This is a genomic window from Streptomyces sp. NPDC002773, from assembly GCF_040295605.1.
Taxonomy (GTDB): Bacteria; Actinomycetota; Actinomycetes; order Streptomycetales; family Streptomycetaceae; genus Streptomyces.
On sequence record NZ_JBEOVO010000016.1, the window covers coordinates 55,936 to 113,606 of the forward strand.

46 protein-coding genes (2 of these 46 only partly in view) are annotated in these 57,671 nt (G+C 71.3%); 13 read left to right on the plus strand and 33 right to left on the minus strand.

The window, feature by feature from the left end:
• On the plus strand, nt 1-1,453 hold the 3' portion of the coding sequence (locus ABT034_RS20470) for a protein kinase domain-containing protein (protein ID WP_351217100.1). It extends 128 nt beyond the left edge of the window; only the last 1,453 of its 1,581 coding nucleotides appear in the window; its start codon lies beyond the left edge, outside the window; its stop codon occupies nt 1,451-1,453.
• 49 nt (nt 1,454-1,502) lie between these two features.
• Here the strand turns inward: ABT034_RS20470 and ABT034_RS20475 are convergent, their stop codons facing one another.
• Nucleotides 1,503-2,384 carry an NAD(P)-dependent oxidoreductase gene (locus tag ABT034_RS20475; RefSeq protein WP_351217102.1) on the minus strand — a complete coding sequence of 294 codons (882 nt, stop codon included), beginning with the start codon at nt 2,382-2,384 and terminating at the stop codon, nt 1,503-1,505.
• Nucleotides 2,385-2,491: 107 nt separating this feature from the next.
• Between ABT034_RS20475 and ABT034_RS20480 the strand changes: the two genes are divergently transcribed.
• On the plus strand, nt 2,492-3,064 hold the full coding sequence (locus ABT034_RS20480) for a TetR/AcrR family transcriptional regulator (RefSeq protein WP_351217104.1): 573 nt from the start codon (nt 2,492-2,494) through the stop codon (nt 3,062-3,064).
• Nucleotides 3,065-3,150: 86 nt separating this feature from the next.
• Nucleotides 3,151-3,513 carry a DUF1304 domain-containing protein gene (locus ABT034_RS20485; RefSeq protein WP_351217106.1) on the plus strand — a complete coding sequence of 121 codons (363 nt, stop codon included), beginning with the start codon at nt 3,151-3,153 and terminating at the stop codon, nt 3,511-3,513.
• A gap of 79 nt (nt 3,514-3,592) precedes the next feature.
• On the opposite strand, the gene ABT034_RS20490 is transcribed toward ABT034_RS20485, so the two are convergent.
• The 4 genes from ABT034_RS20490 to ABT034_RS20505 all read right to left on the minus strand — a co-directional run bounded on the left by ABT034_RS20490 (nt 3,593) and on the right by ABT034_RS20505 (nt 7,825).
• A complete protein-coding gene (locus tag ABT034_RS20490) occupies nt 3,593-6,127 on the minus strand; it encodes a hypothetical protein (RefSeq protein ID WP_502972997.1) in 2,535 nt (844 codons plus the stop codon).
• A 175-nt stretch (nt 6,128-6,302) separates the two neighbouring features.
• Nucleotides 6,303-6,680 carry a DUF6113 family protein gene (locus ABT034_RS20495; protein WP_351217108.1) on the minus strand — a complete coding sequence of 126 codons (378 nt, stop codon included), beginning with the start codon at nt 6,678-6,680 and terminating at the stop codon, nt 6,303-6,305.
• Nucleotides 6,677-7,567: an N-acetyl-1-D-myo-inositol-2-amino-2-deoxy-alpha-D-glucopyranoside deacetylase gene (gene mshB, locus ABT034_RS20500; protein WP_351217110.1), complete on the minus strand. Its 891-nt coding sequence runs from the start codon at nt 7,565-7,567 to the stop codon at nt 6,677-6,679. The genes ABT034_RS20495 and mshB overlap by 4 nt, the downstream gene beginning before the upstream one ends.
• 63 nt (nt 7,568-7,630) lie before the next feature.
• Nucleotides 7,631-7,825: a hypothetical protein gene (locus ABT034_RS20505; protein WP_073809114.1), complete on the minus strand. Its 195-nt coding sequence runs from the start codon at nt 7,823-7,825 to the stop codon at nt 7,631-7,633.
• A 181-nt stretch (nt 7,826-8,006) separates the two neighbouring features.
• Between ABT034_RS20505 and ABT034_RS20510 the strand changes: the two genes are divergently transcribed.
• Nucleotides 8,007-10,190 (plus strand): S9 family peptidase, encoded by a 2,184-nt coding sequence (locus ABT034_RS20510; RefSeq protein WP_351217112.1) that lies wholly within the window; start codon nt 8,007-8,009, stop codon nt 10,188-10,190.
• Between the two features lies 1 nt (nt 10,191).
• Here ABT034_RS20510 and ABT034_RS20515 read toward each other — a convergent pair whose 3' ends face one another.
• The 13 genes from ABT034_RS20515 to ABT034_RS20575 form a co-directional block, all read right to left on the minus strand.
• Complete coding sequence (locus tag ABT034_RS20515; protein WP_351217114.1) at nt 10,192-11,130, minus strand: hypothetical protein; 939 nt, start codon at nt 11,128-11,130, stop codon at nt 10,192-10,194.
• Nucleotides 11,131-11,377: 247 nt separating this feature from the next.
• Nucleotides 11,378-12,514: an ABC transporter ATP-binding protein gene (locus tag ABT034_RS20520; protein ID WP_351217116.1), complete on the minus strand. Its 1,137-nt coding sequence runs from the start codon at nt 12,512-12,514 to the stop codon at nt 11,378-11,380.
• Nucleotides 12,507-13,490 (minus strand): ABC transporter ATP-binding protein, encoded by a 984-nt coding sequence (locus ABT034_RS20525; RefSeq protein ID WP_351217118.1) that lies wholly within the window; start codon nt 13,488-13,490, stop codon nt 12,507-12,509. Before ABT034_RS20525 ends, ABT034_RS20520 begins: the two co-directional genes overlap by 8 nt.
• 6 nt (nt 13,491-13,496) lie before the next feature.
• On the minus strand, nt 13,497-14,483 hold the full coding sequence (locus ABT034_RS20530; protein ID WP_351217120.1) for an ABC transporter permease: 987 nt from the start codon (nt 14,481-14,483) through the stop codon (nt 13,497-13,499).
• A complete protein-coding gene (locus tag ABT034_RS20535) occupies nt 14,476-15,399 on the minus strand; it encodes an ABC transporter permease (protein ID WP_351217122.1) in 924 nt (307 codons plus the stop codon). Before ABT034_RS20535 ends, ABT034_RS20530 begins: the two co-directional genes overlap by 8 nt.
• A 105-nt stretch (nt 15,400-15,504) precedes the next feature.
• A complete protein-coding gene (locus ABT034_RS20540) occupies nt 15,505-17,130 on the minus strand; it encodes a peptide ABC transporter substrate-binding protein (RefSeq protein WP_351217124.1) in 1,626 nt (541 codons plus the stop codon).
• 176 nt (nt 17,131-17,306) lie between these two features.
• The gene (locus ABT034_RS20545) at nt 17,307-18,416 is read right to left on the minus strand and encodes an ABC transporter ATP-binding protein (protein WP_351217126.1); all 1,110 of its coding nucleotides are present in this window, start codon (nt 18,414-18,416) and stop codon (nt 17,307-17,309) included.
• Complete coding sequence (locus ABT034_RS20550) at nt 18,409-19,467, minus strand: ABC transporter ATP-binding protein (protein ID WP_351217128.1); 1,059 nt, start codon at nt 19,465-19,467, stop codon at nt 18,409-18,411. Before ABT034_RS20550 ends, ABT034_RS20545 begins: the two co-directional genes overlap by 8 nt.
• A 14-nt stretch (nt 19,468-19,481) precedes the next feature.
• Nucleotides 19,482-20,435, minus strand: coding sequence for an ABC transporter permease (locus tag ABT034_RS20555; RefSeq protein ID WP_351217130.1), 954 nt, complete (start codon nt 20,433-20,435; stop codon nt 19,482-19,484).
• Complete coding sequence (locus ABT034_RS20560; protein ID WP_351217278.1) at nt 20,428-21,360, minus strand: ABC transporter permease; 933 nt, start codon at nt 21,358-21,360, stop codon at nt 20,428-20,430. Before ABT034_RS20560 ends, ABT034_RS20555 begins: the two co-directional genes overlap by 8 nt.
• A gap of 169 nt (nt 21,361-21,529) precedes the next feature.
• On the minus strand, nt 21,530-23,167 hold the full coding sequence (locus ABT034_RS20565; RefSeq protein ID WP_351217132.1) for a peptide ABC transporter substrate-binding protein: 1,638 nt from the start codon (nt 23,165-23,167) through the stop codon (nt 21,530-21,532).
• 490 nt (nt 23,168-23,657) lie between these two features.
• Nucleotides 23,658-25,559, minus strand: a complete 1,902-nt coding sequence (gene typA, locus ABT034_RS20570) for a translational GTPase TypA (protein WP_351217134.1) — start codon at nt 25,557-25,559, stop codon at nt 23,658-23,660.
• 384 nt (nt 25,560-25,943) lie between these two features.
• On the minus strand, nt 25,944-28,424 hold the full coding sequence (locus tag ABT034_RS20575; RefSeq protein WP_351217136.1) for an ABC transporter family substrate-binding protein: 2,481 nt from the start codon (nt 28,422-28,424) through the stop codon (nt 25,944-25,946).
• A gap of 248 nt (nt 28,425-28,672) precedes the next feature.
• On the opposite strand from ABT034_RS20575, the gene ABT034_RS20580 reads away from it, so the two are divergent.
• The 4 genes from ABT034_RS20580 to ABT034_RS20595 all read left to right on the plus strand — a co-directional run bounded on the left by ABT034_RS20580 (nt 28,673) and on the right by ABT034_RS20595 (nt 32,479).
• Nucleotides 28,673-28,894 (plus strand): Rv0250c family protein, encoded by a 222-nt coding sequence (locus tag ABT034_RS20580; protein WP_351217138.1) that lies wholly within the window; start codon nt 28,673-28,675, stop codon nt 28,892-28,894.
• Between the two features lie 69 nt (nt 28,895-28,963).
• Nucleotides 28,964-29,785: a succinate dehydrogenase subunit SdhC gene (sdhC, locus tag ABT034_RS20585; RefSeq protein ID WP_351217140.1), complete on the plus strand. Its 822-nt coding sequence runs from the start codon at nt 28,964-28,966 to the stop codon at nt 29,783-29,785.
• Between the two features lies 1 nt (nt 29,786).
• On the plus strand, nt 29,787-31,709 hold the full coding sequence (locus tag ABT034_RS20590; protein WP_351217142.1) for a fumarate reductase/succinate dehydrogenase flavoprotein subunit: 1,923 nt from the start codon (nt 29,787-29,789) through the stop codon (nt 31,707-31,709).
• Nucleotides 31,706-32,479, plus strand: a complete 774-nt coding sequence (locus ABT034_RS20595; RefSeq protein ID WP_351217144.1) for a succinate dehydrogenase/fumarate reductase iron-sulfur subunit — start codon at nt 31,706-31,708, stop codon at nt 32,477-32,479. Before ABT034_RS20590 ends, ABT034_RS20595 begins: the two co-directional genes overlap by 4 nt.
• Nucleotides 32,480-32,510: 31 nt before the next feature.
• Here the strand turns inward: ABT034_RS20595 and ABT034_RS20600 are convergent, their stop codons facing one another.
• The gene (locus ABT034_RS20600) at nt 32,511-33,509 is read right to left on the minus strand and encodes a glycoside hydrolase family 18 protein (protein WP_351217146.1); all 999 of its coding nucleotides are present in this window, start codon (nt 33,507-33,509) and stop codon (nt 32,511-32,513) included.
• Nucleotides 33,510-33,720: 211 nt separating this feature from the next.
• Between ABT034_RS20600 and ABT034_RS20605 the strand changes: the two genes are divergently transcribed.
• Both ABT034_RS20605 and ABT034_RS20610 read left to right on the plus strand, forming a co-directional pair.
• Entirely contained in the window at nt 33,721-35,829 is a 2,109-nt protein-coding gene (locus ABT034_RS20605) for a TPM domain-containing protein (RefSeq protein ID WP_351217148.1), read from the plus strand.
• A 53-nt stretch (nt 35,830-35,882) separates the two neighbouring features.
• A complete protein-coding gene (locus ABT034_RS20610) occupies nt 35,883-36,590 on the plus strand; it encodes a PspA/IM30 family protein (protein WP_351217150.1) in 708 nt (235 codons plus the stop codon).
• Nucleotides 36,591-36,601: 11 nt separating this feature from the next.
• Here the strand turns inward: ABT034_RS20610 and ABT034_RS20615 are convergent, their stop codons facing one another.
• The 5 genes from ABT034_RS20615 to ABT034_RS20635 form a co-directional block, all read right to left on the minus strand.
• Nucleotides 36,602-39,172, minus strand: a complete 2,571-nt coding sequence (locus tag ABT034_RS20615) for a SpoIIE family protein phosphatase (RefSeq protein ID WP_351217152.1) — start codon at nt 39,170-39,172, stop codon at nt 36,602-36,604.
• Nucleotides 39,173-39,316: 144 nt separating this feature from the next.
• Nucleotides 39,317-39,739: an ATP-binding protein gene (locus ABT034_RS20620; RefSeq protein WP_351217154.1), complete on the minus strand. Its 423-nt coding sequence runs from the start codon at nt 39,737-39,739 to the stop codon at nt 39,317-39,319.
• A gap of 143 nt (nt 39,740-39,882) precedes the next feature.
• Nucleotides 39,883-40,344 (minus strand): (deoxy)nucleoside triphosphate pyrophosphohydrolase, encoded by a 462-nt coding sequence (locus tag ABT034_RS20625; RefSeq protein ID WP_351217156.1) that lies wholly within the window; start codon nt 40,342-40,344, stop codon nt 39,883-39,885.
• 40 nt (nt 40,345-40,384) lie between these two features.
• The gene (locus tag ABT034_RS20630) at nt 40,385-40,564 is read right to left on the minus strand and encodes an SPOR domain-containing protein (RefSeq protein ID WP_351217158.1); all 180 of its coding nucleotides are present in this window, start codon (nt 40,562-40,564) and stop codon (nt 40,385-40,387) included.
• 318 nt (nt 40,565-40,882) lie between these two features.
• Nucleotides 40,883-41,635 carry a GntR family transcriptional regulator gene (locus tag ABT034_RS20635; protein ID WP_351217160.1) on the minus strand — a complete coding sequence of 251 codons (753 nt, stop codon included), beginning with the start codon at nt 41,633-41,635 and terminating at the stop codon, nt 40,883-40,885.
• Nucleotides 41,636-41,905: 270 nt separating this feature from the next.
• Here ABT034_RS20635 and ABT034_RS20640 point away from each other — a divergent pair, with 270 nt between their 5' ends.
• On the plus strand, nt 41,906-43,237 hold the full coding sequence (locus tag ABT034_RS20640; RefSeq protein WP_351217162.1) for a glycoside hydrolase family 18 protein: 1,332 nt from the start codon (nt 41,906-41,908) through the stop codon (nt 43,235-43,237).
• Between the two features lie 200 nt (nt 43,238-43,437).
• Here the strand turns inward: ABT034_RS20640 and ABT034_RS20645 are convergent, their stop codons facing one another.
• Nucleotides 43,438-44,529 carry a DUF4190 domain-containing protein gene (locus ABT034_RS20645; protein ID WP_351217164.1) on the minus strand — a complete coding sequence of 364 codons (1,092 nt, stop codon included), beginning with the start codon at nt 44,527-44,529 and terminating at the stop codon, nt 43,438-43,440.
• Between the two features lie 298 nt (nt 44,530-44,827).
• Complete coding sequence (locus ABT034_RS20650) at nt 44,828-46,402, minus strand: S8 family peptidase (RefSeq protein WP_351217166.1); 1,575 nt, start codon at nt 46,400-46,402, stop codon at nt 44,828-44,830.
• 179 nt (nt 46,403-46,581) lie between these two features.
• Here ABT034_RS20650 and ABT034_RS20655 point away from each other — a divergent pair, with 179 nt between their 5' ends.
• Nucleotides 46,582-47,727, plus strand: a complete 1,146-nt coding sequence (locus ABT034_RS20655) for a threonine synthase (protein ID WP_351217168.1) — start codon at nt 46,582-46,584, stop codon at nt 47,725-47,727.
• Between the two features lie 36 nt (nt 47,728-47,763).
• Here the strand turns inward: ABT034_RS20655 and ABT034_RS20660 are convergent, their stop codons facing one another.
• Entirely contained in the window at nt 47,764-48,498 is a 735-nt protein-coding gene (locus ABT034_RS20660; RefSeq protein ID WP_351217170.1) for a DUF4232 domain-containing protein, read from the minus strand.
• A 93-nt stretch (nt 48,499-48,591) separates the two neighbouring features.
• Nucleotides 48,592-51,237 (minus strand): AfsR/SARP family transcriptional regulator, encoded by a 2,646-nt coding sequence (locus tag ABT034_RS20665; protein WP_351217172.1) that lies wholly within the window; start codon nt 51,235-51,237, stop codon nt 48,592-48,594.
• A gap of 308 nt (nt 51,238-51,545) precedes the next feature.
• Between ABT034_RS20665 and ABT034_RS20670 the strand changes: the two genes are divergently transcribed.
• Nucleotides 51,546-52,256: a response regulator transcription factor gene (locus tag ABT034_RS20670; protein WP_351217174.1), complete on the plus strand. Its 711-nt coding sequence runs from the start codon at nt 51,546-51,548 to the stop codon at nt 52,254-52,256.
• 82 nt (nt 52,257-52,338) lie between these two features.
• Here the strand turns inward: ABT034_RS20670 and rfbH are convergent, their stop codons facing one another.
• The 5 genes from rfbH to ABT034_RS20695 all read right to left on the minus strand — a co-directional run.
• Nucleotides 52,339-53,643, minus strand: a complete 1,305-nt coding sequence (rfbH, locus tag ABT034_RS20675) for a lipopolysaccharide biosynthesis protein RfbH (RefSeq protein WP_351217176.1) — start codon at nt 53,641-53,643, stop codon at nt 52,339-52,341.
• Nucleotides 53,640-54,677 carry an NAD-dependent epimerase/dehydratase family protein gene (locus ABT034_RS20680; protein ID WP_351217178.1) on the minus strand — a complete coding sequence of 346 codons (1,038 nt, stop codon included), beginning with the start codon at nt 54,675-54,677 and terminating at the stop codon, nt 53,640-53,642. The genes rfbH and ABT034_RS20680 overlap by 4 nt, the downstream gene beginning before the upstream one ends.
• 22 nt (nt 54,678-54,699) lie before the next feature.
• Nucleotides 54,700-55,938, minus strand: coding sequence for an acyltransferase family protein (locus tag ABT034_RS20685; RefSeq protein WP_351217180.1), 1,239 nt, complete (start codon nt 55,936-55,938; stop codon nt 54,700-54,702).
• A gap of 122 nt (nt 55,939-56,060) precedes the next feature.
• Nucleotides 56,061-57,449 (minus strand): FAD-binding oxidoreductase, encoded by a 1,389-nt coding sequence (locus ABT034_RS20690; RefSeq protein WP_351217181.1) that lies wholly within the window; start codon nt 57,447-57,449, stop codon nt 56,061-56,063.
• 195 nt (nt 57,450-57,644) lie between these two features.
• Nucleotides 57,645-57,671: the end of a methyltransferase gene (locus ABT034_RS20695; protein WP_351217183.1), read on the minus strand. It continues 1,068 nt past the right edge of the window; only the last 27 of its 1,095 coding nucleotides appear in the window; its start codon lies off the right edge, out of view — the gene reads right to left on this strand; it ends in the stop codon at nt 57,645-57,647.

Sequence of the window (57,671 nt, forward strand, 5' to 3'; positions counted from 1 at the left end):
GAAGCAGGTGCATGCCCGGCTCGCCGCCGACGAGGACTTCCGCGCCCGGTTCCGGCGCGAGGTCGAGGCGTCCCGGAGGGTGTCCGGGGCGGGCACGGCGGCCGTGATGGCCGCCGACGCGGACGCGCCCACACCGTGGCTCGCGTCCGTGTTCGTCGCCGGTCCTTCGCTCGGGGCGGCGGTGGAACGGTCCGGCACCCTGCCCGTCGAGACGGTACGGCGGCTCGCCGTACAGCTGGCGACCGCGCTGCACGAGATCCACCGGGCGGGTCTCATCCACCGCGATCTGAAGCCGGAGAACGTCCTGCTGTCGGAGGACGGGGCCCGCGTCATCGACTTCGGCATCGCGCGGGCGGCCGAGGGCGGGAACATGACCGAGCTGACCGGGACGGGCCTGGTCGTCGGCTCACCGGCGTTCATGTCGCCCGAGCAGGCGGAGGGGAAGGAACTCACCCCCGCGAGCGACGTGTTCTCGCTGGGATCGGTACTGGCCCTCGCGGCGACCGGCACGAGCCCGTTCGCGGGTCCTTCGACCCTCCAGTACCTCTACAACGTCGTCCACACCGAGCCCGGCCTCGACGCCGTACCGCCGGAGCTGCGCGGCCTCCTGACGTGGTGCCTGGCCAAGGACCCGGCGGCCCGGCCCACCCCGGCGCAGCTCCTCGCGGCGCTCGGCCCGGCGGCCCCGGCGGCCCGGCAGTGGCCGCCCGCCGTCCACGCGATGGTCGCCGACCAGCAGCGGGCCGTCGACCACCTCCTCACCCGGGGCGGCGACGACCCCGAGCGCACGGTGGTCGTACCGCCCGGCGGAGGCCGCGCCGCCCCGACGGCCGTGGCCACCCGGCCGGCCGCCGCCGCACCCGCCCGCCCCCGGCGGCGGCGGGGGGCGCTCGCCGCCGCCGCCGTCGCCGTCTCGCTGTGCGTCCTCGGCGCAGGGGCCTGGTGGTTCGTACGGGAAGGGGGCGTCGCCGCCGGGCCGCCGGACCTCTACATCACGATGCCGGTCTGCGCGGACGTGGCACCGAAGCTCCCGCTGCCGGAACGGCTGGCGGACCAGGACCAGTACTCCGAGTACTCGGACAGCGCGTCCACGAGCTGCGCGTGGCACGACAAGGACGTGAACCAGTCGAACGGCTGGAGCTCCGACGCCCACGCCACGGTCCGGTGGGAACTGCGCCGCAGCACGCGCACGGACGAGAACGCGACGGAACGCCAGAAGAGCCAATTCGCGGAGTCCGCGAAGGGCGAACGACCGGAGACCGGCCTCTCCTTCGCGGACGAGGCCTTCTGGGACAATTCGACCGGCTGGCAGACGACGTGCACCCTGTACGTACGCACGGGGAACCTGGTCGTGGTCACCTCCCTGGGAGGCGAGAGGCACCCGGCCGAGACCTGCGAGAAGGAGGCCAGGGGCATCGCGGAGGCGGCGGTGAAGGCGATGCCGCGCGCCTGAGCGGCAGGCGCCGCCCCGGCGCGGCCGGCACCGCGTCGGGCGGACGCGGTTACGCCCCGGCCTTCTTCATCGACTCCACCAGCGTGGAGAAGCTGTCCGCGGCGTGGCCGGTGTCCATGCCGCGCCGGAAGAGCTCGACGACGGCGGCCGGAAGCGTGGTGTCGACTCCCGCGTCCGCGTTGGTGTGCAGGACGTGCTCGACGCTGGCCATCCCCATGGCGAGGCGGTCCACGTCGCCGATGTGCCGGCCGGCGTCGATGCGCTCGGCGTAGAAGGAGAAGAACCCCGGCAGCGAGTTCGCGGTCTCCACGGCGTGCGGCAGGATGTCCGCCGCCTTCAGGCCGTTGGCGTCGGCGAGGGCGACGGCCTGCCAGTAGCTCAGCATGGACGTCCAGAACATGACCATGCCGATCTGGTACATCAGCGCGGCGAGCCCGGGGTCTTCTCCCCGGTGGTCGGTCCGCCCCGTGATGGCTTCGAGCGCGGGCCGGTGCTGCTCGAAGACCTCACGCGGGCCGCTGTAGAAGGTCGACGATTCGGCCTGGCCGATCCCGGACGGCGGCACGGTGACGCCGCCGGTCAGCTGGACGGCGCCCCGCTCGGCGGCCCAACGGGCCGCGGCACGGGCCTTCTCCGGCGTGTCCGAGCTGAGGTTCACCAGGACCCGGCCGGTGAGGGCGGCCTCGGCGGGTTCGAGCGTGGCGTACATGGCGTCGTAGTCCGTGAGGCTGAGGATCACCAGCTCGTTGGAGGCGAGGGCCTCCTTCACGCTCGGCGCGAGCACGGCCCCCCGTGCGACCAGGTCGTCCGCGCGGGACGCGGTGCGGTTCCAGACGGTGACCGCGTACCCGCGGTCGAGGAAGGCGCCGACCATGGCCTGCCCCATGGGGCCGAGGCCGATGACGGTGACCGACTGCGTGGTGCTGCTCATGATGATCCCCACTCCTCGCTAAAACGAACGCTCTACTCAGTGCGTGGTGAAAACGTAGCACAGCTCTAGAACGAGCGCTCTACCCAATGAGCGGATACTGTGGCCCCATGCAGACCAGCACTCGGGACCGGATCGTCGTCGCCGCCTCACGCCTCCTGCAGCGGCAGGGCTATGTCGGTACGGGAATCAAACAGATCGCGCAGGAGGCGGAGGCCACCCTCGGGTCCATCTACCACTTCTTCCCGGGCGGCAAGGAGGCCGTCGCCGTCGCCGCGATCAAGCTCAGTACCGAGGAGTTCGCGACGCTCCTGCGGACGGCGCTGGACAGCGAGGACGACCCGGCGGAGGCGGTGGCGGCCTGCGCCCGGCAACTCGCCGACGAACTGCGGGAGTCGGGCTGGATCGACGGCTGCCCCGTCACGGCTGCGGCCCTGGAGACGCTCGGTACCGACTCGGAGATCCAGCAGGCGTGCGCCGACGCACTGCGCGGCTGGGAGCAGCTCGTCCACGACAAGCTGCTGCGCTGCGGCTTCCCCTCCGAGAGCGCCCGGGAACTGGCGAGCACCGTCATCTCCGCCCTGGAAGGCGCCGAAGTCACCGCCCAGGTCAGCCGCAGCGAGGAACCGCTCCAGGTGGCGGGCCGGCAACTCGCCCGCCTCGTACGCTCGTACGAGGTCTAGGGCCTGGCCACCTGGAGGAGGGCGGAGTTGTCCTCCGTCCCTCGCGTCGCGCTCCCTCCCACCGGACCCGGCGGCAGAATACGGCCATGCCCCTGACCGCGGACATCCTCGTCGCCCTCGTCGCCCTGCTGCACGCCTACATCCTGGTGATGGAGATGTTCCTGTGGCAGAAGGGGATCGGCCGCCGCTTCTCCGGATTCGACGCCGCGATGGCCCGCGACACCGCCGCCATGGCCGCCAACCAAGGCCTCTACAACGGCTTCCTCGCCGCGGGCCTGGTCTGGGGTCTCATCGCCGACGACCCCACCGGCTTCCGCGTGTGCGTCTTCTTCCTGTCCTGTGTCGTCATCGCCGGGATCTACGGCGCCGCCACCGCCAACCGCCGCATCCTCTTCGCCCAGGCCCTGCCCGGGGCGCTCGCCCTCTCCGCCGTCCTGGTCGCCCACTGAGCTCACGGCACGGGCGGTTCGACGCGGACGAGCCCCCGTCCCGGGAGGGGCGGGGGCTCGTTGGCCGGGGCAGGGGCTGTCAGCCCTCGCCGCTGAGGTCGATCGTCTTCGTGCGCTCGGCCTTCGTCTTGCCGCGCAGCGCGTCGCGCATCACGTAGGCGACGTCGTCGGCCGACACCTGGTGCTTGGCGCCGTCGCCCTTGGTGATCATGACCCCGTCGAAGGCGCCGTCGAGGAGCCGGTCGATCGCCTTCTTGTCGTAGACCTCCACCAGACGGCCGTTCACGGCCTTCATGGAGAGGATCTGCGGCAGGGACCGCGCCGGGCCGAAGTCGATGTACTTGCCGCCCGCGTAGATCCGGATCAGGCCGGACATGGCGGGGGTGGCGAAGTCCTTCATCGCCCGGTCGAGCTCGGCCTTGGTGACGCTGGGTCGGCGGGTGGTGACCGGCAGTTCGACGAGCCGGTTCTGGCCCGTCTCCACCTGGGCGCGGAAGGCGTCCCGGACGGAGATCATCGAGCGCTGGAGGTCGAGGCCCTTGCCCGGCTTGCCCTCGACGGGCGTCACCTTGTTCGGCGTGAAGAGGATCGTGCCCTCGGTGGCCGAGGCGGACGCGCCGGCCAGGTCGCGCAGGGCGACGGCGAGCTTCTCCTCGTCGACCGGGAAGACCGGTTTGGCGACCCGCTCGCCGCCGAAGAGGGAGCCGATGACCGAGACGGGGTTGTAGTCGCTGCCCGCTGCGGCGCGGACGGTCTCCTGGCTGTCGAGCGCCAGGCCCGCCTTCTCCGGGGGCAGCTGGAGCTTCTTGCCGCCCAGGTCGAGCTGGAGCGGGGTGGCGGCGCGCTTGCCGAGGGTCGCGTCCAGCTTGTTGACGGCCTCCTCCTTCGTACCGCCGCCGATGTCCACGCCGAGCACCGTGGTGCCCTTGGGGACGTCGGAGTGGTTGAGGAGGAGTCCGGCGCCGTAGGCGACGCCGACGAGACCGAAGACGCCCGCGGCGACGAGGACCAGCTTGGAGCGGCCCTTCTTCGCCTGGGCACGGCCGGCCGCCGCCTGGCGCGGTGCGGGCGCGGGGGCCGGGGCCGTGCGCTCCTCGGCACGGGGAGTGGGGCGGGCCGCCTTCGGCGGGACGACGGGGATGCCGCTGCTGAGCGTGTCCCCGGAGACGTGCCCGCCGCCGTCGTGCGCGCCCGGGCGACCGGGGCCGGGGGCGGGCGCGGGGGGCTGCGGGGTGAGGATCGCGGTGTCGTCGGAGAGGCGGGGAGCGCCGGCTTGGCCGGGGCCGGGGAAGGGGGAGCCGGCGCCGGCCTGGACGGGGCCGGGGAAGGGGGAACCCGCGGCGTCCTGACCGGGGCCTTGACCGCGGCCCTGGCCGGGGCCCTGGCCGGGGCCTTGGCCGGGGCCCTGACCCGGTCCTTGGGCGAGACCCTGACCGGCGGGGCCCTGACCGGCGGGGCCCTGCCCGGGCCGCTGCCCGGGGCCCTGGCCAGACCCGCGGCCGGGTCGCTGCCCGGGGCCCTGGCCGGGGCCCTGCCCCGGGCGCTGGCCCGGCCCCTGGCCCTGCGCCGGACCGCCGAGCGAGGCGGTGCCGGTGACCGGGCCCGTGGTGGGGCCGGTCGGCGCGGCCGCGCCGGGGCCCCGGTACGCGGGCGTACCGGCGGCCGGCGTCCCGGTGTACAGGGGGGTTCCGGCGGCGGGAGTGCCGTCGAAGCCGGGGTTGCCCGCGCCCGGGGTGCCGCCGTATCCGGGGTTTCCGGCGCCCGGGGCGCCGCCAAGACCCGGCGTACCGACGCCCTGTGCCCCGTCGTAGCCCGGGTTTCCGGCGCCCGGCGTCCCGTCGTACATCGGCGTCCCACCGGCAGGCGTGCTTGGGTGCATCGGCGTACCCCCCGCAGGGGTGCCGTCATACCTCGGCGTCCCGCCCGCCGGCGTCCCCGGGTACATCGGCGTGCCCCCCGCCGGGGTCCCGGTGTACGTCGGGTTCCCCCCCGCCGGAGTGCCGCTCTCGTACAGCGGGTTGCCGGCCGTCGGCTGGGGTGCCGTGACCGGGCGGCTCGACGGGGTGTTGCCCACCGTCGGGACGCCCGAGGTCGCGGAGCCCGCGAAGCCCGTGCCCTGGGCTTCCTGCCCGAGGGGGGCGGGCTTCGGGGTCGGGGTCGGGGCCGACGGCAGCGCGGGCGCCGGGGCCGGGCCCTGGGGCGCCGCCTTGCGGCGGGCGAACCAGTCGCTCGGCTCCTTCGCCTTCGGCGCCTCCTCGGCCTGCGGCGGCTCGGCGGCCGCCACCGGCTCGGGCGCCGACCGCTCCACGGCCGGAGCGGGCTCCGACGCCGCGTCGGGCGCGGGCGACTCGACCGTCTTGCGGACGACGACCGGCGGGATCGGACGCGAACCCGGGATGTTGATCCGGATCCGGGTCGTCAGCGTCGTCTCCGTCTTGGGCTCCTCCGGCGGAGCGGACGCGGCGGCGGTCTCCTCCGGCGCGTCCTGCGAGGGGTGGAGCGACGGATACTGGCGGGATCCGTACGGCGGTGTACCCGAGGGGTACGCGGCTCCACCGCGCCCCTGGGCGCCGGAGGACGAACTGTCAGTCTCTCGACCAGTTTCACGACTCAAAGCAGGATCTCCCGGTTGGCTCCACCGCCCGCTCTTGCAGATGCTCGTGTAACCCGGGCGGTTCGGCGGCGCGCACCACCATACTGGCCGCCGCCGTCACATACCTGACCCCTGGGTGAAGGACGACGGGCAATCCGGCCGAAGTCAGGGCGTCATCGGTCTCAAGTCGTCCTGTTCACGGGGCCGGACGCGGCAACCGGCCCAGAGTGGCGCACATCACAGCGAGCGCCATGCCTCCGAAGAGGAAGAGGAGCTCACCGACACCTCCGGCGAACACCCCGTCACCCTCGGGGCGTCCGAGGCTGAGCAGGATGACGGCGAGGAGCCAGCCGCCTCCGCCGGCGACGACGCCGGCGTGGGTGCCGGTCGCGCGCAGTCCTCCGTAGAAGACGGCGGTGGCCGCGAGGAGCGCGAGGAACAGGCCGCCGGGGAGCCAGGCGGCCTGGACGAGGGCGCCCGCCGTGCCGACGAGGGCGCCGAGGACGAACAGTCCGGCGTACCAGGCGAACCGGGCGTTGCGGGAGGCCGCCGGAGCCGCACCCGAGGTGCTCACGCGGTCACCCCCGCGAAGAGGTCCGTCTCGCGTACGCCCGCGGGGGCGCCGGGGACGCCCCGGACCAACTCGTAGTACTCGGTGGTGAGGATCGGCTGGCCCAGGTCGTTGGAGAGGGCGAAGGAGGGGCCGTCGACGGCGACTTGGGTGGCGTGCGCGGCCATCGCCGCGCTCTTGCGGGCGGTGTGCTCCGGGCCCGCGTCGATCTCGGCGGTGATCCGGTCCTCGTCGACGACGCCGGGGACGTCGTCGATCGCCGCGAGGGCGGGGAAGGCGGAGCCCTCGGCGCGCAGCCGGGCGAAGCCGGCCTCGACGACGGGCCGCGGGACGCGGTTCCAGTAGATCTTGGCGATCGTGTGGGCGGGCCCGAGGTCGGGGCGGTAGGCGGGGTCCGCGGCGAGTTCGGCGGCGCGCATGGCGACCCGGTGGGCCTGGATGTGGTCGGGGTGGCCGTAGCCGCCGTCGGGGTCGTAGGTGATCAGGACCTGCGGGCGGGTCTCCCGGATCACGTCGACGAGGTACGGGGCGGCGGTGTCGACGTCGGTGTTCCAGAAGGCGTTCTCACGCTTGTTCTGTTCGACGCCCATCATTCCGGAGTCGCGGAACCGCCCCGGGCCGCCGAGGAAGCGGTGGTCGGTGACGCCCAGCTCGGTCATCGCGGCGGCGAGTTCGCCGACACGGTGGGGGCCGAGCCGGTCGTCCCGGTCGGGGGCCAGGTGGGCGAGCTCGGGCGGGATGACCTCGCCCTCCTCGCCGAGCGTGCAGGTGACGAGGGTGACGAGGGCGCCCTCGGCCGCGTACCTGGCCATGGTGGCGCCGTTGTTGATCGACTCGTCGTCCGGGTGCGCGTGCACGAGCAGCAGACGGCGGGCGGGGAGATCGGACATGTCCCCACCCTACGAGGTCCGGCCGCCTGGCAGGTCAGTGCGTGCGGGAGGTCGTGCGGGGGCTCAGAACTTGATGCCGCCGACCATGTTCGCCACGTTTGTGGTGAGGGTGCTGATGGACGGAGCGATGGACGAGCTCGCCAGGTAGAAGCCCAGGAGCGCGCAGATCGCCGCGTGGCCGGCCTTCAACCCGGATTTCCGGATCAGAAGGAAGACGACGATCGCCAGCAGCACCACCACGGAGATCGAGAGTGCCACGGCGGTTCACCTCCACACTTCTTCGGTCGGATATTCGAGCGGTTCGGTCGATCAGCATGTGCCAGGGGGCATGCCGATCGGATGCATACCCACCTAGCGCTACGGATCATAACTATCCGTGCCATCGCATCGATCGGCGGACGGAGGCACGAGGGGGGCGCACAGCGCTAGTTTCAGCCGCATGACCTTGTCTCGACAGCAGTCGGCCACACCCTCGGCCGGGCTCTCCTTCCCCCGCCAGTACGCCAGGACCCAGCGGTTCACCCTGGGGGTCCCGCGTGCGTTCTCGGTCTCCCCGGACGGGGAACGCGTGGTGTTCGTCAGATCCGCCTCGGGTACGGACCGCATCCACCGGCTCTGGGTCCTGGACCTGCCCCGTGACGGCGGGGCGCCGGTGGAGCGGGTGGCGGCCGACCCGGAGGTGCTGCTCGCGGGGGCGGAGGAGGAGTTGTCGCCGCAGGAGCGGGCGCGCCGGGAGCGGAGCCGGGAGGGCTCGGCCGGGGTGGTGTCCTACGCGGTGGACGGGGCCGTGGAGTTGGCGGCGTTCGCCCTGTCGGGGCGGCTGTTCACGGCGGAGTTGCGGGCCGGGACGGCGCGGGAGCTGCCGGTGCCGGGCCCGGTGATCGACCCCCGGCCCTCGCCGGACGGGCGGCTCGTGGCGTACGTGGCGGAGGGCGCGCTGCGGGTGGTGGGCGCGGACGGCGGCGGCGACCGGGAGGTGGCCGTTCCGGAGGACGCGCACGTGTCCTACGGATTGGCTGAATTCATCGCCTCGGAGGACATGTCCCGGGAGCGGGGTTTCTGGTGGTCACCGGGCTCGGACCGGCTGCTCGTCGCGCGGTTCGACGAGCGGGCGGTACGGCGCTGGTGGATCGCCGACCCGGCGCATCCGGACCGGGAGCCGCAGCCGGTGGCGTATCCGGCGGCGGGCACGGCCAACGCGGAGGTCCGGCTGTTCGTGATGGGGCTCGACGGGGCCCGTACGGAGGTGCGGTGGGACCGGGAGCGGTATCCGTATCTGGCGCGGGTGCACTGGTCGGCGGCGGGCGCTCCGCTGCTGCTCGTGCAGGCGCGGGACCAGCGCGCACAGGTGTTCCTGGCGGTGGACCCGGAGTCCGGGGAGACGACGGCCGTACGGGAGGAGCGGGACCCGGCGTGGCTGGAGCTGCTGCCGGGGGTGCCGGCGTGGACTCCGGACGGGCGGCTGGTGCGGCTCGGCGACGAGAGCGGGGCCCGCGCCCTGGCCGTCGGGGACGAGACGCTCACCGACGGCAGGCTGCACGTCCGCGCGGTGCTGGACATCGGGGCGGACGACGTCCTCGTGTCGGCGTCGGCGGGCGCGGGTGCGGCGGCCCCGGAGACCGGTGAGGTCCATGTGTACCGGGTGACGGGTGCGGGCGCCGAGCGGCTGTCCGAGGGTGTCGGGGTGCACGGGGCGGTGCGCTGCGGGGCGGTGACCGTGCTCGTGTCGGCGCGGCCGGAGGCGCCGGGGAGCGTGGCGCGGGTGCTGCGGGACGGCGAACAGGTCGCGGTGGTGGCCTCGTACGCGAAGGAGCCGGTGATCGGCGTCCGGGTGCGGCTCACGGAGGCGGGGGCCCGGCGGATCCCGTGCGCGGTGCTGCTGCCCTCCGGTTACGAGGAGGGTGACGGGCCGCTGCCGGTCCTGATGGATCCGTACGGCGGTCCGCACGGGCCCCGGGTGGTCGCCGCGCACAATCCGCATCTGACGTCCCAGTGGTTCGCGGACCAGGGTTTCGCGGTGGTCGTGGCGGACGGGCGGGGCACGCCGGGCCGCTCCCCCGCCTGGGAGAAGGCGATCCTGCGGGACTTCTCGCCGACCCTCGACGACCAGGTGGACGCGCTCCAGGGGCTCGCCGGGCGTTTCCCGCTCGATCTGGAACGGGTGGCGATCCGGGGCTGGTCGTACGGCGGGTATCTGGCGGCCCGGGCGGTGCTCCAGCGGCCCGACGTGTTCCACGCGGCGGTCGCCGGGGCGCCGGTGACGGACTGGCGGCTCTACGACACCCACTACACGGAGCGGTACCTCGGCACCCCGCAGGACGATCCGGAGGTGTACGCGGCGCAGTCGCTGCTCACCGACGACGGGCTCACGGGACCGGAGGTCCCGGCGCGGCCGATGATGATCGTCCATGGTCTCGCGGACGACAACGTGGTGGTCGCGCACGCGCTGCGGCTGTCCTCCGCGCTGCTCGCGGCGGGCCGGCCGCACGAGGTGCTGCCGCTGTCCGGGGTGACCCACATGACACCGCAGGAGCAGGTGGCGGAGAACCTGCTGCTGCTTCAGGTGGACTTCCTGCGGCGGTCCCTGGGGCTGTCGGAAGGGCGACCGGAGGAGGGGAGCTGAGTCACCAGCCGGGCGGCGGCGGGTAGGGCGGGGCCGGGGGCGGCATCCTGTGCGGCGGGTAGGGGCCGGGTACGGCGGCGGGGGCGCCGCGCCCGGCGAGGAGGACGAGCACCGCGCCGCCTGCGAGCAGCCCGAAGAAGGCGCTGAGGACCTCCATCCCGGGTGCGGTCGCGAGGTCCTCGGCGCGGCCGACGAGTTCGTTCCGGCCGGTCCGCGCGACGTCGGCGATGCCGCCGGCCGTGAGGAACACCCCGGCGAGGAGCCCGAAGGCCCGGCTGTGGCGGGCCCGTACGAGGGCGGAGACGGCGGCCGTCCCGTACAGGGCGACGAGGACGAGGGAGAGCCAGCCGGGCGGGGGCGCGAGGGCCGGTTTGATGACGGACCGGCCGCCGACGAACCGGTCGACGGTGATCTCCACGGGCAGTTCGACGGCCCAGTACACCTCCCACGCGACCGTGACCAGCACGGCGACGGCGAGGAGGACCCCGGCGGTGACGGCGGGGCCGGTACGGGGGCGGGTGGGCGGCTGCTCGTACGAGGTGGTGACGCGGCGGCGGCCGGCGGCGGCGAGAGCGACCAGTGCGGCGGCGAGGGCCAGTGCGAGGAGGGCGGTCACGAGGGCCCCGCTGTCGGTCGCCCAGAGTCCGGGCAGCCGCAGGGCGAGGGTGACGGCGCCGGTCGCGGCGAGCGCGGAGGCCGCGTGGCGCGAGCGGAGGGCGGCGACGGCGGTGGCGGCGGAGACGGCGAGCAGCACCGGGTCGACGAGGGAGGTGGCGGACCGCCCCCGGATGAGGAAGTGGTGGTCCCCCGCCCAGTACCAGCCGAGGTCGGCGGGCGAGCCGAGCGCGGCGAGGTCCTTGAGGATCCACACGGCGGCGATGAGGGCCAGCGCGGCGCAGAGCGCGGCACCCGCGAGCCGGGCCGGTCGTGTCAGAGTCACGGTCCCGATACTCACGGTCGTCACCGATCGAAACAAGCGGTTCCGCATATCCCGCGCGCAACAGGGCCCGTGCCCTCGGAGGGCGAGTGAGCCCGGCTTGAGCGCCCGGAGGTGAACCGAGCCAAAAAAGGGGCAGCCGGCCGGGACGCCATGACGTCCCGGCCGGTACACGGCACCCGCACGGCCGTACGCTGTCGAGTCTTTCGTGTTCGTATATCGGATCCGATTCCGCCAAGTTGCCTGGGCGTTAAGGCGCTTCGGGTTTGCGGAAGAAGCTGCGGCGCGGCGGGGCTTCGGGTTCGCCCGTGTCGTGCTCCGGGGGGACCACCTGCTTCTCCTCCGCGAAGTGGCAGGCCGAGTCGTGCCGCGCCGGGCTGTCGGTGAGGCGGAAGACCGCCGGGACCGCCAGGAGCGGGACTTCGAGGGCGCAGCGTTCCTGGGCCTTCCAGCAGCGGGTGCGGAAGCGGCAGCCGGAGGGGATGTTGGCCGGGGAGGGCACGTCGCCGGTGAGGATGATGCGCTCGCGGTGGGCCCGCGCCTCGGGGTCGGGAACGGGGACGGCGGAGAGCAGCGCCTGGGTGTAGGGGTGGGTGGGGTGGTCGTAGATCTGGGTGTCGGTGCCGATCTCGACGATCCGGCCGAGGTACATGACGCCGACCCGGTCGGAGATGTGCCGGACGATCGAGAGGTCGTGGGCGATGAAGACGTACGACAGGGAGAACTCGGTCTGGAGGTTCTCCAGGAGGTTGACGACCTGCGCCTGGACGGAGACGTCGAGCGCGGAGACCGGTTCGTCGGCGACGATGATCTCGGGCTGGAGGGCGAGGCCGCGGGCGATGCCGATGCGCTGGCGCTGGCCGCCGGAGAACTGGTGCGGGTAGCGGTTGATGTACTCGGGGTTGAGGCCGACGACGTCGAGGAGGTCCTGGACCTTCTGCCGGCGGGAGCCCTTGGGCGCGACCTCGGGGTGGATCTCGTACGGCTCGCCGATGATGTCACCGACGGTCATGCGGGGGTTCAGCGAGGTGTACGGGTCCTGGAACACCATCTGGATGTTGCGGCGGACGGCCTTCAGGGCGCGCGGCGAGAGGGTGGTGATGTCGTCGCCCTTGTAGCGGATCGAGCCGGACGTCGGCCGCTCCAGGTTGACGAGCATCTTCGCGACGGTCGACTTGCCGCAGCCGGATTCGCCGACGATGCCTAGGGTCTCGCCGGCGGCGAGGTCGAAGTCGACCCCGTCGACGGCTTTGACGGCGCCGACCTGCTTCTTGAAGAGGACGCCCCGGGTGAGCGGGTAGTGCTTGTGCAGGCCCCGGACTTCGAGGATCGGCTCGGTCGTCCTGGTCGTCTCGGACGCCTCGGCCGGCTCGGCCGTCTCAGCCATGGAGGCACTCCTTCCAGAAGTGGCAGGCGCTGGCGCGTGGCACCGGGGACTCGGTCACCTCGTACAGCGGGGGTACGTCGGTCCGGCAGCGGTCCCTGGCGAGGGGGCAGCGGGGGTTGAAGGCGCAGCCCGGCGGGATGTGCAGCAGGTTGGGCGGCAGGCCCTTGATGGCGTACAGCTCCTGGCCCTTCTGGTCCAGGCGCGGGATCGAGTCGAGGAGGCCCCGGGTGTAGGGGTGGGCGGGGGCCTTGTAGATCTCGTGGACGGGGGCGCGTTCGACGATCCGGCCGGCGTACATGACGGCGATCTTGTCGGCGACGTCGGCGACCACCCCGAGGTCGTGGGTGATGAGGATGAGGCCCATGTTGAGTTCGCGCTGGAGCTCGGCGAGCAGGTCCATGACCTGGGCCTGGACGGTGACGTCGAGGGCGGTGGTGGGCTCGTCGGCGATGATCAGTTCGGGTTCGAGGGCGAGCGCCATCGCGATCATGATGCGCTGGCGCATGCCGCCGGAGAACTGGTGGGGGTACTGGCCGACGCGTTCCTTGGCGGCGGGGATGCGGACCCGGTCCATGAGTTCGACGGCCCTGGCCTTGGAGTCCTTGCGGGACATGCCCCGGTGGACCTGGAACATCTCGCCGAGCTGGTCGCCGACGCTGAGGACGGGGTTGAGGGAGGAGAGGGCGTCCTGGAAGACCATCGCCATCTTGGCGCCCCGGATCGTGCGCCGTTCCTCCTCCTTGAGCTTCAGGAGGTCCTGGCCCTGGAAGAGGATCTCGCCCTGGGTGATCTTCCCCGGCGGGATGTCGAGGATGCCCATGACGGCCTGGGCGGTGACGGACTTGCCGGAGCCGGACTCGCCGAGGACGGCGAGGGTCTCGCCGGCGTCGACGGAGTAGTCGACGCCGTTGACCGCCTTGGCGACCCCGTCGCGGGTGTGGAACTCCACGTGCAGGTCGCGCACTTCGAGCAGCATGGGTCCCTACCTCAGCTTGGGGTCGAGGGCGTCGCGGACGGCGTCGCCGAGCATGATGAAGGCGAGCACGGTGATGGCGAGCGCGCCGGAGGGCCAGAGCAGCATGTGCGGGGCGTTGCGCACGTAGTTGGCGGCCGAGGAGATGTCGATGCCCCAGGAGACGGTGGGGGGCTTGAGGCCGACGCCGAGGAAGGAGAGCGTCGCTTCGAGCGCGATGTACGTGCCGAGGGCGATGGTCGCGACGACGATGACGGGCGCGAGGGCGTTGGGCGAGATGTGGCGGAGCAGCATCCGCGAGTTGGAGGCGCCGAGGGCGCGGGCGGCCTGCACGTAGTCGTTCTGTTTGACGGTGATGACGGAGCCGCGGGCGATGCGGGAGATCTGCGGCCAGCCGAGGAGCACCATGAAGCCGATGACGGGCCAGACGCTGTTGGCGCTGACGACGGAGAGCAGGACGAGGCCGCCGAGGATGACGGGGATGGCGAAGAAGACGTCGGTGATGCGGGAGAGGAAGCCGTCCCAGGCGCCGCCGTAGAAGCCGGCGAGGCCGCCCAGGACGGAGCCGAGGAGGGTCACGCCGAGGGTGGCGAAGACGCCGACCTGGACGGAGGCCCTGGCTCCGTAGACGGTGCGGGTGTAGACGTCGCAGCCCTGGCCGTTGAAGCCGAAGGGGTGGCCGGGTTGGGAGCCTTCCTGCGCCTTGGAGAGGTCGCAGTCGAGGGGGTTGCCGCTGGCGATGAGCTGCGGCCAGATGGCGATGACCACGAGGAAGACGATGATGAGGCCGGAGACGATGAAGATCGGGTTGCGGCGCAGGTCGTGCCAGGCGTCGGACCAGAGGGAGCGGGGCTTGTTGTCGGGGCCGGTGCCTTCGGGGCCGGCCGGATTCTTCTCCAGGGTCTCGGCCTCGGCCATCGCGAGGTCGTAGGCGCCGCCGCCGCCGGTGGGGGCGATGGCCTGGCCGTCGTACGGCTGCTCGGGCTGCTCAGGCATAGCGGATCCTCGGGTCAAGGACGGCGTACAGGAGGTCGACGAGCAGGTTCGCCACCAGGAAGACCAGGACGAGGACGGTCACGAAGCCGACGACGGTCTGGGTGTTCTGGCGGAGGATGCCCTGGTAGAGCTGGTAGCCGACGCCGTGGATGTTGAAGATCCGTTCGGTGACGATGGCTCCGCCCATGAGTGCGCCGACGTCGGTGCCGATGAAGGTCACCACGGGGATGAGGCTGTTGCGCAGCAGGTGGCGGGTGATGACCCGGCGGCGGGGCAGGCCCTTGGCGACGGCGGTGCGGACGTAGTCGGCGCGCTTGTTCTCGGCGATGGAGGTCCGGGTGAGCCGGGTGACGTACGCGAGGGAGACCGAGGCGAGGACGAGCCCGGGGACGATCAGCTCGTCGAACGTGGCCGCGCTGGAGACGGCCGGATCGATCCAGCCCCACTTCACGCCGAGGAGGAGCTGGAGCAGCAGGCCGGTGACGAAGGTCGGGACGGAGATGACGACCAGGGTCAGGAGCAGCACGGTGGTGTCGATGGGGCGGCCGCGGCGGAGGCCGGTGAGGACGCCGAGGCTGATGCCGATGACGATCTCGAAGACGATGGCGACGAGGGTGAGACGGATGGTGACCGGGAAGGCGTTGCCCATCAGCTCGGTGACCTCCTGGCCGTTGAAGGCCGTGCCGAAGTCGCCGGTGAAGACGTTGCCCATGTAGGTCAGGTATTGCTGCCAGACGGGTTTGTCGAGGCCGAACTCCTTCTTGAGCTGGGCGGCGGTCGCCGGGTCGCACTGGCGGTCGCCGCACAGTCCGGCGATGGGGTCGCCCATCACGTTCACCATCAGGAAGATCAGCAGCGTGGCGCCGAAGAAGACCGGGATCATCTGCAGCAGTCGCCGGATCACATATCGACCCATGGGGGGCTCCGGGGGGTTGGCTCCGCTTAGGGGGTTCCGGGGAAGGCGTACGGCCCGGCGCGGGGGTCCGCGGGCCGGGCCGTACGCCTCCGACCTGCTACGACGTCAGTTGACCTTGATCTGGTCGTAGACCGGGACGCTGAAGGGGTTCAGGGAGACGCTGCTGACGCGCTCCGAGTAGCCGGCGCTGCCGTTCTGGTACCAGAGCGGGATGGCGCCCATGTCGTCGCGGAGGATGCCCTCGGCCTGCTGGAAGAGTCCGATGGCCTTCGCGGTGTCGGGCTCGGCGTTGGCCTGGTTCACCAGTTTGTCGAACTCGGGGTCGGTGTACTTTCCGTCGTTGGACGAGGCGTTGGTGTAGTACAGCGGCTGCAGGAAGTTCTGGATGAGCGGGTAGTCCATCTGCCAGCCGGCGCGGAAGGGGCCGTTGAGCTTCTGCGTGGTGACCTGGTTGCGGTAGTCGGCGAAGGTGCCGACGGGGTTGCCGACGCAGGCGCGGTCGTTGCCGAGGGCGCGGTTGATGGAGTTGCAGACCGCGTCGACCCATTCCTTGTGGGAGCCGGTGTCGGCGTTGTACGAGATCCGCATCGTGCCGCCGGGGATGCCGCCGCCCTCCGCGACGAGCTTCTTCGCCTCGGCCGCGTCGTACTTGCACATGTCGCCGCAGACGTCCTTGAAGCCGCCTTCCTCGCCGAGGACGGGGGAGGTCCAGTCGACGGCGGGGGTACGGGTCTTCTGGAAGATCGTCTCGGTGATCTGGGCGCGGTCGATGGCGCGGGAGAGCCCCTGGCGGAGCTTCTCCTGGCCGGGCTTGTTCCAAGCGGCGTCGTAGAACGGGAAGGACAGGGTCTGGATGATGCCGGCGGGGACGTTGATGTACCGGTCGCCGAGGTCGGCCTCGACGTTCTTGAGCTGGGAGGCGGGGACGTCGTCGACGAGGTCGAGGTTGCCGGCCGTCAGGTCGGTGTAGGCGGTGTTGTTGTCGGTGTAGACCTTGAGGGTCACGCCGCCGTTCTGCGCCTTGTCGGTCCCGGGGTAGCCGTCCCAGCGCTTGAGGGCCATCTGGGAGCCCTTGGAGTACGAGTCGACGGTGTACGGGCCGTTGCCGACGGGCTTCGATAGCCAGCCGGCGTGGTCGTCGTAGAAGGCCTTGGGGAGCGGGGCGAAGGCGGCGTAGCCGAGGGTGACGGGCCACGTGGAGAACTTCTGGGTGAGCTTCACGGTGAAGGTCTGGGGGCCGGTGACCTTGAGGCCGGACATGGTCTCGGCGGTCGGTTCGCCCTTCTCGGGGTGGACCTTGTCGTAGCCCTCGATCTGGCCGAAGAAGTAGGCGTTCTTCTGGTTGTTCTTCAGATGGGCGCCGTAGTTCCAGGCGTCGACGAAGGACTTGGCGGTGACCTTCTCGCCGTTGGAGAAGGTCCAGCCGTCCTTGACCGTGATGGTGAAGTTGGTCGAGTCCGTGGTCTCGATCTTCTCGGCGAGCATGTCCTTGGCCTCGCCGGTCTTCGGGTCGTACTGCTTGAGCCCGCGGAAGATCATGGAGAGGACCTTGCCGCCCTGGACCTCGTTGGTGTTGGCGGGCTCAAGCGGGTTCTGCGGGTCACCCCACGAGGAACTCACGATGCCGTCGGCACCTCCGCCGCCGCTGTCGTCGCCGCCACCGCAGGCGGTCGCCGCGAGGGCGACGGCGGTGGCCAGAGCGGCCCACTTGGCGTGCGTGGCTCCGCGCATGGAGTGCCTCCCGAATGTCCTCAATGTGACTTAGGCCCCAATATCACCCGATATTGACGGGTGTGCACTTTTACGAGGGCCGGACGGTCGGACCTTCACCGCGGGACACGGAAAGGGGCGCCCCTTTCCGTACGTACGGAAAGGGGCGCCCCTTCTCGGGTCTGTCGCTCTGCGCGTCAGTGCACCGGCACGACCTGCTTCTCCTCGGCGAAGTGGCAGGCCGAGAAGTGCGCGGCCGGGGTGTCCTCGCCCTGGAAGCGCTGCGGGATCGCGAGGAGCGGGGTCTCCTGGGCGCACTTGTCCTGCGCCTTCCAGCAGCGGGTGCGGAAGCTGCAGCCCGACGGCGGGTTCGCCGGCGAGGGGACGTCGCCGGTGAGGATGATCCGCTCGCGGTGCGCGCGGGCCTCCGGGTCCGGCACCGGCACCGCGGAGAGCAGCGCCTGCGTGTACGGGTGCGTCGGGTGCTCGTAGATCTGCTCGTCCGTACCGATCTCGGCCATCTTGCCGAGGTACATGACGCCGACGCGGTCCGAGATGTGCCGGACGATCGACAGGTCGTGCGCGATGAAGAGGTAGGAGAGGTTGAACTCGTCCTGGAGCTTCTCCATCAGGTTGATGACCTGCGCCTGGACGGAGACGTCCAGGGCCGAGACGGGCTCGTCGCAGATGATGATCTCCGGGTTGAGCGCGAGGCCGCGGGCGATGCCGATGCGCTGGCGCTGACCGCCGGAGAACTGGTGCGGGTACCGGTTGATGTACTCCGGGTTGAGGCCGACGACGTCGAGCAGCTCCTGCACCTTGCGGCGCCGGTCGCCCTTCGGGGCCACCTCGGGGTGGATGTCGTAGGGCTCGCCGATGATGTCGCCGACCGTCATGCGCGGGTTCAGCGAGGTGTACGGGTCCTGGAACACCATCTGGATGTTGCGGCGGACGGCCTTCAGGGCACGCCCGGACAGCTTGGTGATGTCCTGGCCCTTGAAGAAGACCTCGCCGGCGGTGGCCTTCTCCAGGTTCATCAGGAGCTTGGCGACCGTGGACTTGCCACAGCCGGACTCGCCCACGATGCCGAGGGTCTCGCCCTGGAAGAGGTCGAAGGAGACCCCGTCCACGGCCTTGACCGCACCGACGTTCTTCTTGAAGAGGATGCCCTGCGTCAGCGGGAAGTGCTTCTTCAGGCCACGCACCTGGAGGATCGGCTCGCCGCGGCCCACGGGGGCCTCGATGGCGGCTACGGCCTCCGCCTCGGACGCGGCCACGGCCTCGTCGTTCTTGCTGAGGTCAGCCATGGATCGTCTCCTTCCAGAAGTGGCAGGCGCTCTTACGGCCCGGGAGATCCGCGCCGTCCTGCTCGGTGACCGGCACCAGGGCCGGGATCTCCGTACGGCAGATGTCGTCGGCCTTCGGGCAGCGCGGGTTGAAGGCGCAGCCGGACGGCACCTTGAGCAGGTTGGGCGGGAGGCCCTTGATCGCGTAGAGCTCCTGGCCCTTCTGGTCCAGGCGCGGGATCGAGTCCAGGAGACCGCGGGTGTACGGGTGGGCCGGGCGGCCGTACAGCTCGTGCACCGGCGCCTGCTCGACGATCCGGCCGGCGTACATCACGGCGATCTTGTCCGCGACGTCGGCGACGACGCCGAGGTCGTGGGTGATCAGGATCAGACCCATGTTGTATTCCCGCTGGAGCTCCGCGAGGAGGTCCATGACCTGGGCCTGGACGGTCACGTCGAGAGCCGTGGTGGGCTCGTCGGCGATGATCAGGTCCGGCTCCAGGGCGAGCGCCATGGCGATCATGATGCGCTGGCGCATACCGCCGGAGAACTGGTGGGGGTAGTCGGAGACCCGCGCCGCGGCGGCGGGGATCTTGACCTTGTCCATCAGCTCGATGGCCTTGACCCTGGCGTCCTTCTTGGACAGGCCCTGGTGCACCCGGAACATCTCGCCGAGCTGGTAGCCGACGCTGAGGACCGGGTTGAGGGAGGACAGCGCGTCCTGGAAGATCATCGCGATCTTCCGGCCGCGGATCTTCCGGCGCTCCTCCTCGGACATCTTCAGCATGTCCTGGCCGCGGAACAGGATCTCGCCCTGCGGGATCTTGCCGGGCGGCATGTCGAGGATGCCCATGATGGCCTGCGCGGTGACGGACTTGCCGGAGCCGGACTCGCCGAGGACGGCGAGGGTCTCGCCGGCGTTCACCGAGTAGTTGACGCCGTTGACCGCCTTGGCCACACCGTCACGGGTGTGGAACTCGACGTGCAGGTCGCGGACTTCGAGCAGCGGACCGTTGTGGTCGGAGCCGTCGCGCGGCGCGGGGACGGCCGCGGTCTTGTCGATGATGGTCATCTTTTACGCCCTCCTCAGCGCAGCTTGGGGTCGAGGGCGTTGCGGACGGCTTCGCCGAGCATGATGAACGCCAGAACGGTGAGGCTCAGCATGATCGACGGGTACAGCAGGATGTGCTGCGACGTACGGATCGCCTGAACACCCGCGGAGATGTCGACACCCCACGAGACGGTCGGGGAGGCGAGGCCGAGTCCCAGGTAGGACAGGGTCGCCTCGGCCGAGATGTAGCCGCCGAGCGCGATGGTCGCGACGACGATCACGGGGGCCATGGCGTTCGGCAGGATGTGCCGGAACAGGATCCGGCTGGTGCCGGCGCCGAGCGCCTTCGCCGCGTGGACGTAGTCGGCGTGCTTGACCGTGATCACGGCACCGCGCATGACGCGGGCCATCTGCGTCCAGCCGAGGAAGGCGAGGGCGAAGACGACGACCCAGACGGTCCGCTCGACGAAGGCCTGGAGGACGACCATGGCGCCGAGGAGGAACGGGATGCCGAAGAAGATGTCGGTGACCCGGGACATGAGGGCGTCGATCCAGCCGCCGAAGTAACCGGCGATCATGCCCGTGATGCCGCCGACGACGGTGACGATCAGGGTGACGCAGATGCCGACGATGATCGAGGCGCGCGTGCCGTAGATCACTCGGGCGTAGACCGACCGGCCCTGGATGTCGTAGCCGAACCACCCGGGGGAGCCGATGTTGCCGAGCTCGGGCTTGCCCACGTAGTGCTTGACGAGGTCACCGGTCGTGGGCGAGGCACTGGTGAACAGCCCCGGGAAGGCGGCGATCAGCAGCAGGAAGAAGATGAGCACCGACGACACGATGAAGTACGGGTTGCGGCGCAGGTCGCTCCAGGCGTCGCCCCAGAGGCTGCGCGCCTTCTCGCCCTTGATGTCGGCCACGTCCACCGAGGGGGTGGCGACGGCGTCATCGGTCGCTGCCGCGGTCGCGGTCTTGGTCACGTCAGGCATACCGGATCCTCGGGTCCAGGACCGCGTACAGCAGGTCGATGAGCAGGCTGGTGATGAGGTAGACGACCACCAGGATCGTGACGAGACCGACGAGGGTGGTCCCCTCGCGCCGGGTGATCGACTCGTAGATCAGGCCACCGACACCCTTGACGTTGAAGATGCCTTCGGTGACGACCGCGCCGCCCATGAGGGCGCCGATGTCGGTGCCGAGGAAGGTGACGACCGGAATCATGGAGTTACGCATGAGGTGGACGCCGATGACGCGGCGCCTCGGCAGACCCTTGGCGACGGCCGTGCGCATGTAGTCGGCGCGGAGGTTCTCCGCCATCGAGGTGCGGGTGAGCCGCGCCACGTAGGCGAGGGAGAGACCACCGAGGACGATGGCCGGAGCGATCATCTCGGACAGCAGCTGGTCGTTGCTGACGAGCGGTTCGATCCAGCCGAGCTGGAAGGCGAACACCATCTTGATGATGAAGCCGAGCACGAAGACCGGGATCGAGATGATCAGCAGCGTGAAGATCAGGACCGCGTTGTCGGCCAGTCGGCCGGCCCGGAGACCGGCGATGACGCCGAGGCCGATGCCGAAGATCAGCTCGACGGCGAAGGCGAGCGCTGCGAGTTGCAGCGTGACGGGGAACGCGTCCCCCAGCACTTCGGTGACGGGGCGGTCGTTGCGGAGCTGCGTCCCGAAGTCGAAGTGGAAGAGGATCCCGGTGATGTAGTCCCAGTACTGCTTCAGGATGTGCTGATCGAGACCGAGCTTGTGTCTGATCTCCGCGATGGTGGCGGGCGAAGCGCCCTTGTCGCCGAACAGTCCGGCCACGGGGTCACCGGGCAGGCTGTAGACCATGAGGAAGATCAGCAGGGTTGTCCCGAAAAAGACCGGGATCATCTGGAGCAGTCGTCGTGCGACATAGCGCCCCATCATGCCTCCGTTGAGATGTGACGGCCGCAGCCGAGGGCCCTCCCGCGACGGGCCGGCCCGTTTCCGGGCACGGCGAGGTCGTGGAAGGGCCCCCCAGCCACTGCGTAAGGCACCGAGACGGGACTGACGATCCGTCAGTCCCGTGACGGCGTGCGGACTACGTTCGGGTTTACTTGTGGACCTCGACGCCGGTCAGGATCGGGTCGCCGTCCTGACCGTAAGCCACGCCCGAAACCTTCTCGGAGTAGCCCGCGTTGACCTTGTAGTACCAGAGCGGGATGGACGGCATGTAGTTGACCAGGTCCTTCTCGATGGCCTGGAACTGCTTCACCGAGTCGTCCAGCGTCGCCGCGGAGTCCGCCTTGGCGATCTTGGCGTCCAGCTCCTTGTTGGAGAAGTCACCCTGGTTGCCCGCCGCACCCGTGCGGAACAGGTCCGAGATGAAGTTGGCGTTCACCGGGTAGTCCAGCACCCAGCCGGAGCGGTAGATCGACTTGACCTGCTTGGTCTTACGAGCGGTCAGGTCGGCCTGGAAGTCCGGCTTGCCGTCGCCGACGCACTGGACGGACGTGGCCTGGGTGATGGAGTTGCAGACAGCGTCCACCCACTCCTTGTGGCCACCGTCGGCGTTGAACTGGATGGAGATCTTGTTGCCGGGGACGCCGCCGCCGGCCTTGATGAGCTCCTTGGCCTTCGCCGGGTCGAACTTGGTGACGCCGGCGCCACCGTCCTCCTGGAAGCCCAGGACGCCCTTGGCGACCCAGCCGGTCGCGGGCTCACGCGTACCCTGCAGCACCGTCTTGGTGATGGTGGCGCGGTCGATGCCCATCGACAGACCCTGGATGACGCGCGGGTCGATCTGCTTCGGCTTCTTCCACTGGTCGGCGTAGAAGGCGATGGCCATCGTCTGGATCGCGGAGTACGCCTGGTCCACGGCGCGGTCGCCGAGGTCCTGGCGGTAGACCGGGAGGTCCTTCGGCGCGATCTGACGCAGGACGTCGACGTTGCCGGACTTCAGGTCCTCGTACGCGGCTTCGAGGGTGGTGTAGTTCTTGAAGACCACACCGCCGTTCTTCGCCTTGTTCGGGCCCTTGTAGGCGTCGTATCGAGTGATCTCGATCTTCTTCTTGTGGTCCCAGCTCTTGAACTTGTAGGGACCGTTGCCGACCGGCTTCTTGCCGCCCGCGACCGGGTCCTTGTAGAAGGACTCCGCCAGCGGCGCGAAGACGATGTAGGCGAGCTTGTGACCGAAGTACGGAACGGCCTTCGTGAGCTCGATCTTGAAGGTGTTCTCGTCGACGACGGTCAGACCGTCCAGCTTGTCGGCGGTGGGCTTGGCGCCCTCGGCCTCGGGGTGGACCTTGTCGAAGCCCTTGATGTCCGCGAACCAGGACGAGAGGCCCTGGGCGTTCTTGACGTTGGCGTTCCAGTTCCACGCGTCCACGTAGGACTTCGAGGTCACCGGGGTGCCGTCGTGGAAGGTCCAGCCCGGCTTGAGCTTGACGGTCCAGGTCTTCGAGTCCGTCGTGGTGACCGACTCGGCGTTGATCATCTCCAGCGAGCCGTCAGCCTTGTAGTCGACCAGGGTCGAGAACAGGCCGGCCATCACGGCGGAGCCGTTGGACTCCATCGTGTCACCGGTGAGCAGGGGCTTCTCAGGCTCGCCCAGCTCAACGGAGAAGATTCCGTTCGGGTCAACAGCGCCCTTGGCGTCGCCGCCGTCGCTCTTACCCCCGCCACAGGCGGTCGCAGCAAGGGCAACGATGATCGCGCCCGTTACCCACTTGGCGCTCTTGGCACCGCGCATGGGTTCCTCCTCATGAGTCCACTTTTGTCACTACAAGAGGGGCACTCCGAGTTCTGCCGACACCCCTGACGGCTTTGGACTCAAGTGCCCCGAGTGTGCTCGTGAGTCGGCACTCCCCACAGTGCGTGACCCATTGACCCGAGCTCAATGGAGCCAACTATTAAGTACGTCCGGGCCGTAAACCACACTTAAGTGGTCTCGTTTTGACAACATCACCATGGCCTCAGATACCGAAATCCGGACAAACTGAGCACAGACAGACACCCCCGAAACGGACCGTTAACACACGTACCGGAGAGCGATGGCCGATATGCGGACACCCGGCCTCCGAAATCGAGTTGACGGAACTTGACGCAACTTGACGAAAAGCCCGGACCCCCACAGGTGTCTGTGGGGGTCCGGGCTCTGGTGCTGACGTCACGTCAGTCGAGAGCGGCGAAGATCACAGGCCCGTGACCTACCCCGCCGCCCTCGGCCGTATGCGCCCGACTCAGCCGTTCTTGGCGCGGGAGGAGGCACGGCCGCGCGCGTTCTGGTCCAGGATCACCTTGCGGATGCGCACGGCCTCCGGGGTGACCTCGACGCACTCGTCGTCGCGGCAGAACTCCAGGGACTGCTCGAGGGAGAGCTTCCGCGGCGGGACGATCGCCTCGAAGGAGTCGGCCGAGGAGGAGCGCATGTTGGTGAGCTTCTTCTCCTTGGTGATGTTCACGTCCATGTCGTCGGAGCGCGAGTTCTCGCCGACGATCATGCCCTCGTACACCTCGGTGCCGGGGTCGGTGAACAGGACGCCGCGCTCCTGGAGGTTCGTCATCGCGAAGGCGGTGACGGCGCCGGCGCGGTCGGCGACCAGCGAACCGTTGTTACGGGTCGTCAGCGTGCCGAACCACGGCTCGTGGCCCTCGTGGATCGAGTGGGCGATGCCCGTACCGCGGGTGTTGGTGAGGAACTCCGTGCGGAAGCCGATGAGGCCACGGGACGGAACGACGAACTCCATGCGGACCCAGCCGGAGCCGTGGTTCGACATGTTGTCCATGCGGCCCTTGCGGACACCCATGAGCTGCGTGACGGCGCCCATGTGCTCCTCGGGGACGTCGACCGTGAGGCGCTCGACCGGCTCGTGGACCTTGCCGTCGACCAGCTTCGTGACGACCTGCGGCTTGCCGATGGTCAGCTCGAAGCCCTCGCGGCGCATCTGCTCGACCAGGATGGCGAGCGCGAGCTCACCACGGCCCTGGACCTCCCAGGCGTCCGGGCGCTCGGTGTCGAGGACGCGGAGCGAGACGTTACCGATGAGCTCGCGGTCCAGCCGGTCCTTGACCTGGCGGGCGGTGACCTTGCGCTGCTTGACCGCGGCCTTGGCGTCCGCGCCCTTGCCGGTGCCACCGCGGCCGACGAGCGGCGAGGTGTTCGTACCGATGGTCATGGAGATCGCCGGCTGGTCGACCGTGATCAGCGGCAGCGCGATCGGGTTCTCCGGGTCGGCCAGCGTCTCGCCGATCATGATGTCGGGGATACCGGCGACGGCGCAGATGTCACCGGGGCCCGCGACCTCGGCGGGCTTGCGGGTGAGCGCCTCGGTCATCATCAGCTCGGTGATGCGGACGTTGGAGATCGTGCCGTCCCGCTTGATCCACGCGACCGTCTGGCCCTTGCGCAGCTCGCCCTGCTCGACGCGGAGCAGCGCGATGCGGCCGAGGAAGTTGTCGGCGTCCAGGTTGGTGACGTGGGCCTGGAGCGGGGCCTCCTCGTCGTACACCGGGGCCGGGACGTGCTCCAGGATGGCGGAGAAGAACGGCTCCAGGCTGTCGCTGTCCGCGGGGACCGTGCCGTTCTCCGGCTTGGTCAGCGAGGCGACGCCGTCACGGCCGCAGGCGTAGACGATCGGGAACTCGATCTGGTCCTCGTCGGCGTCCAGGTCGAGGAAGAGGTCGTAGGTCTCGTTGACGACCTCGTCGATCCGGGAGTCCGGGCGGTCCGTCTTGTTGATGCAGAGGATGACGGGCTTGCGCTGCTGGAGGGCCTTGCGCAGCACGAAGCGGGTCTGCGGGAGCGGACCCTCGGAGGCGTCCACGAGGAGGACGACCGCGTCCACCATCGACAGACCGCGCTCGACCTCGCCACCGAAGTCGGCGTGGCCGGGGGTGTCGATGATGTTGATCGTGATCGGGGCCCCGCCGTCCTTGGGGTGATACTTCACCGCCGTGTTCTTGGCGAGGATCGTGATGCCCTTCTCACGCTCCAGGTCGTTCGAGTCCATCATGCGGTCGTCGAGCTGCTGGTGGGCGGCGAAGGCACCGGCCTGCTTGAGCATGGCGTCGACGATGGTCGTCTTGCCGTGGTCGACGTGGGCGACGATGGCGACGTTACGGATGTCGTGGCGCGTGGGCATGGGTGCTTGCGCTTCTCTCGGATCGTGGGATGCGGCGTCAGTTCCTCGTACGCCCGCCGGGCGGACGCGCCACGGCTATGTCCTATGGTACGGGGCTGCCACGCAACGGGCTTCCCCGGCCGGTTCCGAGAGGGTCTACTGGGGGGTTTCACGGCGGTTCCGCGTCGGGCCCCCGCGTCGCGCCCGGGGTGCGGCGCGACGGAGGTACGACATCGGTACGACGGCGGTGCACGTGCGGGGGAGAGACTGCGGAGAGCTGCGAGCGACTGCGGAGTGACAGTGGACGGCCGGGTCAAGGGGCCGTCGCGATCCTGCCCGCCGGGATCACCGGCGGGCAAGGAAATTGAGCTGCTTCTGAGGTTGTGACCTGCGCTTTCAGAGCTTTCAGCGGTTTCGTTCCGTGCCGTTGGCGCTTTCGGGCTTCTTATAGCCGATGTCCTGGTAGCGAGGACCGGCCAGACCCCAGGCTCCGGCGTTCACCAGATCGGCCTTGGCGGCGACGAGCTGCGGCCGCTGGTAGAGGGGGATGGAGCCGGCGGCGGCCCAGATCCGGGCGTCGGCCTGGCGGACGAGCTCGCGGGCCTCCTCCTCGTCGAGCGTCCCCGCCGCCTGATCGAACAACTGGTCGATACGGTCGGTGCCGACCCGCGAGTAGTTCTGCTCGACCAGGAGGGAGCCGTCCGAGGCCGGCTCCGGCTTGGCGAAGATCGGCCGGGCGTCGGTCGCCGGGAAGGCGGAGGCGGGCCAGGAGTACAGCGCCAGGTCGTAGTCGCCCGAGGCCACGTGGTCCTTGAAGAAGCTGTCGTCGGACACCTTGGTGACCTCGGTACGGATCCCCACCGCGTCGAGCATCCGGACGATCCGGTCACCGACCGCGCGCAGCGACTCGGAGCCGGGGCCGGACGGCAGGACGAAGCGGAGGCTGAGCGCCTTGCCGTCCTTGCCGAGGGCCCGGTTCGCCTCGGGCACGGCGGCGGGGGCGGCGGTGCCGCGCGGGGCGTAGGCCCCCGCGACGCCCTTGTCGGCCGGGTGGGCGGCGCGGGGCTTGTCGGCCGGGTGCGCGGCGCGGGCGGCGGAGCCCGTACCGGTGTCGAGGGCCTCGGCCCGCGCGAGGATCGCGGCGCTCTGGCGGGCGGCGGCGGGGGCCGGGGCAAGGACGTTGGTGCCGTTCTCGGGACCGTTCGCGCGGATGACGGGGGCGGGGGCGACCGGTGCGGGGGCGGCGGGAGCGGGGGCGACCGGCGCGGGGGCGGCGGGGGCGGCGGGAGCGGCGAGGGCGGGGGCGGCGAGGGCGGGAGCCGCCGGGCGGGCGCCCGGTTTGTCGTCGCCGACGATGTAGAGGCCGTCGTCGGAGGCGGCGTCGCTCCCCTTCTTCTTGGCGTCGGCGGAGCCCTCGGCCTTCTCCCCGGCCTTCTTCTCCGCCTCGCTGCCCGCCTTGGTGCCCGCGCCCGCCGGCTTCTTCGCCGCCCCGCCCGGCACCCAGCCCGCGTCGGCGAGGAGCGCCCGCGCCTCCTCGGTGTCCTGGTCGCCGAGCGCGTCGCTGCTGTCCGCGTAGGCCGCCTGCCCGGCGAGGGCGAGGTGGCTGCCGGGAGGGTGCGCGGGGAGGCCGAGGGGCTTGAGTACGGAGTCGGCGAGTTCCTGGCGGTTGATGGCACGGGCCACCGCTCGCCGTACCCGCTCGTCGGCGAGCGGCCCGGACTCGCCGTTCAGGGAGAGCTGGGTGTAGGCGGGCTCAAGGGACTTGCGGACCACGTACCGCGCGAGGGTGTCCTGCGCGCTCGCGTACTGGGCGATCGCCTGCTGGTTCTCCTCGCGGGCGGCCTGGACCTCCGCTGCCTTCTCCTCGTCGGATCCATGGGCGAGTGCCCAGGACTTCAGGGCCTTGGAGGGGGTGATCGAGGAGCCGGGGCCGTGGGCGAGGGCCGCCTGGGCGCCGCTCCGTCCCGCGGCGGCGTCCCGGAGCGCGAGGGCGATCCGCTCGGCGGTGGACCGGTCGATCTCGGCCAGGTCGAGGGTGCCGGCGGCGAGGGCGTCCGCCCGGTCGGCGCGGGGGACGGCCTTGAGGACGAGGGAGTCGAGCTTGGCGGGCTGGCCCCACCAGCGGGGGTTGCGGGTGAGGGTGACGTCGCCGTTCTTGCGGTCGATCGTCTTCAGCAGGAACGGTCCTGCGGTGGCCTTGAGGGTGGTGCGGGCCCCGTCGTTGAAGGAGTTCGGGGAGCCCATCACCTGCTTCGGGTAGAGAGGGGTGAAGAGGGACTGCCAGTCGGCGTAGGGCTTGGAGAAGGTGACCCGTACCTCCAGGTCGTTCTTGCCCCGCTCGATCTTCTCGATCCGCTCGTAGCCGGAGTTGCGGGCGGTCCAGTACGCGGTGTCGCGGCCGCTCAGCGCCCGCCACTGGGCGACGAAGTCGGGCGCCCCGATCTCGCGTCCGTCGCTCCACACCGCCTGCTGGTTGAGCTTGTAGAGGACGACCTGCTTGGGCTCCGTCTCGACGACCTGCGCGGACTCCAGGTAGTCGGCGTTCCGCTGCGGCCTGCCCCGCTCGTCGAGCGTGTAGAGGGAGGGGAGCACGGCCCCGGCGATGCGGGAGGTGGTGCCGTCGGCGTCGGCCTGGAAGGTGTTGAAGGTGGTGGGCAGCGCGTCGACGGCCCAGCGCACGGTGCCTCCGTCGGCGACCTTGTCGCGCGCCGCGGGCGCGTTGTCCTGGGCCGCGGCCGGGACCCCGTCGCTCTCGTCGCCGGAGCTGCACCCGGCGAGGACGGTGACGGCGAGGACGGCGCTGGTCAGGGTGGCGACGGAGCGGAGCGTGCGGGAGCGGGGGCTCCTGGAGCATGTCCTCCCGCGAGGGGCGCCGATCTGGGACATGACTTGTACCCCTTCGTCCAGATTCATTCCATTTGGAGATGATCACACCTATTGCTCATACACTGAAAAGGACGGAGCGGATCCGGCCACGGCGACACGGCGGCACGTCCGGAAAACGCCACTCGTGCGGCCCAACCCGCCGGGGCAGGAGCGCTCCGGACGAGTGGAATCCCGTGCACATGGCTTCCCATGCGGGATGTGACGCGCGACACTCCTGCCGAAGCCGCTCGCGGAAGTGAGGGCAACCCATGTCCGTTCAGGACGATCTGGCGGCCGTCTGGCGCTGCCTCGAAGACCTGGTCCGCACGGTCGGACAGCTGGAGCGGTCCGTCACGGCGGAGTACGGCGTACCCCCGGCCTCCGGGCGCGCCGAGAACGTGGTGACCATCCCCGACGCCCCGTACGACAGCGGGCTGTGGACGGACACGGACGACGAGGGGCTCGGAGCACGCGACCGCCACGCGCCGTAGGACGTACCGGCCGCCCCCGGACGCGGCGGCGCCTCAGGACGTACCGGCAACCGACCGTAGGAGGGCCTGTTGGCCACAGGTACGGAACCCCCGGGCGCCGTGACGGGGGTCCACTCCCCCGGCCGCGCCGCCATCGCCGCCCGCCATCTGCGCACCGACCGGTGGTGGCTCTCCCCCGCGGCCACCGCCGCCGGACTGCTCGCCTTCGTGGCGTACTCCACCTGGCGGGCGTTCGCCAACGCCGACTACTACGCCGCCCCCTACGTCTCGCCGTTCTACTCGCCCTGCCTGGCGGAGAACTGCGTCCCCATGAGGGGCGGCCCGAACTGGGAGATCTTCGGCAGTTGGTGGGGGCTCTCGCCCGCCCTGCTGATCCTGGTCTTCCCGCTGGGCTTCCGGCTCACCTGCTACTACTACCGGAAGGCCTACTACCGAGGGTTCTGGGCCGCTCCCCCGGCCTGCGCGGTCGCCGAGCCGCACCGGACGTACACCGGCGAGACCCGTTTCCCGCTGCTCCTGCAGAACCTCCACCGGTACTTCTTCTACGCGGCGCTGCCGGTGGCCGGAATCCTCACGTACGACACCGCCCTCACCTTCCGGAACGCCGACTACGCCTGGGGCCACGCGGGGCTCGGGACGGCTCTCTTCCTCGTCAACATCGCCCTCATCTGGGCGTACACCCTGTCCTGCCACTCCTGCCGGCACATCGTCGGCGGCCGGCTCAAGCACTTCTCGAAGCATCCGGTCCGCTACCGGCTGTGGACCTGGGCGGGCCGGCTGAACGCCCGGCACATGCTCCTCGCCTGGGCGTCGCTGGTCAGCGTCGCCCTCTGCGACCTGTACGTGTACCTGCTCGCCACCGGCACCTTCGACGACCCGAGGTTCTTCTGAGATGACGCACGTCGAGCGAGAGCAGTGGGACGTGGTCGTGGTCGGCGCGGGCGGCGCCGGGCTGCGGGCCGCGATCGAGGCGCGCCGCGCGGGCGCCCGTACGGCGGTGATCTGCAAGTCCCTCTTCGGCAAGGCGCACACCGTGATGGCCGAGGGCGGCATCGCCGCGTCCATGGCCAACGTCCATCCGCAGGACGACTGGAAGACGCACTTCCGCGACACCATGCGCGGCGGGAAGTTCCTCAACCAGTGGCGGATGGCCGAGCTGCACGCCCAGGAGGCCCCCGAGCGGGTCTGGGAGCTGGAGGCCTGGGGCGCGCTCTTCGACCGCACGCCGGACGGCCGGATCTCCCAGCGGAACTTCGGCGGCCACGAGTACCCGAGGCTCGCGCACGTCGGCGACCGGACCGGCCTCGAACTGCTCCGCACCCTCCAGCAGAAGACCGTGGGCCTCCAGCAGGAGGACCACCGCGAGAGCGGGGACCACGAGGCACGCCTGAAGGTCTTCCAGGAGTTCACCGTCACGCGTGTCCTGAAGGACGCGGACGGCAAGGTCGCCGGGGTGTTCTGCTACGAGCGGGAGAGCGGGCGCTTCCTCGTCCTGGAGGCGCCCTCGGTCGTCCTCGCGACCGGCGGCATCGGCAAGTCCTTCAAGGTGACGTCGAACTCGTGGGAGTACACGGGCGACGGCCACGCGCTCGCCCTGCTCGCGGGGGCGCCCCTGACGAACATGGAGTTCGTGCAGTTCCATCCGACCGGCATGGTCTGGCCGCCGTCCGTGAAGGGCATCCTCGTCACCGAGTCCGTACGGGGCGACGGCGGGGTGCTGCGCAACTCCGACGGCCGGCGCTTCATGTTCGACTACGTCCCGGACGTCTTCAAGGACAAGTACGCGGAGACGGAGGAGGAGGGCGACCGCTGGTACGAGGACCCCGACCACAACCGCCGCCCGCCCGAGCTGCTGCCGCGCGACGAGGTGGCCCGTGCGATCAACGCCGAGGTGAAGGCCGGGCGCGGGTCCCCGCACGGCGGGGTGTTCCTCGACGTGTCGACCCGGATGCCGGCCGAGGTGATCAAGCGGCGGCTGCCCTCGATGTACCACCAGTTCAAGGAGCTTGCCGATGTCGACATCACGGCGGAGGCCATGGAGGTGGGGCCGACCTGCCACTACGTGATGGGCGGGGTCGCCGTCGAGTCGGAGACGGCGGCGACGGTGGGTGTGCCGGGTCTCTTCGCCGCCGGTGAGGTCGCGGGCGGCATGCACGGCTCCAACCGGCTCGGCGGGAACTCCCTCTCCGACCTGCTGGTCTTCGGACGGCGGGCCGGTCTGTACGCGGCGCAGTACGCGCTGTCGGGGGCCGGCAGTGCGGCCGGCGCGGTCGCGACGGTGGACGTCGAGGCCGCGGCGGCGGAGGCGCTGGCTCCGTTCGGCGGGTCCGGCGGTGCGGGCGACGGCGGGGGCGGGCCCGACGGACACGCTCCCGAGAACCCGTACACGCTCCACCAGGAGCTCCAGCAGACGATGAACGACCTCGTCGGGATCATCCGGCGGGAGGGCGAGATGGCCGAGGCCCTGGAGCGGATCGCCGCCCTGCGGGAACGGGCCCGGCGGATCGTGGTCGAGGGCCACCGGCAGTTCAACCCCGGCTGGCACCTCGCCCTCGACCTGCGCAACATGCTGCTCGTCGGTGAGTGCGTGGCCCGCGCCGCGCTGGAACGCACCGAGTCCCGGGGTGGGCACACCCGGGAGGACTGTCCGGGGATGGACCGCGCCTGGCGCCCGGTGAACCTGCTGTGCCGCATCGAGGGCGACGGCATCGGGCTCGAACGGGTCCGCACCGAGCCCGTCCGCCCCGACCTGCTCGCCCTGTTCGAGCCGGCGGAGCTGGCCAAGTACCTCGCCGAGGAGGAGCTGGGGTCATGACGACGTACGACGCGAGGTTCCGGATCTGGCGGGGCGACGCCGACGGCGGGGAACTGACCGACTACACGGTGGAGGTGCACGACGGCGAGGTCGTCCTCGACATCGTCCACCGGCTCCAGGCCACCCAGACGCCCGATCTCGCGGTGCGCTGGAACTGCAAGGCGGGCAAATGCGGTTCGTGCTCGGCCGAGATCAACGGCAGGCCGCGGCTGCTCTGCATGACCCGGATGTCGGTCTTCGGGCGGGACGAGGTGGTCACGGTGACCCCGATGCGCGCCTTCCCCGTCATCCGCGACCTGGTCACTGACGTGTCCTTCAACTACGCGAAGGCCCGGGAGATCCCGGCCTTCGTCCCACCGCCCGGGGTCGAGCCCGGCGCGTACCGGATGCGGCAGGAGGACGTGGAACGCTCGCAGGAGTTCCGGAAGTGCATCGAGTGCTTCCTGTGCCAGGACACCTGTCATGTGGTGCGCGACCACGAGGAGAACAAGGAGGCCTTCGCCGGGCCCCGCTTCCTCATGCGGATCGCGGAGCTCGACATGCACCCGCTGGACGCGGCGGAGGAGGCCGGGGTCGACCGGCGGCGGACGGCGCAGGAGGAGCACGGGCTCGGCTACTGCAACATCACCAAGTGCTGTACGGAGGTGTGCCCCGAGTCCATCCGCATCACCGACAACGCCCTGATCCCGCTGAAGGAGCGGGTCGTGGACCGGAAGTTCGACCCGCTCGTGTGGCTGGGCGCCACGATCAGACGGCGGTCCTCCTCCTGACCGGTGCCGCGCCCGTGCCCGGCGGCCGGCCTCAGTGCCAGCCGGCGCGGTAGGCGGCCCAGTCGCCCTCCTCGGCGGCGAAGTCGACGTACAGCGCGACGCCGAACCGTTCGCGGCCGGGGTCGGTGCGGCCGAGGCCGAGTCTGGTGCCCCGGACGGCCGCCTCGACGGTCTCCGCGTTCTCGTGGTGGCCGAGGTCGTTCTCGTGGAAGAAGGGGAGCCCCATCAGGAGGTCGGTCGACTCCGGGGTCACTTCGAGGGCGAGGCTGGTCTGCTGGGCGACGTACCCGCCGTAGAGGCTCTCCATCGGCATCCACGTGTCGTACGACATGACGGCTATCTGGTCGACGCGCCTGGCGACCTCTCCGAAGAACTCCTGCGACCACCACTTCTCGCTGCCGCTCAGCGCGCCGTTCACCGAGTGCAGGCCGGGCAGCGGGTCGATCTGGTGGGCGGCGACCGAGAGCGGTGCCTTCCGCGCCCGGGTCAGCTTCCCGAGGTCGTCGAGGAGGGAGAGGTAATGGGCGTCGTCGGACAGCAGCGGCTCCAGGTCGAAGTGGACGCCGTCGAAGCCGGTGTCCAGGATCTGCCGGGCCGAGGTGACCACGGCCGCCCGGGACTCGGCCTTCTCCAGGTGCAGTCCGTCCGGCCCCTCGGTGGCCAGGACGTCGCCGAGCCAGGCCTGCACCCGTATCCCGGGCATCGTGCGGTGCACGGCTTCGACCAGCCACTTCGCCCGGGGGTACCGGGCGGCGGGCAGGGTCCCGTCGTGCTCCAGGGGTCCCGCGTGGACGTACAGGTCGCGTATGCCCGTGCCCTTGATCCGCTCGGCGAACGCGGCGAGGTCGGCGTCCTTCTTCCGCCCGTCGACCCAGGCGTGGCCCAGCCAGATGGCGTCCTTGCCCCGGGTCCGCGCGTCCTCCCTGAGGTCCCCCGCGTAGTTGACGCGCAGGGCGAGCGCGCTGAACAGCGGGGGCACCACGAGGACGAGGACGAGACCGAACACGAACCAGCGCCCCCGCCGCCACATACTCCTCAGCCGTCCACTCACCCGAGCCCCCCAAGAGCCGTCGTGTCACTGGTACCACCGCCTCACACCGTAACGGTGGCTACTGACAGTGACGCCGAACGGGCTCGAACGGTTTCGTACGGGCGGCTTCGGTACGGGCTTGGGTACAGGCTTCCGTACGGCACCGGCCGCCCGGTCGCGAAGCGTCATACGCGGACATAGCCTCCCTTTTGTGACGCGAAAAGCCACCCGAGCCCTTCTCGCGGTACTGGTGGCGGCGTGGTGGCTCCTCGTGCCCGCCGTTCACGGTGCCCACGCCGACGACCCCGTCGTCCTGTCCCGGGACGGGCTGATCACCGACCGGGTGGACGCCCTCGGCGACCGCCGCACCGCCGTGCACCAGGCCCTCGACCGGCTCTACGACGCCCGGCGGGTCCAGCTCTTCGTCGTCTACGTACGGGACTTCTCCGGCCGTTCGGGCCAGACCTGGGCCGACGCCACGGCGGAACGCAACGGTCTCGGGCTCGACGACGTCCTGCTCGCCGTCGCCACCCACGACCGCCAGTACGGCTACTCGACCGATCCGGGGTCCCGTTTCACCCAGGCCCAGCTCGACGAGGTGGCCCGGACGGCGATCGAACCGGCGCTCCGGCAGAACGACTGGGCGGGCGCTGCCATCGGCGCCGCCGACGGATACACCGCCGTCCTCGCCGGACAGCCCATCCCGGTCCCGGCACTCACCCCAGGGCCCGCCGACCCGGGCGGCGCCGCCGACGGCGGCACCTCGGGGAGCGATCTGATCCTGCCGCTGGTCCTCGTCGGCGGCGCCGGGGCCGTGGGGGCGTACGCGTACCTCAAACGGCGCCGCCGGACCGAGACCCGCACCACACCGCAGGGCGGCCAGGGCTGGGGCGCGCCGAAGGAGCCCGCGCCGCCTTCCCTCGACGAGATCGACGGGCAGGCCCGGCGGACGCTGGTCGACACGGACGACGCCGTACGCACCAGCCAGGAGGAACTCGGATTCGCCTCCGCCCAGTTCGGTGAGGAGGCCGTACGGCCCTTCACCGAGGCGGTCGCCTTCGCCGAGGAGCAGCTGACGGCGTCGTTCCGGCTGCGGCAGAAGCTCGACGACGCCTTCCCCGAGGACGACTCGACCCGCCGGACCATGCTGGACGAGATCCTGCGCCGCTGCGCGGAGGCGAACGCGCGCCTCGACGCCGAGAGCGAGGACTTCGACCGGCTCCGGGCCCTGGAGCGGACCGCGCCCCAGGCGCTGGACTCGGTCGAGGCCGCCTTCCGGGAGCAGACCGGACGGATGGGCATGGCCGAGGCCGCCCTGACGGCGATGCGCGAGCGGTACGCGGAGACGGCCGCCGCGCCCGTCGTGGGCGACGTCGAACAGGCCGCGGACCGGCTCGTCTTCGCGACGACCCATGTCGACCTGGCCCGCCGGCAGATCGACGCCGGGGACAACGGCGGGGCCGCCGTGCACATCCGGGCCGCCGAGGGCGCGGTGGGCCAGGCGGCCCGGCTGATCGAGGCCGTGGACCGGCGGGCGCAGGAGCTGGCCGAGGCGGTCGGCAGGCTGCCGGGCGCGCTGTCGGAGACGGACGCGGACCTGGCGGACGCCCGGGGCCTGTTGAAGGGGACCGCCGAAGGGGTGCCCACGGCGGATCTCCAGGGCCGGATCGCCCGTGCCGAGTCGGTGGTCGCGGAGGTGCGGCGCGTGATGGAGGTCGGGCGGTACGACCCGATCGGCGCCCTGCGCCGGGTCGAGGAGGCCGACACGGCGCTCGACGAGGCACTGGAGGGCGCACGGGAGCGCGAATCCGGCAGTCGGCGCGCCCGTGCGCTCCTCGATCAGGCGATGTTGACGGCCCGTTCGGCGATCGGGGCGGCCGCGGACTACATCGCCACCCATCGGGGCGCGGTGGGCAGCGAGGCCCGTACGCGGCTTGCCGAGGCCCGGCGCCGCTGGGAGAAAGCGCATGCGCTCGCCGAGGCCGACGACCCGCAGTCGGCCCTCGCGGAGGCGCAGCAGGCGGACGCCCTGGCCCAGCGGGCCCAGGACATCGCCGAGCAGGACGTGCGGACCTATGGGAACCCGAACGGCCTGGGCGGTGTACCAGGAGTAGGAGGAAGCGGTGGCGGCGGGCTCGGCGGTGCGGTGCTCGGCGGCATCATCCTCGGCGGACTGTTCGGCGGGGGAAGGGGAGGCGGACATGGGGGGTTCGGTGGAGGTTCGGGCGGGGGTTTCGGGGGCGGAGGCTTCGGCGGCGGGCCCGGCAGCTTCGGTGGCAGCGGCACACGCGGCCGGCTGGGGGGCGGCGGCCGGTTCTGAGGGCGGCGCGAGCCGTGTCCTCTCCTTTTCTGTCCCTCTCAAGGAGAAGTGCGATGACCAAGCAGACCATTCTCGGCCGGGTCACCCAGCTGGCGAAGGCCAACATCAACGCCCTGCTGGACCAGGCGGAGGATCCGCAGAAGATGCTGGACCAGCTGATCCGCGACTACTCGAACAACATCGCGGAGGCGGAGGAGGCGGTGGCCTCGACCATCGGCAACCTCCGGCTGATGGAGCAGGACCATCAGGAGGACGTGGCGGCGGCGAAGGAGTGGGGCGGGAAGGCGCTGGCCGCCAGCCGGAAGGCCGACGAGCTGCGGGGCGGCGGGCAGACGGCGGAGGCGGACCGCTTCGACAACCTGGCGAAGGTGGCGCTCGGCCGCCAGCTCCAGTCGGAGAAGGAGGCGACGACGGCGGAGCCGACGATCGCCGCGCAGACCGAGGTCGTGTCCAAGCTCAGGACGGGCCTGGACCAGATGAGGGCCAAGCTCGGCGAGTTGCAGGCGAAGCGGGACGAGCTGGTGGCCCGCGCCAAGTCGGCGCAGGCGCAGAACACGATGTTGGACGCCGTGAAGAACATCGACGTGCTCGACCCGACCAGCGAGCTGAGCCGGTTCGAGGACAAGGTGCGCCGGGAGGAAGCGCGGGCGATGGGCAAGCAGGAGCTCGCCGCCTCCTCCCTGGACGCGCAGTTCGAGCAGCTGGACGCGCTGGGCGACAGCGCCGAGATCGAGGCCCGGCTGGCCGCGCTCAAAGGCTGATCGACAGGGTTCTAGAACATGCTGAGAAGCTGTTCTACCGTGGGTTCCGCCGCCCCCTCGCCGTCCGGGAGGGCCAGTTCGAACCAGACGGTCTTGCCGCGCGGGGTGCGCCGCGAGCCCCAGGAGGAGCTGAGCAGCCCGACGAGCTGGAGGCCGCGGCCGCCTTCGTCGGTGTCCTTGGCCCGGCGGCGCCGGGGCTGCACCAGACCGGCGTCCCAGACCTCGCAGACGAGGGTGCGGTCGCGGAGCAGCCGCAGCCGGATCTCTCCCTCGCCGTAGCGCAGCGCGTTGGTGACGAGTTCGCTGACGAGGAGTTCGACGGTGTCGACGAGCGGTTCGAGGCCCCAGGCCGCCAGCTGGGTGCGGGCGAGCTCCCGGGCCCGGCCGACCGAGCGGGGTTCCCTGGGCAGCCGCCAGTCGCCGACCGCCTCGGCGGGCAGTCCCTGGATCCTGGCCATGAGGAGGGCGATGTCGTCCTCGCCGTGCCCGGTCTCCAGGGTGGTCAGGACCCGGTCGCAGACGTCCTCCAGGGGACGGGTCTGGTCGGTGAGGGCGCGCTGGAAGGCGCTCAGGCCCTCGTCGAGGGGGTGGTCGCGGGACTCGACGAGCCCGTCGGTGTAGAGGGCGAGGAGGGCGCCTTCCGGCAGTTCGACCTCGACCTCCTCGAAGGGTTCGCCGCCGACCCCGAGCGGCATTCCGGGGGGTACGTCGAGCAGCCGTGCTTCCTCGCCGGGTTCGACGAGGACCGGTGGGAGGTGCCCGGCGTTGGCGAAGGTGCAGCGGCGGGTGACCGGGTCGTAGACGGCGTAGACGCAGGTGGCGAGGTAGACCTCGGAGAGCTCGGGGCCGCGGGACTTGTGGCTCCTGGACTGCTGGGCGCCGATGGGGGCGCCGAGGCCGCGGGCGATCTCGTCGAGGTGGGAGAGGACCTCGGCCGGCTCCAGGTCGAGCTGGGCGAGGGTGCGGACGGCGGTGCGCAGTTCGCCCATGGCGACGGCGGCGCGCAGGCCCCGGCCCATGACGTCCCCGATGACGAGGGCGGTGCGGTGGCCGGGGAGTTCGATGACGTCGAACCAGTCGCCGCCGACCTCGGTGGCGGTGGTGCCGGGGAGGTAGCGGCAGGCGATGTCGAGTCCGGCGGCCTCGGGGTCGCCGGGCGGGAGCAGACTGCGCTGGAGGATCAGGGCCCGTTCGTGCTCGCGGCGGTAGAGGCGCGCGTTGTCGATGCAGACGGCGGCGCGGGCGGCGAGTTCGACGGCGAGGGCCCGGTCGCGTTCCCCGAAGTACTCGCTGCCCTTGGCGCGGGAGAACTGGACGAGGCCGACGACGGTGTCGTGGGCGACCATCGGGACGACCAGGGTGGACTGGACGAGGTCGCCGTCGGCGCCCGGCACGGTCCGGAGCCGGCCGGTGCGCAGGGCTCCCGCGCAGGGCGAGTTGAAGGGGTAGCGGTGGACGGCGCCGAGCTCGATCGGTTCGGGCCCGCAACAGCCGCTGCCGGGTCCGTGCCCCTCGGTGGTTCGGAGGGGGGTGTCGGATACGGCGCTGGCGACGGCGACCCTGCGGAGTTCGGCGCTTCCGGCGCCGTAGCCGACGTCGTGGGAGCTTCCCCAGCGGCCGGGCGGTGCCTCGTCGCCGGTGAGGAGGCCCTGGTAGAGGTCGACGGAGGCGAGGTCGCAGAAGCCGGGGACGGCGACGTCGAGCAGTTCGCGGGCGGTGGCCTCGAGGTCGAGGGAGTTGCCTATGCGGGCGCCCGCCTCGTTGAGGAGTGCCAGGTTGCGGCGGGCGCTGGCCGCTTCCCTGGCGGCGTTGTGGCGGCGGGTGACGTCGATGCCGAGGCCCGCGACGCCGATGGGGCGGCCGGAGCCGCTGTGCACCCGGTAGAGGTTGATGGACCAGTGGCGGCGGTCCCGCGCACCGGGGGCGGCGCCGACGATCTCGAAGTCGGTGACGGACTCGCCGGTCTCCAGGACGCTGCGGAGGGCGGCGGTCATCCGGTCGGCCTCGGGCCGGTTGAGGTAGTCGTGGACGGTCCGGCCGCGGTGGTCGTCGGCGGAGCCGCCGAAGACGGTGGCGAAGCGGCGGTTGGCCCGCTTCACGGTGAGGTCCGTGCCGAAGAGGAGAAACCCGAAGGGGGATTGGCCGAATATCGCCTGGGAGGCGGCGAGGTCGGTCTCGATGCGGCGCAGCGCGCGGACGTCGACGACGATGCAGAGCGCGGCCCGTTCCCCGGCCTGCGTCTCGCTCGGCATGACGTACATCTCGGCGATGCCGTGGGGCCGGTCCTCGCCCGGGATCCGGAAGGGGACGAGACCTGTCCACTCCTTGCCGTCGAGGATCTCCCTGACTCTCCGGTGGCCGCGCTCGCGCAGGTCGGCGGGCATGAAGGCCTCGACGGGGTCCTTGCCCCTGGCCTCCTCGGCGGTCACTCCGAAGAGGTCCACGGCCCGTCGGCTCCACTGCTCGACGAGGCCGTCGGGCCCTATCGAGAAGGAGGCCACCCGGATGTAGTCATAGATGGAGCCGGGCGGGCTGCTCTGCCACACGACGCCGCCGCTCGCCTGCTCAGGTATCTCGCTCACGCGACCGTCCCCTCCAGCTCACCGCACCGGACCGGCCATGCCCGCAGTATTCAATACGGCAGGCCCCGACGGCACGACGTTCACGATCACAGGGTGGTCTCGTTCGCCTCGCGCCGAGTACAGGTGATCGTTGTCCCACCCTGTTTACTCACCAGGGAGAGCCAGCTCGAACCATACGGTTTTGCCGGCCCTTCCCTTACGGGTGCCCCAGCGGCGGGCGGAGCAGGCCACCAGACCGAGGCCTCGGCCCCCTTCGTCCTCGGGTCCCGGGGCCCGTGCGGTCGGCGGATCCGGAAGCGGATCGGAAACCTCCACGAGCAGTGCGGGCGGGTGGGCCGGGTCGGCGCCCTCGGGACGGGGGCGGACCAGACGGACCCCGATCGGGCCGGAGGCGTACCGCAGGGAGTTGGTCACCAGCTCGCTGACCAGCAGGACGGTCACATCGCCGAGGGCCGTGTCGAGCTCCCACGCCCGCAGGGTCTCGCGCACGGCATGGCGGGCCGTGCGCACGGCGTTGGCCTCCGCCGGGAAGTTCCACTCGGCGCGGTCGCCGTCGGTGTCGATCACACCCGATCACTTCCCCAGCCGTGCGTCAGCAGGAAGGCCCACGTCCACTTCCAACGGGTCAATCTGGACATACCCGGAATATGGGGCGGGATATCGCGCTGGGCGCAGCAGCGGGCGCACGGTGGCACGAACGGCGTAGGGAGTCAGCCGCGCGCTCCCACTTCGGGTGCGTCCGGGAGGCCCGGAAGCCCCGGGAGCCGCCGTGCGGCCTCGGCGACGGCGGGGCGGTCCTCGTCGAGCCAGTCGACGGAGTCCAGCTCGGACCGGGAGAGCCAGCGGAGTGCGTCGTGGTCCTCCAGCGGGCGCGGTTCGCCGGAGAGCAGGCGGGCGGTCCACACCCGGAGGACGTATCCGGGCTTCAGGGGCCACTCGCCGGGGATGCGTTCGCCCGGCTCGACCTCGACGCCGAGCTCCTCGCGGAGCTCGCGGACCAGGGCCTCTTCGGGGCTCTCGCCCGGTTCGAGCTTGCCGCCCGGCAGCTCCCAGCGGCCGGCCAGCTCGGCGGGGGCGCTGCGGCGCGCCGCGAGCAGCCGCCCCTGGTCGTACAGGGCGCCGGCGACGACGACCACGGGGGGCACGGCGGGGTCGGTGGTGCGTTCCGTCATGGGCGTGAGCGTAGCCCGGTGCGGTCGGCGGCCGCCGGGGTCAGAGGGCGGGGCTGCCGATGCGCTCGATCCAGTAGAGCTGCTTGTGGCCGCGGTCGTCGAGGCTGTCCGCGACCTTCTGTGCTTCGCCCTCGGTCGCGTACCGCCCCACGCGGTAGCGGTTGCCGTTGTCGTCCTGCCGAATGACGAGCCAGGCGAGGTCGGGGCCGCTGTCGGTCATCAGGCTTCTCCCTCCGCCGGTCCGGGCGCCGCGATGGATCTCCGGGAAACCGCAATGCGCATATGCCGGAGCTTACGCCTGACCTTCACACAGCGGATACGGAATTGCACAAAGAGATACGGATCGGCCGGGAAGCGACGGAGGGCGGCCGAAGCTCGCGCCCTGGACCGGTCGATGGCATGCCGACGGGCGGCGCCACCGGGCCGCGAGGCGCTGGCGCGGGCACAGGCACGGGCGCGGCTGCCGCGTGGGCTGGGGAGGTGGCGGCCCGTCAGTTGGTGGCAGTCGGCCGCCGAACGGGTGGCTGGCGCCGGGCGTTCAGCGGACCGGCAGGTGGTACGAGAGGCGGTAGCGGTCGGCGGGGACGACGACGTCCGCGGTCTCGACGGCCCGCCCCGAGGCGTAGTACGTCCGCTCCACGACCATCACCACGTGGCCGGGCACCCCGCCGAGCGCCAGGAGTTCCTCGGCGAGGCCCGGCCGGGCCCCGACCTCCTCCACCACGTTGTCCACGACCACCTCGATGGCCGCCATCCGCTCGACGACTCCGCAGCCGCCCAGCGGGCCCTCCTCGGGCAGCATCACCGGCGTCCGGCCGGTGACGGCGAGCGGCTCCCAGGAGGTGGCGACCATCATGGGCTCACCGCCGTCCCGGTACACGTACCGCGTGCGCATCACGCGCTCCCCCGGCTCGATCCCGAGCCGCTCGGCCACCTCGGCGCTCGCCGGTTCCTGCTCGCTCCCGGACTCCCAGGTGCCCCGGGCGCCCTCGGCCGCCTGCTCCTGGCGGAAGGGGCTCGCGCCGGACGCGGGGCGGTAGCCGGAGCGGGCGATCGGGCGCGGCACCGGACGCTCCCGTACATACGTGCCCGAGCCCGAGCGGCCCTCCACGAGCCCCTCGGCCATGAGTACCTTGCGGGCCTCCAGCGCGACGGTGTCCGACACCCCGTACTCCTCGCGGATGCGTGCCTGCGAGGGGAGACGGGTATGCGGCGGAAGCGAGCCGTTGGCGATCTTCTCCCTCAGATCGCTCGCCACGCGCAGATAGGCGGGCTGCTCACCGAACGTCACTGGGACACTCCCCTCAGGTTGACTGACAGCTACAGCCTGACAACCGACGGTCGCCATCCGCAAGCATGGGCCAAAGTTTCACTCGAAGTGATGACAGACCCTCGGCAAACCTTGCTACCGGCGGTCACCTCGACGAGATGGCGTCGAACCCCTTGACCCGCATTGGTCCAGACCAATACGTTCCTGCCTGCACGCCCTGCACGCCCCGCACGCTCCCCACCGCACGCTCCCTCCCGCACGCGCCATCCCGCCTCGCACAGGAACGAGCCCATGCGTCCCAGAGCCATGACCAAGCTGACCTTCGGTGCGGCCGCCGCGGCCACTCTCGGCCTCCTCGCCACCCTGGCCCCCACCGCCGGCGCGCACCAGCCCTCCGGGCACAAGCCCGAGCTGAAGCGCATCGGCTACTTCACCCAATGGGGCATCTACGGACGGAACTTCCAGGTCAAGGACCTGGAGACGAGCGGCACGGCCGCCAAGCTCAGCCACGTCAACTACGCCTTCGGTGTGATCGGCCCGGACGGCAAGTGCCTCATGGGCAACGCCCCCGGCTCCGACCCCTGGGCCGACTACGTACGCCCCGTCGACGCCGCGACCTCCGTGGACGGGGTCGGCGACACCGCCGACCAGCGGCTGGCCGGGAACTTCAACGAACTGCGCGAGCTCAAGGCGAAGAACCCCGGCCTCAAGGTCATGATCTCGCTGGGCGGCTGGAGCGGTTCCGCGCACTTCTCCGACGCGGTGCGCACGGAGGCCGGCCGCAAGGCGCTCGTCGCCTCCTGCGTCGACACGTACATCAAGGGCGACCTCCCCGTCGACGGCGCCCGGGGCGGCGCCGGAGCGGCCGCCGGAGTCTTCGACGGCGTCGACCTGGACTGGGAGTGGCCGGGTTCGGAGGGCGCCCCCGGGAACGTCATCCGCCCCGAGGACAAGCCCAACTTCACCAAGCTGGTGAGGGAGTTCCGCACCCAGCTCGACGCGTACGGGCGCTCGCTGCCGAAGCGCAAGCACTTCGAACTCAGCGCGTACGTGCCCACCGCGCCCGCCAAGATCGACGCGGGCTTCGAAGTCCCCAAGATCATGCGGGACTTCGACTTCGTGAACCTCCAGGGTTACGACTTCCACGTCTCCGGCGAGAAGACCACCGCACAGCAGTCCGCGCTCTTCGCCAAGAACGACTTCAGCGTCGACCAGACCGTCAGGGACTGGCTGCGGCGCGGGGCGCCCGCCCACAAGCTCGTGGTGGGCATGCCGTTCTACGGCCAGGGCTGGACCGGTGTCACCGGTGGCGGCGACGGCCTCGGGCAGCCCGCGGCCGGTCCCGCACCCGCGACCTGGGCGGCCGGCTCCGAGGACTACAAGCACCTGAAGAAGCTGGCGGAATCGGGGACGTACAAGCTGTACCGGGCACACGGGAACGGCCACGCCTGGCTCTTCGACGGCACCACCCTGTGGACCTACGACGACCCGACCGTGCTGCGCACCAAGGCCTCCTACGTCCGGCACCGCGGACTCGGCGGCGCGATGGTCTGGTCGCTCGACGGGGACACCCCGGACGGTGAGCTGATCACCGCGATCGACCGGGGCCTGACCCGGCGCTGACGCCCCCGCCCCGGCCGCCCGCGCGGCGGCCGGGGCCCCTGAACCGCGGGCCGGGCACGCCGCGCGCGGTGCGCCGCCGGGAGCGGCGGTCGGTCACGGGCCGCCGCTCCCCCGGCCACCGCTCCGGTCCGCAGACGACGGGGCCGGGCCTCCCGAGGGAGCCCCGGCCCCGCTCGCGTACACACCCCGCAGCCCGCCCCTCAGGCCGAAGTCCCCTCGCCCTCCGGGAGGGTGTCCGTCAGGCCGAGTGCGGTTCGCGCGGCCGCGGTGTCGGGCAGCGCCTCCCAGGCCGTGTCGTACGCCTCCCAGTAGGCGTCCGCGTCGGCCGCCGTCGCCAGCTCGCGCCACAGCTTCGAGGCCGCGCCGAGCTCCGTGCGGAGCTTCTCGACCGGGGCCTTGGGCAGGCCGCTCCAGGAGTGGTCCCCGAGGTCCGCCCGCGCCTCGTCGATCGCCGCGAGCATCTCCCCCGACCACGCCTTGTTGCCGGCGAAGTCCTCGTCCGGGTCGTCCTCCGGCTCCCGCTGGGTGACCGTCTCGATCGGGTTGACGGTCCTCAGGAAGTGCTCCTGGTCGAGGGTGAGAGTGGTCGCGTCGGAGCGCACCGAGCCGCTGAAGGGTTTCTTCTCGGTGGCGTACGCGCAGGTCACCGTCCGGTCGCCGAGGCGCCAGCTCTCCCTGCTCGGCAGGTAGAAGTAGAGCCCGAAGTGCTGCGGCACGGCCCAGGTGTCCAGGGCGTAGTCGGCGTTGATCGTCTCGCAGCGCTGCTCCGCGATCTTCTCGATCGCGTCCTCGCCGGGCCACTTGTCGATGCCGGTGAGTTTGAAACCGCCGGTGACCTCGCCGTCGTGCGGGCGCTCGCAGTCGACGATCGTGACCTCGTCGGCGTACTCCTCCTCCAGCTTGCCGTCGTCGCCGAAGCACTGCCCGGTCCGCAGCGAGAAGGGCGACTTCGAGCGGGAGGCCTCGTCCATGCCCTCCTCGAAGCCCTCCTTGAAGCTGCTCCAGGCCGAACCGACGCCTCCGGTGGCGAGGCCGATCACGAGCAGCAGACTGCTGACGGCGGAGAGCACGATGCCGGAGACCGCGAGGCCCTTGCCCGCCTGGTCCCGCTTCCTGATCTGCGGGAGGGCGACGAGGCCGAGGATCAGGCCGAGGGGCGGCAGGCAGCAGACGATGCCGGCGATGAGGGAGGCGACGGCGAATCCGTTGGTGGTGCGCCGGGGCGGCAGACCGTACGGGGCGGCTCCGGGCGCTCCGGGCCCCCCGGAGTAGGGGCCGGGCGCGTACGGCATCCCGGGGGAGGTGTACGGGCCCGGGGCGGGCCATCCCCCCTGCTGCGGGCCTCCCTGGGGTGAGGGGGGCGGCGGGGGCGGCTGGGTCGGCTCCACGGGTACGGGCTCCTGTTGCGGGCGGCGACGCGAACAAACGATCGGTCGCGCATCGTACGTGGAGGGGCGGCGGGCCGGACAGGCGGGGCCGACGGACGGAAGGGGCGGCCGCCCGTAGGCGACCGCCCCTCATCCGCGTCCCGCGAGGTTCAGCGGAGTTCAGCGGAGTTCAGACAGGTTCGGCGAGCTTCGAGCCAGGACCTCAGAACTGCAGGGCCCAGGTGTCGATCTTGCCGGTGTCGGCGTTCGCGTTGTCCGTGACCCGCAGCTTCCACGTGCCGTTGGCGACCTCCGAGGAGGCGTTCACCGTGTACGTGGTGTTGATGTTGTCCGCGCTGCCACCGGTACCGAAGGCCTTCAGGGTGTACGCCGAGCCGTCGGGGGCGATCAGCTGGACCTGGAGGTCACCGATGTAGGTGTGGACGATGTTCACCGGCACCTGGAGGGCGGAGGGGGCGTTGCCGGTGACGCCGCTGACGGTGACCGGGGACTCGACGGTCGCGTTGTCGGCGATGGCGTAGTCGGCGGTGTTCTCGAACTTCTTGCCGGGCGGCGGGGTGGTGCCGCCGTCACCGACGTACAGGAGGCGGTTCGGGGAGCCGGTGCCCGGGTTGGTCACCACGTTCGGCGTGGCGGCGTTCACCAGCGCGGTGCCCACCTGGGCGGGGGTGGCGGTCGGGTTGTTCCCGAGGTACAGCGCGGCCGCGCCGGCGACGTGCGGGGCCGCCATCGACGTGCCGGAGATCGAGTTGGTGGCGGTGTCGCCGGTGTTCCACGCCGAGGTGATGGACGAGCCCGGGGCGAAGATGTCCACGACGGCGCCGTAGTTCGAGAAGCTGGAGCGGGCGTCGGTGCTGGTCGTGGAGCCGACCGTGAGCGCCTCGGACACGCGGGCCGGGGAGTAGTTCGACGCGTTGGCGTTGCTGTTGCCGGCGGCGACGGCGTACGTGACACCGGACGCGATCGAGTTGCGGACGGCGGTGTCGAGGGTGGAGTCGACGCCTCCGCCGAGGCTCATGTTGGCGACGGCCGGCTTGACGGCGTTCCGGGTCACCCAGTCGATGCCGGCGACGACGCCGGCGGTGGTGCCGGAGCCGTTGTTGTCGAGCACGCGGACGCCGACGATCTTGGCCTTCTTGGCGACGCCGTGGGCGGTGCCCGCGACGGTGCCGGCGACGTGGGTGCCGTGGCCGTTGCCGTCCTGGGCGACGTTGTCGTTGTCGACGGCGTCGAAGCCGTTGAAGGCGCGGCCGCCGAAGTCGCTGTGGGAGATCCGTACACCGGTGTCGATGATGTACGCCGTGACGCCCTGGCCCGCGGTGTCCGGGTAGGTGTAGCTCTGGTTCAGCGGGAGGCCCCGCTGGTCGATCCGGTCCAGGCCCCAGGACGGCGGGGAGGGCTGGGTGCCGTTGATCTTGAAGACGCGGTTCTGCACGACGGACTTGACCGCGGGGTCGGCGGCGAGCTTCTTCGCCTGCGCCTCGGAGAGCTCGACGTTGTAGCCGTTGAGCGCCGCGGTGTACGTCTTCTTGATCTTCGCGCCGTACTCGGCGGCGACCGCGCGGCCCTCCGCGGTCTCGGCCTGGGCCGACTCCTCGAGGGTGACGATGTAGCTGCCCGCGATGGTGCCTTCGGCTCCTGCGTTCTCGATGACGCCCTCCGGGGCCGCCGGCGAGGCGACGGCGGGGAGGGTGGAGAGGGAGCCGAGGGCGACGGCGGCGACGGCTATGGCCGCGGCGGTGGCGACTCGGCGGCGTGAGTCACGCATCACTGACATGTGGGGGGTCCTCCTGATGTGGCGGTGCGCTGCAGTGGGGATACAGCAGGTGCATGACAAGACGACGTCAGCTTCGCGCCGTCTCGAACAAGCGGGGCTGCCGAGCGAAAGATTGGCGGATCCATAGGAATCGCACAAGAGCCGTGCAACCCCCGCAACAACCGCGCCACACAGCTGACATGCTGGTCGCCATGACCGCCTACGTGTGCCCCCGATGCCGGATCGAATCGCCTACGGACGCGCTCACCTGGTGTTGTCCGAAGTGCCGAGGGCCCTGGGACCTGGAATTCGCGAGTGCGCCGGTGTCCCTCCCGTCACTCGCGTCACGTGGAAATTCATTGTGGCGTTACGAGGAGGCGCTGCCGCCGATGCGGTACGCGCCGGAGGTGACGCTCGGGGAGGGGCGCACGCCGCTCGTACCCCTGCTGCAGGCCGAAGCGGGGGCGCCGGCGTCGGTCTCGGCCAAGCTCGACTTCCTCATGCCGACGCTGTCCTTCAAGGACCGGGGCGCGGTGATGCTCGCCGCGCACGCCCTCCACCTCACCGAGTTCGGCCTCTCCGACCGGGTCGTCGCCGACAGCAGCGGGAACGCGGGCACGGCCGTCGCCGCGTACGGGGCGCGGGCCGGGCTCGACTGCCTCGTGTACGTACCCCGGGGCACGTCCCCGAAGAAGCTGGAGCAGATCCGGGCGCACGGGGCCGAGGTCGTCGAGGTGGCGGGCGACCGCGAGGCGACGGCCCGCGCGGCGCGGGAGGCCGCGGACGAGCCCGGCACCTTCTACGCCTCGCACGTATACAACCCGTACTTCCTGCACGGCACCAAGACCTACGTGTACGAGCTCTGGGAGGAGCTCGGCGGCCGCCTCCCGGAGACGATCGTCGTCCCCGTCGGCAACGGCACCCTGCTCCTCGGCGCCGCCCTCGCCATCGAGGAGCTGCTCCACCACGGGCTCGTCGACACCCGCCCCGCGCTGGTCGCCGTCCAGGCGGAGGCCGTGTCCCCGCTGGCCGCGGCCTTCCACGCGGGCGCGGAGGAGCTCGGCGCGCCGATCCCCGGCCGCCCCACCCTCGCCGAGGGCATCGCGATCCCGGCCCCGCCCCGCGCCCGCCAGATCCTGCGCGCGGTACGGGCGACCGGCGGTACGTTCCTGACGGTGACCGAGGATCAGATCCGGGAGGCGCAGCGGGACCTGGCCCGGCGCGGGCTCTTCGTCGAGTCCACCGGCGTGGCCTGCTGGGCGGCGGTCCGGGCGGCCCCGCCCAGCCCCGGCCTCACGGTGGTGCCGCTGTGCGGGGCGGGGGCGAAGACGGGCCTTGCGGCCTGAACGCGGGGCGGGGCGGCCTGTCGTGGCCGGGCCGGCTCAGAAGTCGTCGGCGCCGTTGCGGAGCTCGTGCGTCCAGTAGCCCGTCTTCGCCGCGGCCTCGTTGACGGCCAGGCCGCCGGCGGGTGCCTTCACGACGATGCTGCCCTCGGCGGGGCCGTCGGCGGCGAAGAGGTTCACGTTGAACTCCTTGACGACCTTGTTGTCCTCGTCGACGCCGCCGAGCACGACCCGCACGTTCGCGTACGCGGGCGCGCCGGGCTTCAGGACGACCGGGGCGGCCGGCTTGCTCTTCGCGACGGCCGGGATGTCCTTGGCGGTCTGGACCGGGCCGAAGGCGAGGAGCGGGTACTCCAGGAGGGTGCAGGAGCGGCCGGAGACGTTGGTGGCGGTGAGGACGATGTGCTCGGTCGGGACCTCGTCCGCCTTGGCCGCGGTGACCTTGATGTCGCCGCGGGCGCAGGCGAGCGCCTCCGCGGAGGTCTTGCCCGAGCCGTCGCCGGTCGCCTTCCCGGACGTGGACGCGGACGTGCCGCTGCCGCCGGTGGTGGAGCCCGCGGTGGTGGCGCCGGTGGAGCCGCCGGTGGAGCCCGAACCGCCCTTCGCCGCCGTCTGGTCCGCGGTGCCGTTGCCGGCGGTACCGGCGGACTGCGACGAGGTCTGGCCGCCCATGTCCTTGGCTCCGGTGTCGCTGCCACCCCCGCACGCGGTCAGACCCAGCGAGAGGGCGGCGACGGCGGTGGCGGCCAGGACGGCGGACGTGTTGATGCGCATGGTGGTTCTCCCCGTGAAGTGCGGTCGGTCGCTGCACGTTCTCCGTGCTGCAACCAGACTCCCGCCCCGCGCTGTCGTCCCGCTTGCGTACCGCTAACGACCCGCTGACAGCCGCGAGAGACCCGCCGCCGCCCGGGCCGAACCCTCGGGGAAGCCGGCCGCCTCGGCGGCGACGATCGCACGTTCCAGCTGGTCGGCGGCCTCTTCGAGGCGGCCGATGCCGGCCAGTGCCTCGCCCCGGACGATCTGCAGCTGCGCCTGCACGACCACCGCGTCGGGTGCGACGAGTTCCCCGGCGCGAAGGGTGTGGGCGAGCGCCGCCTCGTAGTCCTCCGCCTTCAGGCAGTGCCCCGCCAGGTGCTGGAGGGTGAGCGCCTGGGTGGAGGGATGGTTCGTGAGGTCGGCGAGCGAGACGGCGTGCACCATGAGCAGTCCGGCGCGCTCGTGCTCCCCGGTGGCGTCGAGGACCGAGGCGTAGTTGATGTAGGCGATCGCCTCGCTGATCATGTCGCCCGCCCGGGCGGCCAGTCCCGGCGCCTTCTCCAGGTGGACGAGCGCCTCGGCGTTCCGGCCCTCCTCGTGGAGGATCCAGCCGAGCAGTGCCCGCGTCCGCGACTGCGCGTCGAGATCGCCCACGTACTCGGCGGAGGCGAGACCGGCCTCCAGGAGCGGCGTCCAGCCGTCCCCGATCCGCATGAGCATCAGCGGCCACTGCACCAGGGCGAGCCGCCAGGCCCGGTCGTGCAGGCCGAGGGCCGCCGCCGCGGCGACCGCGCCCTCCAGGGCGGAGCGTTCCGCGACGTACCAGTCGAGGGCCGCCGTCCGGTCCTCGAACTCCCGCGTCGCGGCGGGCCGCCGGGCGTCGGCGGGCAGCGAGTAGCAGGGCTGGGAGCCCGGCTCGGCGGCGGCGTCGGCCGCGAGCCCCGTGTACAGGTAGTGGTCGAGGAGGCGGGGCAGGCCCTCGGGGTCGGCCTGCGGGGCGAGGTGGCGGGCGTAGAGACGCACCAGGTCGTGCGGCGTCCAGCGGCCGGGGACGGACTCGGTGAGCAGATGGGCGGCAGCGAGCCGGTCCAGGTCGGCGGAGGCCGGCGCGGGAGACGTCCCGGCGAGCGCGGCCGCCGCGAACCGGTCCAGGTCGGAGCCGGTGTGCAGGCCGATCGCGCGGAACAGCCGGGTGGCGGACTCGGGCAGCTGCTGCACGGTGAGACGCAGCGCGGCGGAGACGCCCCGGTCCTCGACGTCGAGGAGCATCAACCTGCTCTGCTCGTCGGCGAGTTCGCCGACCATCGCGTCGAGCGTCCACTGCGGGCGCTCGGCCAGCCGGGCCGCCGTGACGCGCAGGGCGAGCGGCAGGCCGTCGCAGAGCCCGGCGAGCCGTGCGGCGGCGGCCGGTTCCGCGGCGACCCGCGTCTCACCGAGGACGGTGGTGAGCAGGGCCGCCGCGTCGGCCGGGGGAAGATGCCCGAGCGGTACGGGCAGGGCCGCGTCGGAGGCGATGAGGCCGCCGAGCCGGTCGCGGCTGGTGACGAGCGTCGCGCAGTGGTCGCCGCCCGGGAGCAGGGGCCTGACCTGCTCGGACGAGCGGGCGTTGTCGAGGACGACGAGCAGCCGGCGGGCGCCGGTGAGGTTGCGGAACAGCGCGCCGCGCGCCTCGACGGCCTCCGGGATCCGCTGCGGCGGCACGCCGAGCGCGAGCAGGAACTCGCGCAGGACGGCGGCGGTCTCGGGCGCCGGGGTGTCGCTGAAACCGCGCAGGTCGGCGAAGAGCCGCCCGTCGGGGAAGTCGGCGCGCCGCTCGTACGCCCAGTGCACGGCGAAGGCCGTCTTGCCGACGCCGGCCGGTCCGGTGACGAGACAGACGGGGCCCTCCCCGCGCAGTGCCACCCGGTCGAGCGCGGCAATTTCGGTCCCGCGCCCGGTGAATCCGCGCGGCGCCCGGGGCAGTCCCTCCGGCGCCGGGGCCGCGGTCGGGACGACGGGCCGGGGCGCGGAGACGGGCCCGGCGGAGCGCAGGAGGGTCGCGTACGCCTCGCTGAGCGTCTCGCCGGGGTCGACGCCGAGTTCCTCGGCGAGCAGCCGCCGGGTGCGGTGGTACCAGTCGATCGCGTCCGACTGGCGCCCGGAGCGGCCGAGGGCCAGCATCAGCGCGGCCGCGAGGGACTCCCGCAGCGGGTGCGCGACGGCCTCGGTGCGGAGGACGGCGGCGGCCCGGCCGTGCTCGCCGAGTTTCCCGTACGCCTCCGCCAGCGCCTCCACCGAGGAGAGCCTCAGCTCCTCGAGGCCGCCGGCCGCCGCTTCGAGGGGGCGGCTGTGCACGGTTCCGGTGAGGGCGGGACCCTGCCAGTACGCCAGTGCCTCGCGCAGCATCCGTACGGCGTCGGCGGGCTGCCGCTGGACGCCGGCGAGCCCCACGAGTTCCTCGAACCGGTGCGCGTCGACCAGCGATTCGGGCATGCGCAGCACGTACGCGGAGCCCTGGGTGGCCAGCTCGACCCCGTACGCCTCGGCGCCGTGTTCGGCGAGCAGCGCCCGCAGCCGCGAGACGTGTCCCTGGAGCACGGTCTTGGCGTGGGTGGGCGGCTCCTCCTCCCAGAGGGCGTCGATCAACTGCCCTACGTTCACCGCGCTGTTGGGCCGCAGCAGCAGTACGGCGAGCAGGCTGGACCGCTTGGCGGGCCCCAAGGCTACGTCCCCGTTCTCCGTCACGAGCGCGACGGAGCCGAGCAGCCGGAACTCCACCTGTGTACCTCCGCGATCCCTCTGCCGCATTACCCAGCGGTAGAGGATACGCGGGACGGAGGGGCCGCCTGTGACCACTCCTTCACGAAAACGTCTTCTTTTCGCCACCTCGCACGGCAGGGCCGTCCCTCTACAAATGGCCGGAAAGGATCGGTGGCGGAAATACACAGATTATCCTTGCCAGGCCTGAACCTGACGCGTGTAGACTGCTTTTCGAGTGAACAAGAGATACCGGTCGATCAATCTCGTTCACTCTTCGGACTTGCTCGAACTCCGTTTATCCGGATGAAAGTGGAGGCTGTCCCGGTATGACATACGCGCCCACGCGACCGACGGAGCGGACGGACCGCGAGGCCCTTCGCGTACTCGCCGCGGACAGCAGCACCCAGGACGCCGGCCTGCTCGTTCCGGAACTGCGTCGGCACGGGTTCAGGACGGAGCACGTCCGGACCGGCGCCGAGGCCCTCCGGCACTGCAGGAAAGCCGACCTGATCCTCGTCGACCTGGACCTTCCGGACCGGGACGGGGTGGAACTGTGCCGCAGCATCCGGGCCGTCTGCGATGTCGCGATCATCGTCGTCACCGCCCGCGACACGGAGCTCGACCGGGTTCTCAGCCTGCGCGCGGGGGCCGACGACTATGTCGTCAAGCCGTGCGGACTGGCCGAATTGATCGCCCGGATAGAAGCGGTGATGCGCCGGGTCCGGCTTCAGCCTTCCGTCCCCGACGACGTCATCTCGGTCGGCTCTCTGCGCATCGACCACCGGGCCCGGGAAATCCTTATGGACGGCCGTCGCATCGAGGTCACCCGTAAGGAATTCGATTTACTTTATCTGCTCGCCTCACGGCCGGGGAACGTCTTCTCGCGCAGACAGATCATGGCCCAGGTGTGGAGCGACCCCAGGTCGAAACCCGGCCGGACCATCGATACCCACATCAGCAGCCTGCGCGGCAAACTCGGCTGCAGCCAGTGGATCACCACGGTGCGCGGTGTGGGTTTCCGTCTCGGACTCGCCTGATTCGCCTTCGACTTCCGGGGCCGGCACGTAGACCCCGGGTCGCCGGGCGTCCTCTTCTCGTGCCGGCCCTCGGTCGGCCGGCTCAGCCGCGCGCGGCCACGAACTCCTTGACCGAGGAGATGACGTAGTCCAGCATCTCGTCGGTGAGCCCCGGGTAGACCCCGATCCAGAAGGTGTGCTCGGTGATGATGTCGCTGTTCGTCAGCTCGCCGACGACCCGGTGCGGCTGGTCGATGTAGGCCGGGTGCCGGGTCAGATTGCCCGCGAACAACCGGCGGGTGCCGATCTTCCGGTCCTCCAGGAAGGCCACGAGCTCGGCGCGGGTGTACGACGCCTCCGGGTCCACCGTGAGCACGAAGCCGAACCAGCTCGGGTCGGAGCGGGGGGTGGCCTCCGGGAGCAGCAGGCCGGGCACGCCGTCCAGACCGTCCCGCAGCCGCCGCCAGTTGCGCTTCCTGGCGTCGATGAAGTCGTCCAGCTTGGCCAGTTGGGTCAGCCCGAGGGCCGCCTGGATGTCGGTCGCCTTCAGGTTGTATCCGACGTGGCTGAAGATGTACTTGTGGTCGTACCCGGCGGGCAGGGTGCCCATCTGGTACTGGAAGCGCTTGAGGCACTTGTCGTTCTCGCCGGGCTCGCACCAGCAGTCCCGGCCCCAGTCCCGCAGCGACTCCACGATCCGGGCCAGGCCCAGGTTCGAGGTCAGGACGCAGCCGCCCTCGCCCATGGTGAGGTGGTGCGCCGGATAGAAGCTGACGGTGGTCATGTCACCGAAGGTGCCGGTGAGCTTCCCGTCGTACAGCGAACCCACGGCGTCGCAGTTGTCCTCGATCAGGAACAGGTCGTGTTCCTCGGCGAGTTGGGCGATCTCGGTGACGGGGAACGGGTTGCCGAGGGCGTGCGCGATGATGATGGCCCGGGTCTTCGGGCCGATCGCCGCCGCCACCCGGTCGGCCGTGGCGTTGCAGGTGGTGAGGTCCACGTCCACGAAGACCGGGACGAGACCGTTCTGCAGGATCGGGTTGACGGTGGTCGGGAAGCCCGCCGCGACGGTGATCACCTCGTCGCCCGGCCGCAGCCGCCGGTCCTCCAGGACGTGCGAGGTGAGCGCCGACACGGCGAGCAGGTTCGCCGACGAACCGGAGTTGGTGAGGTGGGCCTTGCGGCGCTTCATCCGCCGGGCGAACCCCGACTCGAACTTGCGGGAGCTGCGCCCGGCGGCGATGCGCATCTCGAGCGCGGCCTCCACCAGGGCCGTACGGTCCGACTCGTCGAGGACCGCGCCGGACGGCCAGATCTCCGTCGTACCGGGGACGAACTCCCGCTGCGGGGAGACCTCCTGGTGGTACTTGCGGACTTCCTCGAGTACCTGTTCCTTGCGGTCGCTCACGGTGATTCCTCTTCCATGTCAGCTGCGTAGGTCGTGGTGCCGGGCAGGGGGTGCCCCGGCGGAAGTACGGGCGCGAGCACCTCGCGCAGGGAGTCGTCGAGGGACCGGCGGGGGCGCCAGCCGAGGAGCCGCTCGGCGCGCCCGACGTCCAGCCGCTGCCAGGCGACGTCGGTGCGCGAGGGCGGTCCTTCGGCGTCCTCGACGACCGGGACCCCGACACCGCTGAGCGTCACCATCCGGTGGATCAGCTCCCCCATCGGTACCGCCTCGCCGCGGCCGATGTTGATCACGCGGCCGGTGACGGCGGCCGCCGGTGCCGTGGCGGCGGCGAGCACCGCGGCCACGGTGTCGCCGGCGTCCACCAGGTCGCGGGCCGCGCGCAGCGGCGGGAGCCGCAGCTCGGCGGGCTTCTCGCCGCGCTCGACGGCGCGGGCGGCCTCCCCGAGGTGGGCGGCGACCCGGCCGAAGAGGCTGCCCTCCGGCACCCCGGCGCCGATGACGTTGGCGAGCCGGAGCACCACGCCGTCGACGCCCCGGTCGGACGCGCCGCGCAGGACGGCCCGGGTGCCCTGGAGCTTGGTGCGTCCGTACGGGGTGACCGGGTCCGGCGGGTGGTCCTCGCCGGTGGCGGCGCCCAGCGCCCCGGCGCCGTACTCGTGGACGCTGCCGAGCTGGACGAGCCGTACCGGAGGGCCGGGCCGCCCGGCGAGCGCCGTGACGAGGCGCTCGACCAGGTCGGCGTTGCCCGCGGCCATCTGCTCCTCGTCCGCCCGCCAGGCCCGCCCGGCCGCGTTGACGACGACCTCGGCGCCGGTCGAGTCGAGGAGCCCGGCGATCTCCTCCGGGGCCGCCGCGAGCAGATCGAGGCGTACGGCCGTACGGCCCTGGGCGGAGCCGTATCCGCCTGTGCGGGACGCCGGGTGGACGTGTGCTCCCAGGGCCGTGAAGCCCTCGGTGAGGTGGCGGCCCAGGAATCCCGTGCCGCCGAGGACGACGACCGAGAGCCCGGCCGCCGGACGGGCGTCGGGCCTCATGCCGTGACCTCCCCGCGGGCCGTCATCGGTTCCCCTTGGCCGTGCTGAAGCGCCGGACGATCGGCATCTCCACGTACCGGTGCAGCAGCCAGGCCACGGCGAGGGAGACGAGCAGGGCCGTCGTGATGTAGGCGGCCACCATGGCCACGGAGCCGAACGGGCCGTGCATCACCTTGACGTTGAGGGTGTAGAGCACCAGGTGATGGCAGAGGTAGAAGGCGAACGACACGTTGCCGAGCAGCACCATCGTGCTCGACGACAGGAACGACGTCCGCCCCGCGATGTCCCGCTGCGCGGCGGCGACGATGAGCAGCACGCAGGAGATCAGCAGGGGCGCCCGCTGGCCGAACAACCACGGGCTCTGGGTCGCCCAGTAGTAGCAGGGCACGAACGAGACGAGCACCCACGGCAGGCTCACCCGGGGGAAGCGGCCGGAGGTCACCAGGAGCGCGGCGAACACCCCGGCGAAGAAGTCGCTGAGGCGGCCGAGCGGGAAGACATAGGCGAACCACGTCTGGAAGCCGGCCGCGTCGGGGGCGCCCACGAGCCCACCGGTCCCCGCCGGCAGGTTGACCGCGAGGACCGGGATGAGGAAGCCGGCGGCCACGCAGAGCGCGAGCCCCGTCCAGGCCGCGCGTCGGCCGAGGCCGCGGAACCTGCCGATGACGAGGGGGAAGACGAGGTAGAACACGGCTTCCACGGCGAGGGACCAGCCCGGCGTGAGGACACTGAAGTTGACCTCGGGGTTCGGTATCCACACCTGCGTGAAGCTCGCGTAGGCGAGCAGGTCCTGCCAGCGGACGCCCAGCTCCCACAGCAGCAGCGCCGCCGCGGCACCGGTCACGTAGTACAGGGGCACGATCTTGGTGAACCGGCGGCGGTAGAAGCTGCCGGTGCGGTCGGTGGACCGGGCGGACCAGGTGAGGACGAATCCGCTGAGGATGAAGAAGAAGCCCACGCCGGCGCTGCCCAGCTGGCCGGCCGCGGACATGAAGGCGGCGTTGGCCCCCGGGTCGGCGAACGTGGGGAAGATCAGGCTGGAGGAGCCGATGAGGAGGAAGGAGGAGTGGGTCACGAACACCGCGAGCGCCGCGAAGAAGCGAAGCCCGGTCAGCGAGTCGAGCCTGGGACGACCGACGGGAGCGGCCGGCGCCCCCTTCTGGGGCGCCCCCTCCTGGGGAGCCCCCTTCTGCGGGGCCACCGCCCGTCTGCGTCCGTCCGCCGCTCTGCCCGGCGAGGTCATCGTCGGTTCCTGGGTCATGAACTGTCCTCCAAGGAAGTGGGGTCCCGCGCGGCGGAGCACAGCAGAAAGGGGACGCCGAGAACGGCGTCCCCTTCCGAACGGTCCGGAGCTTCGCCCCGGGCGTCACCTGCGAGCTGCTCTCACTGCGTCGCGGGCAGGATGTTGTGGTTGGAGCGGAACAGGTTGGCGGGGTCGTACTTCGCCTTGATCTGGGCGAGCCGTTCGCCGGTGGCCCCGGGGTAGAGCGCCTCCCGGACGTCCTCCGGCCCGGCGTTCACCACGAAGTTGGCGTACGAACCGGAGTCGGACTGCCGGACGGCGGCCATGAACTCCTCGACCCAGACCTCATGCAGGCCGGCGTCGGCCAGGTCCGCGTAGACGGCTGTCAGGTGGGCCATGATTTTGCTCTGCCGGTGCGCGAAGGCCGTGGCGTCGGACGGGACCCGTGCGATGGCCCCGCCGAGCACCCGCAACTGCGCCCCGGCGACCAGGGCGCTCGACCCGCTGACGCGCTCCACGATGGTCTCGGCGGTCGCGCGGTCGACCCGGTCGATGAACAGGTTGCGCGCGGCCGAGATGGGGCGCTGCGAGGGGTCCGCCGGGCCGAACATCCCGGGGTAGGGGATGGCCCGCACCATGTCGGCCAGCGGAGGGACGATCGCCCGGAACCGGTCGATGACCTTCTCGCCCGCCTCGGCGGGACCGGCGTAGCACAGCACCGCCAGGATGATCGGCTTGCCGTGGTACTCCTCGGGCACGAACGGGAACGGCGGCGCCGTCCACACGTTGACGATCGTGGTGAGTTCCTCGGGGGCGGCCTCGGCCTCGGCGACGAAGGCCTCAAGGATCTCGGGGGTCACGGGGGTGACCATGATCCCGCCGTACACGCCGTCGAGTTCGTGCAACCGGAGCTTGAGGCGGGTCGCCACCCCGAAGTTGCCGCCGCCGCCGCGGATCGCCCAGAACAGGTCGGGGTGGTGGTGCTCGTCCACCGACAGCAGTTCGCCGTCGGCCGTGACGATCTCCGCGGCCAACAGGTCGTCGATGGTCATGCCGTGCTTGCGGGACAGGAAGCCGATGCCGCCGCCCAGGGTGATGCCGGCGACCCCGACGAGGCTGTTGTCGCCGAAGCCGGTCGCGAGCCCGTGCTCGGCGGCGGCCTCGGTGTACTCGCCCGCGGAGACCCCGGCCTCGGCCCAGGCCGTACGGGCTTCGACGTCGATCTCGAGGGCGCGCATACGGGTCAGGTCCAGGACGATGCCGCCCTCGCAGACACCGTGCCCGGCGCCGCTGTGTCCACCGCCGCGGACGGCCAGTTCGAGCCCGGTCTCCCGCGCCAACGCGATGACGCTCGCCACCTGCGCGGCGTTGCCCGGGCGCAGGATGACGGCGGGGCTGCGGTCGACGTCACCCGCGTACACGGTGCGTGCCGTCTCGTACTCGGCGTGGTCGGGGCCGATGACCTGACCGTACCGCTCATCGGTGAGCTCCCCGATCGACAGGGCGGCGCGTCCGTGAGGTGATGTCACAGAGTGACTCCTTAATATACGACTCGTTATGCGACTCGATTTGCGGCTCGATTTGCGGCTCGATACGCGACTCGATATGCCGCCCGATTTAGCACGGTTAGCAGAGTCGACACCCTGTCACCCGGTCATTTTTCATGTCAAACCTGAGAGTGGACTACCGCTCACATTCGGCCAGACATCAAGTTTTACGTCGAATTAACGGGCGGTGGATTTCACGAGGGT

Bases quoted from the DNA above. Each gene is read 5' to 3' on its own strand.
- ABT034_RS20475 (WP_351217102.1), bottom strand. From the start codon at position 2,384: ATGAGCAGCACCACGCAGTCGGTCACCGTCATCGGCCTCGGCCCCATG.
- ABT034_RS20480 (WP_351217104.1), top strand. From the start codon at position 2,492: ATGCAGACCAGCACTCGGGACCGGATCGTCGTCGCCGCCTCACGCCTC.
- ABT034_RS20485 (WP_351217106.1), top strand. From the start codon at position 3,151: ATGCCCCTGACCGCGGACATCCTCGTCGCCCTCGTCGCCCTGCTGCAC.
- mshB (WP_351217110.1), bottom strand. From the start codon at position 7,567: ATGTCCGATCTCCCCGCCCGCCGTCTGCTGCTCGTGCACGCGCACCCG.
- ABT034_RS20510 (WP_351217112.1), top strand. From the start codon at position 8,007: ATGACCTTGTCTCGACAGCAGTCGGCCACACCCTCGGCCGGGCTCTCC.
- ABT034_RS20520 (WP_351217116.1), bottom strand. From the start codon at position 12,514: ATGGCTGAGACGGCCGAGCCGGCCGAGGCGTCCGAGACGACCAGGACG.
- ABT034_RS20525 (WP_351217118.1), bottom strand. From the start codon at position 13,490: ATGCTGCTCGAAGTGCGCGACCTGCACGTGGAGTTCCACACCCGCGAC.
- ABT034_RS20530 (WP_351217120.1), bottom strand. From the start codon at position 14,483: ATGCCTGAGCAGCCCGAGCAGCCGTACGACGGCCAGGCCATCGCCCCC.
- ABT034_RS20535 (WP_351217122.1), bottom strand. From the start codon at position 15,399: ATGGGTCGATATGTGATCCGGCGACTGCTGCAGATGATCCCGGTCTTC.
- ABT034_RS20540 (WP_351217124.1), bottom strand. From the start codon at position 17,130: ATGCGCGGAGCCACGCACGCCAAGTGGGCCGCTCTGGCCACCGCCGTC.
- ABT034_RS20545 (WP_351217126.1), bottom strand. From the start codon at position 18,416: ATGGCTGACCTCAGCAAGAACGACGAGGCCGTGGCCGCGTCCGAGGCG.
- ABT034_RS20550 (WP_351217128.1), bottom strand. From the start codon at position 19,467: ATGACCATCATCGACAAGACCGCGGCCGTCCCCGCGCCGCGCGACGGC.
- ABT034_RS20555 (WP_351217130.1), bottom strand. From the start codon at position 20,435: ATGCCTGACGTGACCAAGACCGCGACCGCGGCAGCGACCGATGACGCC.
- ABT034_RS20560 (WP_351217278.1), bottom strand. From the start codon at position 21,360: ATGGGGCGCTATGTCGCACGACGACTGCTCCAGATGATCCCGGTCTTT.
- ABT034_RS20565 (WP_351217132.1), bottom strand. From the start codon at position 23,167: ATGCGCGGTGCCAAGAGCGCCAAGTGGGTAACGGGCGCGATCATCGTT.
- typA (WP_351217134.1), bottom strand. From the start codon at position 25,559: ATGCCCACGCGCCACGACATCCGTAACGTCGCCATCGTCGCCCACGTC.
- ABT034_RS20575 (WP_351217136.1), bottom strand. From the start codon at position 28,424: ATGTCCCAGATCGGCGCCCCTCGCGGGAGGACATGCTCCAGGAGCCCC.
- ABT034_RS20580 (WP_351217138.1), top strand. From the start codon at position 28,673: ATGTCCGTTCAGGACGATCTGGCGGCCGTCTGGCGCTGCCTCGAAGAC.
- ABT034_RS20590 (WP_351217142.1), top strand. From the start codon at position 29,787: ATGACGCACGTCGAGCGAGAGCAGTGGGACGTGGTCGTGGTCGGCGCG.
- ABT034_RS20595 (WP_351217144.1), top strand. From the start codon at position 31,706: ATGACGACGTACGACGCGAGGTTCCGGATCTGGCGGGGCGACGCCGAC.
- ABT034_RS20600 (WP_351217146.1), bottom strand. From the start codon at position 33,509: ATGTGGCGGCGGGGGCGCTGGTTCGTGTTCGGTCTCGTCCTCGTCCTC.
- ABT034_RS20610 (WP_351217150.1), top strand. From the start codon at position 35,883: ATGACCAAGCAGACCATTCTCGGCCGGGTCACCCAGCTGGCGAAGGCC.
- ABT034_RS20625 (WP_351217156.1), bottom strand. From the start codon at position 40,344: ATGACGGAACGCACCACCGACCCCGCCGTGCCCCCCGTGGTCGTCGTC.
- ABT034_RS20630 (WP_351217158.1), bottom strand. From the start codon at position 40,564: ATGACCGACAGCGGCCCCGACCTCGCCTGGCTCGTCATTCGGCAGGAC.
- ABT034_RS20640 (WP_351217162.1), top strand. From the start codon at position 41,906: ATGCGTCCCAGAGCCATGACCAAGCTGACCTTCGGTGCGGCCGCCGCG.
- ABT034_RS20645 (WP_351217164.1), bottom strand. From the start codon at position 44,529: ATGCCGTACGCGCCCGGCCCCTACTCCGGGGGGCCCGGAGCGCCCGGA.
- ABT034_RS20650 (WP_351217166.1), bottom strand. From the start codon at position 46,402: ATGTCAGTGATGCGTGACTCACGCCGCCGAGTCGCCACCGCCGCGGCC.
- ABT034_RS20655 (WP_351217168.1), top strand. From the start codon at position 46,582: ATGCTGGTCGCCATGACCGCCTACGTGTGCCCCCGATGCCGGATCGAA.
- ABT034_RS20660 (WP_351217170.1), bottom strand. From the start codon at position 48,498: ATGCGCATCAACACGTCCGCCGTCCTGGCCGCCACCGCCGTCGCCGCC.
- ABT034_RS20670 (WP_351217174.1), top strand. From the start codon at position 51,546: ATGACATACGCGCCCACGCGACCGACGGAGCGGACGGACCGCGAGGCC.
- ABT034_RS20680 (WP_351217178.1), bottom strand. From the start codon at position 54,677: ATGAGGCCCGACGCCCGTCCGGCGGCCGGGCTCTCGGTCGTCGTCCTC.
- ABT034_RS20685 (WP_351217180.1), bottom strand. From the start codon at position 55,938: ATGACCCAGGAACCGACGATGACCTCGCCGGGCAGAGCGGCGGACGGA.